Origin of the sequence: Labilibaculum sp. K2S, from assembly GCF_030372765.1 — a bacterium.
Classification (GTDB): Bacteria; Bacteroidota; Bacteroidia; order Bacteroidales; family Marinifilaceae; genus Labilibaculum.
The window spans coordinates 1-57,671 of the sequence record NZ_JAUCMW010000016.1 but is presented as its reverse complement, the minus strand read 5'-3'; the positions used below and the strand labels follow the sequence as shown (position 1 = coordinate 57,671).

The 57,671-nt window shown below is 36.9% G+C and carries 47 protein-coding genes; 26 read left to right on the top strand and 21 right to left on the bottom strand.

Going from position 1 to position 57,671, the window contains the following annotated elements; translation table 11 throughout:
* Positions 1-112 precede the first annotated feature (112 nt).
* From QUH73_RS15865 to QUH73_RS15855, 3 genes are read right to left on the bottom strand one after another with little or no spacing between them, the layout of a single operon-like run.
* Positions 113-667 carry a chalcone isomerase family protein gene (locus QUH73_RS15865; protein ID WP_289531424.1) on the bottom strand — a complete coding sequence of 185 codons (555 nt, stop codon included), beginning with the start codon at positions 665-667 and terminating at the stop codon, positions 113-115.
* A 29-nt stretch (positions 668-696) separates the two neighbouring features.
* Positions 697-990 carry a PQ-loop repeat-containing protein gene (locus QUH73_RS15860; protein WP_289531423.1) on the bottom strand — a complete coding sequence of 98 codons (294 nt, stop codon included), beginning with the start codon at positions 988-990 and terminating at the stop codon, positions 697-699.
* Positions 987-2,231: a mechanosensitive ion channel family protein gene (locus tag QUH73_RS15855; protein ID WP_289531422.1), complete on the bottom strand. Its 1,245-nt coding sequence runs from the start codon at positions 2,229-2,231 to the stop codon at positions 987-989. Before QUH73_RS15855 ends, QUH73_RS15860 begins: the two co-directional genes overlap by 4 nt.
* Before the next feature lie 111 nt (positions 2,232-2,342).
* Here QUH73_RS15855 and QUH73_RS15850 point away from each other — a divergent pair, with 111 nt between their 5' ends.
* Positions 2,343-3,626 carry a M64 family metallopeptidase gene (locus QUH73_RS15850; protein ID WP_289531421.1) on the top strand — a complete coding sequence of 428 codons (1,284 nt, stop codon included), beginning with the start codon at positions 2,343-2,345 and terminating at the stop codon, positions 3,624-3,626.
* A 76-nt stretch (positions 3,627-3,702) separates the two neighbouring features.
* Here the strand turns inward: QUH73_RS15850 and QUH73_RS15845 are convergent, their stop codons facing one another.
* On the bottom strand, positions 3,703-4,038 hold the full coding sequence (locus QUH73_RS15845; protein ID WP_289531420.1) for a DUF6249 domain-containing protein: 336 nt from the start codon (positions 4,036-4,038) through the stop codon (positions 3,703-3,705).
* A 346-nt stretch (positions 4,039-4,384) separates the two neighbouring features.
* Between QUH73_RS15845 and QUH73_RS15840 the strand changes: the two genes are divergently transcribed.
* Both QUH73_RS15840 and QUH73_RS15835 read left to right on the top strand, forming a co-directional pair.
* Entirely contained in the window at positions 4,385-4,960 is a 576-nt protein-coding gene (locus QUH73_RS15840; protein WP_289531419.1) for an RNA polymerase sigma factor, read from the top strand.
* Between the two features lie 30 nt (positions 4,961-4,990).
* Positions 4,991-5,413 carry a hypothetical protein gene (locus QUH73_RS15835; protein ID WP_289531418.1) on the top strand — a complete coding sequence of 141 codons (423 nt, stop codon included), beginning with the start codon at positions 4,991-4,993 and terminating at the stop codon, positions 5,411-5,413.
* Between the two features lie 97 nt (positions 5,414-5,510).
* On the opposite strand, the gene QUH73_RS15830 is transcribed toward QUH73_RS15835, so the two are convergent.
* From QUH73_RS15830 to QUH73_RS15805, 6 genes are all read right to left on the bottom strand, one after another.
* The gene (locus QUH73_RS15830) at positions 5,511-5,885 is read right to left on the bottom strand and encodes a DUF3127 domain-containing protein (RefSeq protein ID WP_289531417.1); all 375 of its coding nucleotides are present in this window, start codon (positions 5,883-5,885) and stop codon (positions 5,511-5,513) included.
* A 20-nt stretch (positions 5,886-5,905) separates the two neighbouring features.
* On the bottom strand, positions 5,906-6,343 hold the full coding sequence (locus tag QUH73_RS15825; protein ID WP_289531416.1) for a peptidylprolyl isomerase: 438 nt from the start codon (positions 6,341-6,343) through the stop codon (positions 5,906-5,908).
* A 346-nt stretch (positions 6,344-6,689) separates the two neighbouring features.
* Complete coding sequence (locus QUH73_RS15820) at positions 6,690-7,391, bottom strand: FKBP-type peptidyl-prolyl cis-trans isomerase (RefSeq protein ID WP_289531415.1); 702 nt, start codon at positions 7,389-7,391, stop codon at positions 6,690-6,692.
* Between the two features lie 31 nt (positions 7,392-7,422).
* Positions 7,423-8,025 (bottom strand): FKBP-type peptidyl-prolyl cis-trans isomerase, encoded by a 603-nt coding sequence (locus QUH73_RS15815; RefSeq protein WP_289531414.1) that lies wholly within the window; start codon positions 8,023-8,025, stop codon positions 7,423-7,425.
* Positions 8,026-8,181: 156 nt separating this feature from the next.
* Positions 8,182-8,877, bottom strand: coding sequence for a tRNA (5-methylaminomethyl-2-thiouridine)(34)-methyltransferase MnmD (gene mnmD, locus QUH73_RS15810; RefSeq protein WP_289531413.1), 696 nt, complete (start codon positions 8,875-8,877; stop codon positions 8,182-8,184).
* The gene (locus tag QUH73_RS15805) at positions 8,852-10,369 is read right to left on the bottom strand and encodes an MATE family efflux transporter (protein ID WP_156195075.1); all 1,518 of its coding nucleotides are present in this window, start codon (positions 10,367-10,369) and stop codon (positions 8,852-8,854) included. Before QUH73_RS15805 ends, mnmD begins: the two co-directional genes overlap by 26 nt.
* A gap of 164 nt (positions 10,370-10,533) precedes the next feature.
* Here QUH73_RS15805 and dinB point away from each other — a divergent pair, with 164 nt between their 5' ends.
* From dinB to QUH73_RS15785, 4 genes are all read left to right on the top strand, one after another.
* Positions 10,534-11,601: a DNA polymerase IV gene (dinB, locus tag QUH73_RS15800; RefSeq protein WP_289531412.1), complete on the top strand. Its 1,068-nt coding sequence runs from the start codon at positions 10,534-10,536 to the stop codon at positions 11,599-11,601.
* A 92-nt stretch (positions 11,602-11,693) separates the two neighbouring features.
* On the top strand, positions 11,694-12,476 hold the full coding sequence (locus tag QUH73_RS15795) for a 5'-nucleotidase C-terminal domain-containing protein (RefSeq protein ID WP_289531411.1): 783 nt from the start codon (positions 11,694-11,696) through the stop codon (positions 12,474-12,476).
* A gap of 10 nt (positions 12,477-12,486) precedes the next feature.
* Positions 12,487-13,398: a bifunctional metallophosphatase/5'-nucleotidase gene (locus tag QUH73_RS15790; protein ID WP_289531410.1), complete on the top strand. Its 912-nt coding sequence runs from the start codon at positions 12,487-12,489 to the stop codon at positions 13,396-13,398.
* A gap of 60 nt (positions 13,399-13,458) precedes the next feature.
* Positions 13,459-14,340, top strand: coding sequence for a cation diffusion facilitator family transporter (locus QUH73_RS15785; protein WP_289531409.1), 882 nt, complete (start codon positions 13,459-13,461; stop codon positions 14,338-14,340).
* A 173-nt stretch (positions 14,341-14,513) separates the two neighbouring features.
* On the opposite strand, the gene QUH73_RS15780 is transcribed toward QUH73_RS15785, so the two are convergent.
* On the bottom strand, positions 14,514-14,867 hold the full coding sequence (locus QUH73_RS15780; RefSeq protein WP_289531408.1) for a helix-turn-helix domain-containing protein: 354 nt from the start codon (positions 14,865-14,867) through the stop codon (positions 14,514-14,516).
* 1,003 nt (positions 14,868-15,870) lie between these two features.
* Between QUH73_RS15780 and QUH73_RS15775 the strand changes: the two genes are divergently transcribed.
* From QUH73_RS15775 to QUH73_RS15760, 4 genes are all read left to right on the top strand, one after another.
* Entirely contained in the window at positions 15,871-16,431 is a 561-nt protein-coding gene (locus QUH73_RS15775) for a hypothetical protein (RefSeq protein WP_289531407.1), read from the top strand.
* Between the two features lie 17 nt (positions 16,432-16,448).
* Positions 16,449-19,550 (top strand): SusC/RagA family TonB-linked outer membrane protein, encoded by a 3,102-nt coding sequence (locus QUH73_RS15770; RefSeq protein ID WP_289531406.1) that lies wholly within the window; start codon positions 16,449-16,451, stop codon positions 19,548-19,550.
* A 33-nt stretch (positions 19,551-19,583) separates the two neighbouring features.
* Entirely contained in the window at positions 19,584-21,068 is a 1,485-nt protein-coding gene (locus QUH73_RS15765; protein WP_289531405.1) for a SusD/RagB family nutrient-binding outer membrane lipoprotein, read from the top strand.
* A 102-nt stretch (positions 21,069-21,170) separates the two neighbouring features.
* On the top strand, positions 21,171-22,145 hold the full coding sequence (locus tag QUH73_RS15760; protein ID WP_289531404.1) for a metallophosphoesterase family protein: 975 nt from the start codon (positions 21,171-21,173) through the stop codon (positions 22,143-22,145).
* A gap of 131 nt (positions 22,146-22,276) precedes the next feature.
* Here the strand turns inward: QUH73_RS15760 and QUH73_RS15755 are convergent, their stop codons facing one another.
* Positions 22,277-23,200, bottom strand: coding sequence for a DMT family transporter (locus QUH73_RS15755; protein ID WP_289531403.1), 924 nt, complete (start codon positions 23,198-23,200; stop codon positions 22,277-22,279).
* Between the two features lie 116 nt (positions 23,201-23,316).
* Positions 23,317-24,036: an XRE family transcriptional regulator gene (locus QUH73_RS15750; RefSeq protein WP_289531402.1), complete on the bottom strand. Its 720-nt coding sequence runs from the start codon at positions 24,034-24,036 to the stop codon at positions 23,317-23,319.
* A 246-nt stretch (positions 24,037-24,282) separates the two neighbouring features.
* On the opposite strand from QUH73_RS15750, the gene QUH73_RS15745 reads away from it, so the two are divergent.
* From QUH73_RS15745 to QUH73_RS15735, 3 genes are all read left to right on the top strand, one after another.
* Entirely contained in the window at positions 24,283-25,674 is a 1,392-nt protein-coding gene (locus QUH73_RS15745; RefSeq protein WP_289531401.1) for an aldehyde dehydrogenase family protein, read from the top strand.
* Between the two features lie 454 nt (positions 25,675-26,128).
* Entirely contained in the window at positions 26,129-26,842 is a 714-nt protein-coding gene (locus tag QUH73_RS15740) for a pirin family protein (protein ID WP_289531400.1), read from the top strand.
* A gap of 193 nt (positions 26,843-27,035) precedes the next feature.
* Positions 27,036-28,055, top strand: a complete 1,020-nt coding sequence (locus QUH73_RS15735) for a LacI family DNA-binding transcriptional regulator (RefSeq protein WP_442913421.1) — start codon at positions 27,036-27,038, stop codon at positions 28,053-28,055.
* Between the two features lie 46 nt (positions 28,056-28,101).
* On the opposite strand, the gene rlmN is transcribed toward QUH73_RS15735, so the two are convergent.
* On the bottom strand, positions 28,102-29,145 hold the full coding sequence (gene rlmN / locus QUH73_RS15730) for a 23S rRNA (adenine(2503)-C(2))-methyltransferase RlmN (protein ID WP_289531399.1): 1,044 nt from the start codon (positions 29,143-29,145) through the stop codon (positions 28,102-28,104).
* A 68-nt stretch (positions 29,146-29,213) separates the two neighbouring features.
* Positions 29,214-29,885, bottom strand: a complete 672-nt coding sequence (locus QUH73_RS15725) for a ferredoxin--NADP reductase (protein ID WP_289531398.1) — start codon at positions 29,883-29,885, stop codon at positions 29,214-29,216.
* Between the two features lie 189 nt (positions 29,886-30,074).
* Here QUH73_RS15725 and QUH73_RS15720 point away from each other — a divergent pair, with 189 nt between their 5' ends.
* Complete coding sequence (locus QUH73_RS15720; RefSeq protein ID WP_289531397.1) at positions 30,075-31,055, top strand: DUF4097 family beta strand repeat-containing protein; 981 nt, start codon at positions 30,075-30,077, stop codon at positions 31,053-31,055.
* 906 nt (positions 31,056-31,961) lie between these two features.
* Here the strand turns inward: QUH73_RS15720 and QUH73_RS15715 are convergent.
* Both QUH73_RS15715 and QUH73_RS15710 read right to left on the bottom strand, forming a co-directional pair.
* Complete coding sequence (locus QUH73_RS15715; protein WP_289531396.1) at positions 31,962-33,506, bottom strand: MFS transporter; 1,545 nt, start codon at positions 33,504-33,506, stop codon at positions 31,962-31,964.
* Positions 33,507-33,654: 148 nt separating this feature from the next.
* Positions 33,655-35,082 carry an MFS transporter gene (locus QUH73_RS15710; protein WP_289531395.1) on the bottom strand — a complete coding sequence of 476 codons (1,428 nt, stop codon included), beginning with the start codon at positions 35,080-35,082 and terminating at the stop codon, positions 33,655-33,657.
* A gap of 175 nt (positions 35,083-35,257) precedes the next feature.
* Between QUH73_RS15710 and QUH73_RS15705 the strand changes: the two genes are divergently transcribed.
* The 3 genes from QUH73_RS15705 (at position 35,258) to QUH73_RS15695 (ending at position 38,092) form a co-directional block, all read left to right on the top strand.
* Positions 35,258-36,676 (top strand): nicotinate phosphoribosyltransferase, encoded by a 1,419-nt coding sequence (locus tag QUH73_RS15705; RefSeq protein WP_289531394.1) that lies wholly within the window; start codon positions 35,258-35,260, stop codon positions 36,674-36,676.
* A 42-nt stretch (positions 36,677-36,718) separates the two neighbouring features.
* Complete coding sequence (locus QUH73_RS15700) at positions 36,719-37,837, top strand: alanine racemase (protein WP_289531393.1); 1,119 nt, start codon at positions 36,719-36,721, stop codon at positions 37,835-37,837.
* Between the two features lie 96 nt (positions 37,838-37,933).
* Positions 37,934-38,092, top strand: coding sequence for a hypothetical protein (locus tag QUH73_RS15695; RefSeq protein ID WP_289531392.1), 159 nt, complete (start codon positions 37,934-37,936; stop codon positions 38,090-38,092).
* A 196-nt stretch (positions 38,093-38,288) separates the two neighbouring features.
* On the opposite strand, the gene QUH73_RS15690 is transcribed toward QUH73_RS15695, so the two are convergent.
* The gene (locus QUH73_RS15690; RefSeq protein WP_289531391.1) at positions 38,289-39,749 is read right to left on the bottom strand and encodes an aminoacyl-histidine dipeptidase; all 1,461 of its coding nucleotides are present in this window, start codon (positions 39,747-39,749) and stop codon (positions 38,289-38,291) included.
* 340 nt (positions 39,750-40,089) lie between these two features.
* Here QUH73_RS15690 and QUH73_RS15685 point away from each other — a divergent pair, with 340 nt between their 5' ends.
* The 8 genes from QUH73_RS15685 (at position 40,090) to QUH73_RS15650 (ending at position 50,764) form a co-directional block, all read left to right on the top strand.
* Complete coding sequence (locus QUH73_RS15685; RefSeq protein ID WP_289531390.1) at positions 40,090-41,310, top strand: ROK family protein; 1,221 nt, start codon at positions 40,090-40,092, stop codon at positions 41,308-41,310.
* Between the two features lie 346 nt (positions 41,311-41,656).
* A complete protein-coding gene (locus QUH73_RS15680) occupies positions 41,657-42,556 on the top strand; it encodes a nucleotidyltransferase family protein (protein WP_289531389.1) in 900 nt (299 codons plus the stop codon).
* Positions 42,557-42,573: 17 nt separating this feature from the next.
* Positions 42,574-43,953, top strand: a complete 1,380-nt coding sequence (glmM, locus tag QUH73_RS15675; RefSeq protein ID WP_289531388.1) for a phosphoglucosamine mutase — start codon at positions 42,574-42,576, stop codon at positions 43,951-43,953.
* Positions 43,954-44,016: 63 nt separating this feature from the next.
* On the top strand, positions 44,017-45,240 hold the full coding sequence (gluP, locus tag QUH73_RS15670) for a glucose/galactose MFS transporter (protein ID WP_289531387.1): 1,224 nt from the start codon (positions 44,017-44,019) through the stop codon (positions 45,238-45,240).
* Between the two features lie 56 nt (positions 45,241-45,296).
* Positions 45,297-46,403, top strand: coding sequence for a phosphotransferase enzyme family protein (locus QUH73_RS15665; protein WP_289531386.1), 1,107 nt, complete (start codon positions 45,297-45,299; stop codon positions 46,401-46,403).
* 134 nt (positions 46,404-46,537) lie between these two features.
* Positions 46,538-48,865, top strand: coding sequence for a glucosamine-6-phosphate isomerase (locus QUH73_RS15660; RefSeq protein ID WP_289531385.1), 2,328 nt, complete (start codon positions 46,538-46,540; stop codon positions 48,863-48,865).
* A 66-nt stretch (positions 48,866-48,931) separates the two neighbouring features.
* Positions 48,932-49,579 carry a carbohydrate-binding family 9-like protein gene (locus tag QUH73_RS15655; RefSeq protein WP_289531384.1) on the top strand — a complete coding sequence of 216 codons (648 nt, stop codon included), beginning with the start codon at positions 48,932-48,934 and terminating at the stop codon, positions 49,577-49,579.
* Positions 49,580-49,810: 231 nt separating this feature from the next.
* A complete protein-coding gene (locus tag QUH73_RS15650; RefSeq protein ID WP_289531383.1) occupies positions 49,811-50,764 on the top strand; it encodes an ROK family protein in 954 nt (317 codons plus the stop codon).
* A 57-nt stretch (positions 50,765-50,821) separates the two neighbouring features.
* Here QUH73_RS15650 and QUH73_RS15645 read toward each other — a convergent pair whose 3' ends face one another.
* The 3 genes from QUH73_RS15645 to QUH73_RS15635 all read right to left on the bottom strand — a co-directional run.
* Positions 50,822-52,168 carry a Gfo/Idh/MocA family protein gene (locus QUH73_RS15645; RefSeq protein ID WP_289531382.1) on the bottom strand — a complete coding sequence of 449 codons (1,347 nt, stop codon included), beginning with the start codon at positions 52,166-52,168 and terminating at the stop codon, positions 50,822-50,824.
* 24 nt (positions 52,169-52,192) lie between these two features.
* On the bottom strand, positions 52,193-53,593 hold the full coding sequence (locus QUH73_RS15640; RefSeq protein ID WP_289531381.1) for an SUMF1/EgtB/PvdO family nonheme iron enzyme: 1,401 nt from the start codon (positions 53,591-53,593) through the stop codon (positions 52,193-52,195).
* Between the two features lie 11 nt (positions 53,594-53,604).
* Positions 53,605-57,671, bottom strand: a 4,067-nt coding sequence (locus QUH73_RS15635) for a hybrid sensor histidine kinase/response regulator transcription factor (protein WP_289531380.1), incomplete at its 5' end; no start/stop codon positions are given.

The following is a 57,671-nucleotide window of genomic DNA, read 5'->3' as shown; positions in this document are numbered from 1 at the left end:
TTGGTGTTTTTTTAATGAATTTTAGGTGCTCAGTTTAAATTTTTGTAAGCATAAAATAGATTGGCAAAACCTAAATAAAACAGTTAGAATATGTGTAATGTAAAGCGCTTGATTAGTTTATCAATTTCTCTTTTAGGTTTTTATCTGCTGGTTTGTTACAAAGCCATATGCCAAATAGGGCTTGTTTGAATGACAATCCGCGAATAGATTGTTTTAATTCGCCATTTTTATAAACTAAAGTTCCGTCAGCAGGCGAGTATATAAATTCAAAAGCGTCTTTTTTCTCAATACCACCCAGAAAAACAGAGATAAAATCATCAATCTCCTGTTTTATATTTTCCATTTCACCATTTGTGGCATTCATAAAGCCAGCTCTGGTAGCTTTTTCCATTTTTTCGGAGGTAATTAATCCGGATATAATTTCTAAGCGGATTCCCATACTCTCATCTGCGGAGATGATTTTTTCAGCGTCATTCATATCCTTTGAAAGATACAGTCCCATTGCGTACATGTCCATCCATAGTTTAACACGGGTTCCTGCACCTTTTAATTGCAGCTGATGCTCCTTAATAATTAATTCGTTTGGTAGTTCAACCCCTCCAACTCTTGTCTGAGAAAAACCGTAAAAGCCTGATAGTAAAAGAAAAAGAGTAAGTGTTTTTTTCATCTTTATGTGATTAGGTTGATGCAATTTTTTTAACTGAAAATCAGTTTCGCGTAACACAGGTAAAAGGTAGCAAATATATTTACTAAATAATTAAGCCACAGGGGGTATTGACGTTTGTTGGATTTTAAATCTCCGTTTACAATATAAATAAAAGTAAAGAACACTCCAAAAGCCCACATGAGTAAAAATGGCCAGTTAAAACTTGCAACATCATGTGTTTTGTAGGTTTGTACTACCTGAGGTATCACTCCAATGCTTAAAATAATATTCCCAAACCAACCTAATGATTCAAAGAAATTCAATTTTAGTAATGCTGTTTTCATTCTCGGTTTGCTAGTTTTTGAAAATCGTCTCCGGTTGGATTCTGAAATACTCTTAAATTAAATTCCGGAACAATTGCTAATATATGATCAAAGATATCAGCTTGAATGGCCTCGTAATTTGCCCATTCCTGATCGTTTGAGAATACATATATTTCTAAGGGCAACCCTTTTTCTGATACTTGTAACTGACGAACAAGAAAGGTCATTTCGTTATGAATCTTTGGGTGTTCCTGAAGATAAGCTTCAACATATTTTCGGAATGTACCAACATTGGTTAATCTTCTTTGATTTACAGGAATTTCGCCTTCTGGATTGTTTGCCCGGATTTCATTCTTTTTTTCAATCAGATAATCCTTTAGTAAATTAATTTTTTCAAATTTTTCGATTTCTTCTTCACTTAAAAAATGAATCGATTTTACATCCAGATTTAGATGGCGTTTTATTCTTCGTCCACCTGATTCTTCCATTCCTTTCCAATTGTTGAACGATTCAGAAACCAAAGTGTAAGTTGGAATTGTACTAATGGTCTTGTCCCAGTTTTGAACTTTAACGGTGTTTAAACTGATATCAATAACAGTTCCGTCGGCTCCTTTTGATGGCATTGAAATCCAATCGCCAATATTTACCATCTTATTTGCTGAAAGCTGAATTGAAGCAACAAAACCAAGAATTGTATCTTTAAAAATTAATAAGATAACGGCAGCAAAAGCTCCCATTCCAGCAAGTATTGTTAATGGGTCTTTATGAATGAATAAAGCCACAATGGAAATAATTCCCATTGCGTAAAAGAAGATTTTCACAATCTGCAGGAAACCTTTAATTGGTCTGGATTTACTAATGGGGAGTGTATTGTAAATATCATTTCCAGCATTCAAAAATGTGTCAATCAGCATGATTGCCAATATCACCATATACACATATGAACTATTTTGGATGAAATTATTTAAGCCTTGATGATCAAGCATTCCTGCGCTAAAATAGATGATTGCTGCGGGAGCAAAATGTGCTATTTTATTGAATACTTTTCGTTCCAAAAGAATATCATCCCAATTTGTTTTTGTTTTTCGAACTAATTTGGTGATGATTGAGATCAAAACTTTTTTTGCAATAACATCGCATATCCAAGCAATGAAAATAACAATAATGATTGCGATGAATGATTGTAGTATGATTGCCCAATATTCGGCTATTCCTTCGTTGATCAACCAATTTTTTAATTGAACGCCCAAGAGTTCTTTCATGAAGTAATAAGTTATTAATTAAAAATCTAAGATATTGATTCCTATCTGGAAAAGAAAAGTGAAATTCATAATAATTTGTAAATTTAAAGTCTAAATACAAAATCTACTAATATGACTAAAAAATCTTTACTTGCATTTGTCCTGATTGCATTTTATTCTGCGTGCTATGGACAAAGTAATTTTGATAAATATTTTGAAAATAAGACTCTGAGGATTGATTATATGATGGGCGGTGATGCCGATTCTCAAACTATCTTTCTAAAAGAATTGAAAGAAGAGCCTCAATGGGGAGGGAGTAAAATCAATTTGATTGATCAGTTTGGGTACGGAACATTCCGTTTTAAACTTTTTGATGTGGAGTCCGGAGAATTAATTTATTCAAAGGGGTTTAACTCTTTGCTTCAGGAATGGCAATCAACAGCCGAAGCAAAAGAATTAAAAAGAGCATTTTATCAGGTAAACGTAATGCCTTATCCTAAAAAAACAGCACGATTTGTATTGGAATCCAGAAACTGGGATGGCAGAATGGAGGAAATATGGGAATATAAGATTGACCCAACTAATTATTTTATTGGTAAAGAAAAGCCCAGGAGTGTTTCATTTACAAAGATTATGGGAGATGGTGATCCTGCGGAAAGTGTTGATATTGCTTTTATAGCAGAAGGGTATACTGCTGATGAAATGGAAAAATTTAGAGCGGATACCAAACGTGTAGCTGGTTATTTGCTTGATGTGCCTCCATTTAACAGGTATTCAGATCGATTTAACATATACGCTTTAGAAGCCGTTTCCGAAGATTCAGGAACTGATATTCCGGGTGAAAATATCTATAAAAACACTGCTGTAAATACTACTTTTTATACGTTCGATGTTGATCGTTACCTAACAACTTTTGATATTAAATCGATACATGATATTTCTGCAAATGTTCCTTACGATCAGATATTTGTGCTGATTAATACCGATAAATACGGTGGAGGTGGATTCTACAACTATTATTCGAGTTGTTCGGCTGATAATGTATTGTCCTACGAGGTGTCGAGTCATGAATTTGGTCATGGGTTTGCCGGTTTGGGAGATGAGTATTATTCATCGGAAGTGGCATACGAAGATTTTTATAATCTGGAAATTGAACCTTGGGAGCCAAATATTACCACTCTTGTTGATTTTGATTGTAAATGGAAAAGTATGTTGGATGATTCGATTCCTATTCCTACGCCAAGAACTCCCGAGTTCGTTGATAGTTTAGGTGTATTTGAAGGCGGTGGTTATATGGCTAAGGGAATTTATTCGCCGATGCAGGATTGCAAAATGAAATCGAATAAAATGAAACATTTCTGCCCGGTGTGTGAGAAAGCTGTAGAACAGGTGATTCTATTTCATATCGGAAAATAATTGCTATTAAGATCTATAATGAGAAAATAAAAAAATGCGTTCCAGTTTGGAACGCATTTTTTGTAGAAGGCTTGGTTTATTTCTCAGCCTCTTGTTTTTTCGCTAATCCGTAGAATACTAATAGTGCAAGTCCACCAAATAAAAAGATCATTGAAAAGTAAGACACTTCTTCATTTAAACCTGTGTAAGCATCTAAAATGTTTCCTATTAGAATTCCAATTGCGAGACCAATTAAAAGAACACCGTATTTTAAACTTTCTAAAGTACTGCACTTTTTGTCTCCAACTAAAAGGCTCATATCCATACCTTTTTCAATTAACGCCTTTCTTTCTTTGTGACGATGAACTAAAAATATGATCAAAGGAATGATTCCGAATGATGAAATGATTGCTACTACTCCTGTTATATCCATGATTTAAGTTTTAAGATTAAACTGTTATTATTTTATTGATTGTGAACGAAAACCAAAGCTTGATTTTTGCATTCAACTTTATGACGCCACCTCTTTCAAACAGGTTACAAATATTTTAAGATTTTTTTAACGCTCACAATTATTTCAATAAAAATCATTGTCTTAACTTGCTATTAATGAATTGAAAAAAAAAGATTGAAATTATGGAATAAGCTGTAACCGATTTTAGATTTTCTGCGTCTAAGTTGTAGATGATTCAATTAAAAGGGAAAAAGAAGTGAATCAACGCAACAATGTCTTTTTAGTTGATGACTTTGTTTTTCTAAATTGAAAGCACAATTTGTATATGAAGTTTCAAAAGGATAGTTATTATATAGCCAGGATTAAAGATGGAGATCCCGGGGCATATGCTTTTCTTGTAGATAAATACAAGAGGATGACATTTAATGTAGCCTTACAATTAATGGGAAATCGTGAAGATGCCGAAGAAATTGCTCAAGATGCATTTTTGAAAGCATATCAGGCCTTGGATAGCTATAAGGGAGATGCAAAATTTTCAACCTGGATATATCGAATCATTTACAATACAGCAATATCGCGTTTAAGAAAGAAAAAATTGGATGTAAGTTCTATTGATGATGATTTTACAAGTTCGGTAAATGTAAAATCCACCCAATCAGCCTTGCAGGAAGTAAGAAACGTAGAAAGGAAAAAATACCTTTCCGAAGCATTAAACAGGTTACCTGCTGATGAAAGGTGTCTGATTACTCTGTTTTACCTGGAAGAAAATTCGGTAGATGAGGTTTGCTCTATTACTGGTTTAAGCGCTTCCAATGTTAAGGTGAAATTGCATCGTGCAAGAAAAAAGCTTTATACTCAGTTGGAGTTGGCTTTGCATGGTGAATTAAAAACGATATTATAGGTATTCGAAAGAATATAAAATTAGACTACGATGAGCAAAAAAGAAGATATCTATAAAGATGATTTTATCAAAGAACTGATGAAGAATGTTGAGTTGGAGGAGACTTCAGATCAATTTACGAATAAGGTTATGGATAGGGTAATGCAGGATTGGCTTGCAAAACCAATTGAAATGAAGAAGCCGATTTCGAGGAATCAATGGATTTGGATAAGCGGACTTATTTTATTTGTTGTACTTATTCTTTTGGGGACTGATGTGAGAACTTTAATTAGTTCTGCTGAGAATCCATTTTTACATCAGCTTGATGCTGTATTATTACAACCAATTAATCAGGTTTTAACGAAAGTATTTGATAGTTTAATAAAACTTCCGGTAATGGTTTACATTGTTGCTGTTTCTTTTGGAGGATTAATGGTTTTCGATAGAATTGTTAATAAATTATTGCATCATTAATATGAGAGCAAACACAGTCGGTATTGACCGACACTTCAGTAATATTTGATTTTTTTAATTGAAAAAACCGCACTGAAAAGTGCGGTTTTTGTATTTTTTAAAAAGGAAGATCATCTTCTTCTGGTGCAGGAGGAACATCCTCTGCTCTAAATTCAGGCATTTCAGGAACAGGAGAACCACCAGCTTGTACTTTTTCAATTCTCCAAGCTTCAAGATTCGAAAAGTAGTTTACTTTTCCATCTTTTTCCCACTTACGACCACGAACATTAAAAGAAACTTTAATTTCTTCGTACAAAGAAATTGTTTCCAATAAATCGCAACGATCCTGTGTTAGTTGAAATTTAATAAAATCATTCCATTCAGAATTTCTTTCATTTTCAACTTCAATAACAAATTCTCTTTTTTTGAAACGATCGCTGATTGATTGAGTTTCCTCTTTCACGATCATTTTACCATTAATTTCAAAATTCATAATGTTCTGTATATTTTGTATTATTCTTTTACGATAACAATTTTATCAATACTATCACCTGCACGAATTGCATCAATAACTTCTAATCCCTCAACCACTTTGCCGAAACAAGTATGCTGGCGATCTAAATGGGAAGTATTTTCGCGGCCGTGGCAAATGAAAAATTGCGATCCACCAGTATTTCTTCCGGCATGAGCCATCGATAAAACACCTCTGTCGTGATATTGATTTTCGCCATTCAATTCACAATTGATTGAGTAACCAGGCCCGCCGGCACCTGTGCCATCGGGACAACCACCTTGAATCACAAAATTTGGAATAACCCGGTGAAAAGTCAGGCCATCGTAAAATCCAGATTCTGATAGGTTAACAAAATTTTCAACAGTTTTTGGAGCATCATTCTCAAAGAATTCCACTTTCATAACTCCTTTTTCGGTATGAATCTCTGCGTGTGTCATTTTTATTTGTTTTAAATTATTTCAATTTTAGTATCAAAAGGAAAATTCTGACTCATTAATTCTCTTACTCGAGAACATTGAGAAGTAATTGTTTCCATTTGTAAAAGTCTTATTTTTATAAAATAGAAGGATGATTTTTGTTAAGACACTCGTTGTGAGTGTAGTTAGATGTAATTAATCCATTCTTCTAAAAACAAGATTTTAAATTTACAACAATGCAGTTGCAGTTGCAAAAGAATGCAAATCTAAAAAAAGATTCTTTGTCAAAAAAGAAAAAATAACCCCTTCTGGAAAACTCCAAAAGGGGTAATTGTTTTTAATAAGTTGTACTAATTAATATGATTAATTAGTTCTTTTTTTCGTCTTTTATAATATCCAACAATTCAACTTCGAAAATTAAAGTTTCGTTTGCTTTGATATCAGCTCCCATTGCACGTGGACCGTATGCAAGGTTCGAAGGAATAAATAATTCCCATTTAGAACCCACAGGCATTAACTGTAAAGCTTCAGTCCATCCTTTAATTACACGGTTAGCAGCAAATGTAGCTGGTTCGTTTCTTTTATAAGAAGAGTCAAATTCTTTACCGTCAATAGTTGTTCCTTTGTAGTGAACTGAAACTTTATCAGTAGCGAGAGGTTTAGCACCATCTCCTTCGTTGATAATACGGTATTGCAGACCACTTTCAGTAACAACGACACCTTCTTTTGATTTGTTTTCCTCTAAGAATTTTTGACCTTTAACTAAGTTTTCAGCACCAATTTTTTCCTGAAGACCTTTGATGTAATTGTTGATAACAGCATTTCCTTTTTGAGGATCAATTACCAATGAATCTTTGTCAAGAGAAGCGTACAATGCAGCTAAAAGAACTTCTTCGTTCAAATTAGTAAGTCCGTTACGCTCAAGGTTAGTACCAAAACTAGCACCTAAACTATAACTAACAGAGTCAAGTTCGTTGTTTAGAGCAACACTTTTATTTCTTTTTTGATTACAAGAAGCCAATGTAATTAGTCCAAGACCCAGTGCAATAGATAATACTTTTAGTTTCATTTTTTTTGGATTGTTATGGTTATTAATATAATTATACGATTTCAAGTAATTCAACTTCGAAAATTAAAGTTGTGTGTGGGCCAATAAGGTTTCCTGCACCCTGTGCACCATAAGCTAAGTCCGAAGGAACATATAGTTTCCATTTCGAACCTAAAGGCATTAGTTGAAGAGCTTCAACCCAACCTCTAATAACTCCATTTACCGGAAATACAGCAGGTTCACCTCTCTTAACAGAACTATCGAAAACTGTTCCGTCAATTAAAGTTCCATGGTAGTGACATTTAACACTATCAGTTCCTTTTGGTGTGTCTCCATTTCCTTCTGTGATGATTTCGTATTGCAGTCCGCTTTCAAGACTTACAACACCTTCTTTTTTAGAGTTCTCTTCTAAAAATTTTGTTCCTGCTTCAACTGCTTTTCCAGCTTGTTCTTCTTGCAGTTTTCCAAAAAACTCCTGAAGAATACCATTGGCCTCTTCCGGAGATAGTTCCGGCATTTTTCCATTAAAAGCAGCATTCAAAGCTTCCATAAATGGATCAACACTAATTGTTTTAACTCCTGAAGTTATTAAATTGCTTGCGATGCTTAATCCAAGGCAATAGCTTACCTTATCTTGTTCTTCTGTGTACTTCATTCGGGTATTGTATATTTAATTATAATAATTCAATTTTATTTATGATCAGCAAGATCATAAGAATCGTCTAAGGTAAAACTTTTCTCTCAGAATATCGAAAATCAACTTGTAATTAACCTTTTTTTGCATTTAACGTCCTTCAAAAAAAAAAGATCTTCATTCAATTGTCTGTTTTGTATTGATGCATGTTTTCCGTGCCCGTAACATCTGTCTTTTCCCGGGTGGGCCAGGCAGACGTTTTACCTCAAATCCTGCACCTCTAAGAGCTTGTTTTATGATTCCTTTTGTAGAGTAGGTTGTTAAAACGGCATCTTCTTTTAGGTGATTGTTCAGCTTTTCAAAAATATCCTGAGTCCATAAATCGGGCTGAATATCAGGTGCAAATGCATCAAAATAAATAAGGTCATAAATGGCAGGAAAAATAAATTTCCTGAGATCGCCCTGCAGTTTATTTAGGGTGAATGTTTTCGTGATTTCAACGTCTTGATTCCACGCTGCCTGATGCAATTTGAAAAAAAGATCTTTGTCGGAACCTTCTATTTGATCGGTGTAATTCAAGTTTTGAATGTGTTCTTCTTTTACCGGATACAATTCTATTGAATGATAAATAACGGTTCTGTTTTGTTTTTCAGCTTCAATGAGGGTGAGGAAGCAGTTTAGTCCTGTTCCAAAACCAATTTCTAAAATGTGAATTGGATCTTGCTTACAAAAATTGAATCCTGCATTTAAATACACATGCATCGCTTCCTGAATGGCACCATGAGTAGAATGGTAATGCTCATTTAATTCAGGAACAAAGAGGGTATGAGAACCATCTTCAGTTATTTTAAGCTCTCTTTTTAAATTCTTCATTCTTTATTGGATTATTGATTGTAGAGGATTGGCGTAATCTGTTTGGGATTATTCTAATCCATAAACGTTTTAAAGGAATTGGAGACAAGTTTTCGGGATGTCTGTTCAGCAAGAATAGGAACCACAAAAATAAAATACTTCCTTTCAATATGCTGCTAATGGTTAATCCCCACCAAACACCTGTTGCCGAAACTGCTTCAGAAGATATCCAGTTCTGAAATTCAGGTAAGTAATCAACTAAAGTGTAGCTCAATAAATAGGCAAAAGGAATTCGCATCAAGTTTCCAATAATTCCAACTATTGCAGGAGGAACTGCCCGTCCAATTCCGTTAAAGGCTCCTGTTGCTGTAATTTCAACACACATAAATACTTGTGAAATACCAAGAATAAATAGGTAAACCATGCCCATTTTCACCACATTATTCTCACTGTTGTTAATAAACAATCCGAAAATATGATCGCCTGCAAAAAGGAAGAGCAAGGTACTAATGAATCCTATAAAACCTGCGATGCCTAAGGTAATGAAGAAACCTTTTTGAATTCGTCTCCATTTATTTGCTCCATAATTCTGGCCTGTGAATGTGCCCAATGCAGTAGAGAAGCCCGAGGCGGTCATCCACGAAAGGGCTTCTATTTGTGATCCAATGGATTGAACTGAAAAAGGAATGGGATTTCCGTGAGAAATATTGTTAATCACCCTTGCTAAAATCATCGCGATAAAGGCAAACCAAGCTGATTGGAGGGCAACAGGACCTCCAATCTTTAGGATTGGGAGAAAGAATTCTTTTTGAATTTTCCCTAAATAGTTTTTGATTTGTAAAGGATTCTGCTTGATATACAGGTAGTAAATAAATAGTAGAAATACACTTACCTGAGAAATTACAGTAGCGATTCCTGCTCCTTCTGCACCCATACCTGGAATACTTCCCCAACCAAAAATAAGAATTGGATCCAGTATCATATTTATAATCAATCCGGTGGCATTGATCCAAAATGAGGTTTTTGTATTGCCAACTCCGTTATAAATTCCAGCCATGGTGATGTTGGAATAGGTAAATGGCATTCCAACGGCAATTATCCGAAGGTATTTTAAGGCCGTTCCGTTTACAAATTCACTTTTAATATTAAAAAGGTCTACAATTGGGTCAGCAAATATCCATACGCTTAAGGCAAATGCAATGGAGATAATAAAAGATAAACTGAACGCGTTTTTTGCAAATGATTGAGCCCGTTCAATATTTTTACTTCCAATTGCTTGTGAAATTCCTACTTCAGCACCAATTTTGGTTATAAAGAGGAGCGATGAACCAAACCAAACCAGATAAAGTGCCATTCCAACAGCACTTACTGTTTCGCTTCCAACTTGTCCCAACCACGCCATATCCGTCATATTGTATGCCATTTGCACAAATGAGGTGGCAATTATTGGAATAGCCAGTTTTATAATTTGAGGAAAAATTTTTCCTCTGGTAAGATCTTTAATTTGGTTCACTTTACTTATTTTGGTTCTTACGAGAACAGGTTTGGTTGTATTTATTCCCTATTTTCGCAATGTGTTGAATAAGGAATAGGAATTTTTCGCTTTTTTAAGGCGTGTAAAATTACAAAAATTGAAGTGATAATTTTTTAAATTGTTTCTGGATATTTGAATGGAAAATGGGAGAGGAAAATCGCAAAATAATTCACGTTGATATGGATGCTTTTTTTGCTTCGGTAGAGCAGAAAGATAATCCCGAGCTTCGAAACAAACCAATTGCGGTTGGGGGATCCGGAGAAAGAGGAGTTGTTGCTGCAGCAAGTTACGAAGCGAGAAAATTTGGTGTGCGTTCTGCAATGCCTTCTTCTATTGCGAAAAGGAGATGCCCTAATTTAATTTTTGTGAAGGGAAGGCATGACCGATACAAAGAAATTTCGAAGCAAATCATGAGTGTTTTTTATGAATTTACCGATTTGGTAGAGCCTCTTTCCATTGACGAAGCTTTTTTAGATGTTACCCATAATAAGAAAAATTTGCCTTCTGCGAGTTTGATTGCCAAAGAGATTAAAGAAAGGATTAAGGAGGTGACTGGTTTAACGGCTTCGGCAGGAATATCAGTAAATAAGTTTTTGGCTAAAATTGCTTCTGATTATCAAAAACCTGATGGTTTATTTGTTATTCCTCCCAAAGATGTTGAGCAGTTTATTGAGCAGTTATCAATTGATAAATTTTTTGGAGTTGGAAAGGTTACGGCAGATAAAATGCATCAGTTGGGAATATTCAGGGGGAAAGATTTGAAGGAGAGAAGTCTTGCTGAATTGACCCGTGTGTTTGGGAAAGCCGGAGTTTACTACTTTCAAATAGCACAAGGGATTGATAACCGTCCGGTGAATCCCAACCGGGTTCGTAAATCGGTAAGTACTGAGCATACATTTTATACGGATTTATCGAATAAAGATTTGATCAGAAAAGACATGATTGCAACTGCAGAAGATCTGCTGCGACGATTAAAGAAGAGTGGTTTTAGAGGAAGGACTTTAAGTTTAAAAGTGAAATACAGCAACTTTGAACAGGTAACAAGAAGTAAAACCATTCTGCAGGAATTGAATCGGGTGGATCAAATTCTTAATCTGGCAAACGAATTGTTAAACCAAATTGAATTGAAGGAAAGCATTCGGTTGCTGGGTTTAACTGTTTCCAATCAAATCAATTTTTCTGAACCTCAGCAATTAACCTTAGATTTTTGAATAATTCAGATTTCTATAATATAGAAATCAAGGTATTTTTATAGTTTTACATTCGCTTAAAAAATGGCAAGGGTGTATTTTATTGAACGCATATGAAATTACAACTATTTAAATCATTGAGAATATTGCTCTTACTGCTGGCTGTTGCAGCCTGTTCGGTGACTAATAAAATCAATAGACCGGCTAATCAATCTAATTACAGGATTGATTCAGTTATGGATTCTGATTCGCAAAAGGATACTGCTTTTGTGCATGTTATCGAAAGCTATAAATCTCAGCTCGACGGGGAAATGAATGCGATTATTTCTGTTTCTGATGAAGAAATGATTGTCGGCAAGCCGGAGAGTAAATTGTCTGATTATATTGCTGATGCAATGCTTGCTATTGGGAAAGAATTTTGTGTGGAAAATCAATTATCTCACTCTGTTGATTTGGCAATAATGAATCAAGGGGGAATTCGCACAGGCATGCCAAAAGGCGAAATAACAACGGGTAGAATGTTTGAAATGCTGCCTTTTAAAAATAAATTGGTGATTGTTGGAATGAAAGGGTACGATTTAATGAAACTCTTGCATCAGGTTGCCGGGTTTAATGGTGAAGGTATTAGCGGTGTGAAAATGGGAATTAAGGATAAGCAAGCGGTTGATGTTCTTGTTAATGGAACGTCAGTTGATTTGGGAAAAACATATCACATTATATCAATAGATTATTTGGTGAATGGTGGTGGCGGTTTGTCTGCTTTTGAAAGTAGGGAAACGTTCAGACATTTGCATAAAAAATTACGATCCGAAATGATCAAATACATTAGTCGTGATTACAAAAACGGGAAACATATTTCGGCAGAATTAGACGGGAGGATTTACCATGTGGAATAGACGGGATTTTTTGAAAAATATCGGTGTAGCGGGTTTGTTTTTAGGAACAGGTATTCTTCCAAAAAGTGCTTCAGCGGCTAAAAAAGAATTGCGGAAAATTACGGTGCTTCATACCAACGATTTGCACAGCCGTATTGAACCCTTTCCAAAGGGAGATCCTGAATTTGGTGGTTTGGGAGGTTTTGCAAGAATTCATGCCTTGGTTCAAAAAATCAGAAAAGAAGAAGAATTGGTTTTGTTGCTGGATGCAGGAGATGTGTTTCAAGGCACACCTTATTTTAATTTCTTTAAGGGGGAAGCTGAATTTAAATTAATGTCGAAAATGGGTTATGATGCCGGAACTATTGGGAACCATGAGTTTGATAATGGCATTGAAGGACTTGCAAGTCAGTTGAAATATCTTAATTTCCCATTGCTAAATGCGAACTATGAATTTTCTGAAACTGAATTGGATGGTAAAATCCCAGCTTATAAAATATTTGATAAAGGAGATTTGAGGATTGGTGTTTTTGGGCTGGGTGTTAATTTAGACGGTTTTGTGGAGCCCAAAAACAGAGGTTCTATTTCCTACGCCGATCCTGTTGATGTTACCGAGAAAATGGTTCGTATTTTAAAGGATGAAAATGCATGTGATTTGGTTATCTGTCTTTCACATTTGGGATTAAGGAATGATTTAGGTTTTGATTGTGATGTTAATTTAGCCAAAAAAACCAGAGGTGTTGATTTAATCGTAGGAGGACATACACATACCTTATTGGAAACTCCGGAACGGATTCTGAATTTGGAGGGTGAAGAGGTTCTTGTCAATCAAGTTGGATGGGCAGGAATTGCAGTGGGAAGAATTGATTTTTACATCGATAAGAAAAATAAAACGAAGTTGGCTTCTTCAAAACTACTCTCGGTTGATGAAAAATTAGTTTAATATGATACAATAATAGCATTGACTCATAGTTTATATGTCGCAATTAAAGATTATTACAAATTGAAAAATTCCAAGTTTAAATTAGATAAATCGAATTGGGCCTCAGTAGAAGGCTGGCTTTCTATAATAGGGAATATATTGCTTTTCGGGTTAAAATACTGGGCTGGTTTGGCTACAGGTTCCATAGCTATTATTGCTGATGCCTGGCATACTCTGTCCGATAGTTTAAGTTCTGTAATTGTGATTGTTGGCGCTAAGATATCAAAGAAACCTGCCGATGAGGATCATCCCTTTGGTCACGGGCGAGCTGATTTAATTAGTGCTTTTATTATTGGAATACTGCTGTTATTAGTTGCCTTTGATTTTATCATTGAATCCTATAATACGTTGCAAAGCCGGGAGTCATCACAATTTGGGAGCATTGCTATTGTAGTTATGATAGTGTCAATTGCAGCAAAGGAATTGTTGGCTCAATTTGCTTATTACGGAGCAAAAAAAACCAATTCAAAAGTGTTAAAAGCTGATGCCTGGCATCACCGCAGCGATGCAATATCTTCTTTGGTTATTTTGGTTGGGATATTCTTGGGTCCTTATTTTTGGTGGGTCGATGGAGCTTTGGGAATGATAGTTGCTATACTAATTGGACATGCAGCTTATGAAATTATCAGCGATTCTATTCATTCCTTATTGGGAGAGAGTCCTTCCGATACAATCATTCAGGAATTAAAAATGACCATTGAAGAAGTTAGTCCGGGTAATTTGGAACCTCACCATTTTCACCTCCATGTTTATGGGGATCATACAGAATTAACCTTTCATATTTTGCTTCCGCAAGATATGGCTATAAAAACGGCTCACGATATTGCAACAGTACTGGAAGAAGCCATTCTCGAAAAATATGGTTACGTATCAACAATTCACATTGAACCGCATACAGACTAATTGAATCGGGGTATTTGTGTCATGCCATTTTGAATAATGAGTGAGCCATGGCGGGCGAAAAAAAGCAGTCTAATGCCGATATCTAATTTGTCAGCTGTAAGAAGTGAAGCGCAAAATGGCTCCTGCAAATTAAAAACCGATATTACGCCCCGAAAGGAGCGTTTAAACAACAATTACCTGCCCCTCAGGCCAATCACTTCCTTTAGTAAATCACGTTCTTTTTTTAAATCTTCAATCTCCTTTTTCAAGTTTTCAATTTCAGCGTCGCGCAATGTAATGCCCGAATCAACGGGGTTTTCGATTCCAATTTCGTTGGCTAAATAGCGGAATACATTAAAATCGATAGCCTCGCAAATAGTCCATAAGCGTCGAATTTGCATGCCTGGATTTTTGAGCATAAAGAGCACCGACGAGTGATGCATTTGCAACAGGCGGGCCAACTCTGTATTGCTAATGTATTTCTCTTTCATTCGATTAACGATTATATCGTTAAGGTTCACGGGCATTTCATATTTCTTTTTAGTCATCTTGTTTTATGCTGTTTTTGGTGGCAATACCAAGGGGTATTGATGCAGTTAGATTTACAAAAGAAGAAAGTTACAATAAGAAATACAGAATGTCAATCTATTAATGGAATTAAACTGTATATTTTGTTGGTATTTACTACTAATTACGGAGTAAAAATTTGATTGTAAATTATTATCCTCTTACATATTTTTGAAAATTAAATGTTCTAATAGTTATTTTCGGTATTTCAGGTGTTAATTTATTTATAGCAGTAGCTCTTTAAGTAAATACCAGTGGTAAAATCAGAAAATCGGATTGTAAATTAAGTATGTATCTGGCTAAATACTATATGTATCGTTAGAAAATTAGTATGTATAATGAGTAAATAATAATGTACGAAAAGAAATACAGGATTACACGAGGTTAAATCATAAATACAAGAGAGAAACTATGCATTAGGTTAGTTTAGCTCTAATCTGGGTTCTTATTTCTGATTATTAATTGGCAGATTGCTTTAACTCAGAGCTTTTTTTATTTTTCCTCGATAAGAAAACTGCTGCAATTGCACCACCAGTTGCAAACACAGCTCTATGCTTTGCATGCTGTCTGTTTTATTCATTTGAGAGCGAGTTGATCTCCACCAGCAAATAACTGAATGTTTTCCGTCGAAATACATTGCTTGCTTTCTTGTCATTATTTCAATAAGATTTCAATAAAATTTAATTTCATTTTAAATTAACCTTTACTTGTTCTTCATACCCATGGTTTTCATCGGAAAACCATGATGTATTACTTCCTTCTGAAAATAATTGTAGAAGTTAATGTTTTGATTGTAAGATGCTTGTGCCCTACGTCTCCTGGTGGTTTCATGCGGAATAGACTTTTCACTTCCCTTCTGTTTTTCATATAGATACATTTCAATATTTAAAATAAAGTTTACTCTAAACTTATCATTAGGTGATATGTGTTCGTGTACTTTGAGTCAGATAAAAAGCTTGAATATTCACAAATACATATGACGATATGGAAATTAGAACCACCTTAATTTTAGCCTTAGTGTTAGTTGTGTCAGGATTACGTGCACAAGAAGTTGCCAGTTTAAATTCTGATGATGGAACGGTATGGCCGGCATCAAATAAACACGGGAATGATTTTTCAGAAACAACCCCCGACGAACGATTTACTTTTACTTATTACAGTCCTGATGAGGAGAAACTTTCCTTGCCGGTAAGGGCGTCTGTGGAGAGTACATGGGGAACAGAAATTGCTCAGTATTATGCACTGTTCGAGAGTGTTTATATGTATGAGGAACAGCCGGTAGCTGGAGATCCTAATGTGGTTTTGAGGATAAGAAAACCCCGAATTTATAAAAGTATAAAGGGAATTGAAAATTACCTGAGAAAAGAATTAAAAAAGGAGACTTGCTCTATGTCGGGTGCAAGTCAGCAAATAAAGCAGATACTAAAAATTGGAATTGCTGCTATAAGTGAAGATAGTGAATGGCTTGAAAAACAACTAAAGGAAAAGAAAAGCAAAAAAGAAGAGATTGCTCTTTATAATAAAATTGTATTAATCAATATCTAATTTGACATTTAATCGAAATGAAAAAAATTACTTTACTACTTCTGATTTTTACGAATGTACTGATCGTAAATGCTCAGATAAAATTGTCGGGTCGGGTTAACGATCAGCAGGGAAATTCTCTGCCAGGAGTTAATGTTGTGCTGAAAGGGACAGTAAAGGGAACGGTTACTTCTCTTGATGGTGAATACAGCATCGAAGCAAAATCGGATGATGTTCTGGTATTTTCGTTTATGGGATTTGCTTCGAAAGAAGAGCCTGTTAACGGACGTACGCTGATTAATGTAGTGCTTGGCGAAGATGTGCAGCAATTGAATGAGGTTGTAGCTACAGCAATAGGTATTAAACAGCAAAAGAAAAAAATCGGATATGCTACAGAAAAAATTGTTGATGACGTAATTGTTCAGGCGAAAAGTTTGAATTTAGGAGGTGCTTTAACCGGGCAGGTTGCAGGATTAACGGTAACCAATCCAACAGGTGTTTTTCAATCTCCTGATTTTCAGCTTCGGGGTAAAAAACCTCTGATTGTATTGGATGGAATTCCGGTTGAGACCGATTTTTTTGATATCCCCACTGAAAATATTGAAAGTATAAATGTATTGAAAGGAACTTCGGCTTCTGCTCTTTATGGGAGTAGAGGTAAGAATGGAGCTATTTTGTTGACTTCAAAAAAGGGGACATCAAAAGAATTGCAAGCAACAGTTTCAACAACTTTGATGGTGTCAGCCGGATATGCTGCTTTTCCTGATCCGCAGCATGAGTACGGCAGTGGCTCTAACGGACAATATGAATTTTGGGATGGAGCTGATGGTGGTATCTCTGATGGAGATATGACCTGGGGACCTAAATTTGAATCGGGAAAAATGATTGCTCAATGGAACAGTCCGATACGCGATAAAGTTACCGGAGAAACAATTGAATGGTATGGCGGGGTTAAAAACACCAAATACGATGATCGGTCACGTTATGAGAGAGTACCAACTCCATGGATTCAGCATAACAATTTAAAGAACTTTTTGAGTACCGGAATTATTTCGAATACCGATATGTCGATCAGTATGAAAACAGACCGCGGGCAATTTATGATGACCGGTAAGTATGCTTATCAGAAAGGTCAGGTTCCCAGTTCCCGTGTTAACAGCGGTGGTTTAAATTTTAATGGAAGTTATAAATTGACAGAAGATCTTACACTGGAAGGTGGTTTGTCTTATTCTAAGGTATATTCTCCAAATTATCCACGATACGGATACGGACCTAAAAATCACATGTACACAGTTTTAGTCTGGATGAGTGACGATGTGGATGGAGAGGCTTTAAAAAACCATTTTTGGATACCGGGACAAGAAGGATATCAGCAGGCAAATTACAATTATGCGTGGTACAATAATCCATATTTTGCTTCCAGCGAATTAAAGCAGGCTCACGATAGAAATGTGATAGCGAGTCAGGTGAAACTGCGTTGGGATATTCTTCCAAATCTTTCAATACAAGGGCGGGGCGCTGTTCGAATTAAGGATTTGTTTGAGAACATGCAAAGTCCTAAATCGTATATGAATTACGGCGATTCCCGTGAGGGTGATTACAAGACCTGGAATAGCGAGCAGACTAATTTCGATACCGATGTATTGCTTACTTATACCGCCAATATCTCCGATGATCTTAACTTAACAGTGAATGGAGGAGCTTCTTATTTTTACAGAAAATATCAGCAGGAATATGCGGCTACGGATGGATTAATTGTACCGGGAATTTACAATATGGGGAATTCTCAGGGACCTGTAACGGCTACAAATAATTTAGAAGAAAAAGCGACATCGAGTGTATATGCCACTGCAACTTTGGATCTTTTTAAATCGTGGTTTTTAACATTAACAGGTCGTAACGACAAGTCGTCTACCATGCCTACTCAAAACAACTCTTATTTTTATCCATCAGTTGCTTTGAGTACTATGGTTTCCGATTATATTTCAATGCCAAAACAGGTAGATTATCTTAAAGTATATGGTTCATGGGCACAGGTATCCAGTGATTTGGATCCTTATCAGATAGAGTCAACCTATTCCAATAACGGGACGTTTGGGACGAATCCTAAAATTAGCTATCCGGCAGGAATTGTGAATTCCAATATTAAACCGGAGAAATCGACCTCAACAGAGTTTGGTTTGTCAACTTCATTTTTCAAAAATCGTTTGGGACTTGAAGGAACTTATTATAAAGTTGTTGATGAAAATCAGATTATAAAACTTCCTTTATCCAAGGCTTCCGGATTTTCCAGTCGTTATGTAAATGGCAATGAGTATGAGACTAAAGGTTTGGAGCTTGCGCTTTCTGCTAAATTAATTAACAAGGCTTTTAAATGGAATGTAAGAACCAATTGGAGCTTTAATAAAAAAACACTTACAAAAATTTACGGAGGAGAAGAGAAATTTAACAATCTGCGTGTTGGTGACAGAGCCGATGATATGTGGGGAACGCAATGGCAAAAAACCGATGACGGGCGATTGATTATTGATCCCAACACCGGATTGACTATAAAAGACAGTGAAAAAGGATATTTGGGGCATACAGATCCTAATGCCCGTTTCGGATTTCAGAATACATTTAACTACAAAAAATTTACTCTTAATGTCGATTTTGATGGAGTAATTGGTGGTGTAATGGCATCCAAAACCATTCAGAAATTATGGTGGGGAGGACGTCATCCTGAATCTACAACAGGCAGAGATGCTGAGTATGCAGCCGGGAAAGCCGTGTATGTTCCTAAAGGTGTTAACGTTCTTGCTAATGGAGATATCGTAGAAAACACAACTGCTGTCAGCTGGCAAACCTGGTGCCAAAACTATCCATACCGTGCAAATGTAACTGAGGATGAAAACAAGAAATTTGCCAATGTTTTTGATCGTTCCTATGTGAAACTTCGTAAGGTTGCTCTTACTTATAATTTTGATAATAACAATAAGGTGAGGCTGTTGAATGGGGCTACTATTACTTTGTTTGCAAACAATGTGGCAATCCTTAAAAATATTCCGCTTGTCGATCCTGATTTCACAACTGGGAACGACGACGATTTACAGGATCCATCAGCACGTTACATTGGTGTAACAACAAAATTCACTTTTTAATAAACATCCAAAGTGTCCAAAAAGATAATAAAAATGAAAATGATTGTTAGAATATGTACTTGTATATTATTAGCTGCAGCAGCTATTTCATGTACTGATTTTGAGGAGCTTAATAAGGATCCGAATAAACCAACCGAAACTTCACCTCAGCTTTTGCTAACTACTGCATGTTGGGATGTATTTAGCGAATTTGATAATTATCAATACGAATCGCGAATGCTTGTAGCTACTGATGGAGAAAGCTCTGAACAGTTTTACAACTGGACAAGAGGGGACTTTAACTCTTATGATAATTTAAGGAACATACAGAAACTGGAAGAAGAATCTGTACGTGTAAACTCGGATGCTTATTTGGCATTTGCAAAATTTTTTAAGGCATGGTATTTCTATAATTTAACCATTAAGTATGGAGATATCCCTTTTTCTGAGTCTTTGCAAGGGGAGACCAACGAAATATATACCGCAAAATACGATACACAGGAGGATGTTTTTGTTGGAATTTTAAATCTATTGAAAGAAGCTGATACTTTGTTGGAAGGAAATAGTGAGATTATTACCGGAGATATTTTGAATGATGGTTCGTTGCCAAAATGGCAAAAATTAGTAAATGCCTTTCGCTTAAAAGTTTTGATGACCTTATCTCACAAACCGACTATTGGAGGAAAAACTGTTGCATCACGTTTTGCAGACATTTATACTGGTAAAGCTATAATGAATGATATAAGTGAAAGTACACGGATAAATTTTTTAGATCAATCGGGAAGCAGATACCTGAATTTTAATTCAAGTAGTTTTGGATCTGGATTGTATATGGATTCAACCTTTGTTCAAAAATTAATTGACCGGGAAGATCCCCGTTTGTTTGTGTATTGCACTCAAACACCAAATGCTCTTAAAGCAGGTAAAGCTGTTACTGATTTTACATCCTACGAAGGAGGAAATCCAACAGTACAATATAGTCTTGTAAACGCAAAAGCAGTGGCAGGAAATATCTCCAAACCTAATTCACGTTATTACGACGATCCGGTATGCGAATCAATGATGTTATTAGGATATCCTGAACAACAGTTTATTATTGCTGAAGCAATTTTGAGAGGTTGGATTAGCGGAGATGCTGTGGCAGAATACAACAAAGGAATTAAAGCATCTTTTTCATTTTTTGCGGGTCAGGCATCAACAAAAAGCTATAGTTCGTATTTAAGTTCCGAAGTATGTGATCAATATCTGTTGAATTCTTTAGTTGATTTGGATCAGGCTCCATCGGTAGATATGAAGATATCGTATGTTATCACACAAAAGTATCTTCAGACTTATTTTCAGGCTGGTAAAACTCCGTTTTTTGAGCAACGCCGAACAGGTTATCCAAATTTTGAAACAGCTCCGGGGGTAACAATACCTAACCGTTGGATGTATCCTCAAACAGAGTATGATTACAACAAAACAAATGTAACTGAAGCGGTAACCCGCCAGTTTGCTGGCAAGGACGATATCCGCGAAATTCCCTGGTATTTGAAATAAGGCAATTAAGTTATTTTGTAAGTAATTTATTTTCCTCACCTCTTGTTTGCAGGGATAAGGGGTGGGGAATTACTTTTATTAAGTTTAAATATATAGTAAGTAATGAAAAAAATAAGCATATTATTGTTCAGTTTTTTGATCACACAGATGTCTTTCTCTCAATCTGTTGAGTTTAAGTTTAACAGGAATGGGGAATTTAAAATATTACAACTTACCGACACACATGTTGTGGCTGGTAAAAATAACCAGCAGCATGTTATGGATTTGCTCGCGACTTTGGTTCAGGAAGAAAATCCGGATTTAGTCGTGTTTACCGGCGATGTAGTAACAAATAGTGACAATCCTAAACCTTGTTATGAAATATTCGGGGAATTCTTTAAAAGGCACAAGCTACATTGGGCTGTAACGCTTGGAAATCATGATTCTGAGAATAAAATGCCTAGAAATAATGTTGCATCTATTTTGGATGGTCTTGATTTTTGCATTAACCAATCCACAGATAATTTAAAGGGTACAAATTTTTTGTGCGAAGTAAAAAGCAATACCAACTCTGATAGTAAGGCGATACTTTATTTTTTAGATTCACAGGATTACAGTACTATAAAACCAAGAGTAGATGGGTATGGTTGGTTTTCAACCGAGCAGGTGGTTTGGTACAAAGAGCAAAGTCAGAAGTTTATTGATGAAAATAAGGATACGATTCCTGCCTTAGCATTCTTTCATATACCCTTGCCGGAGTATACTGATGCCTGGTGTAATGGTAAAGCATTTGGAACAAGAAAAGAGGTAGAGTGCTGCTCGAAAATTAATAGTGGAATGTTTGGTGCAATGGTAGAGCAAGGCGATGTTATGGGAACTTTTGTTGGGCACGATCACGTGAACGATTATGTCGCGTCATATTATAATATGGCTCTTGCATATGGCCGGGCTTCAGGTGCGGGAAATTCCTATGGTGACTTAAAGCAGGGGGGCCGGGTTATTGTATTGAAAGAAGGTAAACGAACATTTGATACATGGATTCGTGAAAAAGATGGAGAAATAAAGCAGGTTTGTAATTTTCCTGATTCATTCCAATAATATCCTGTTAAAATCTATATCGGGCTTTCAGGGATTTGGGGTAGTTCAAATACTAAACGCGATAAGACATGATTGAATACATCGTTTTTAGCAATTGGTATTTTGTTGAAAACGATGTATTTGCTTATCTGTTAAATTTTGTTTTTCCTTGAGAAAAGAACTGCTGTAATTGCGCCGCCAATCACTAATACAGCACCAAGCATTGAGTAAATACTTAAACTGTCTGTTTTTATCCATTGTACATTCATAGAGGACAAAACAGCCATGCTAAGCAGTGTGATAATTGGGTTTACGGTTACAATTATACTTACTTTATAGGCTTCGGTATATTTAAATGCCAATGCCAGACAACCATAGGCCACAAGAGTATTCATGCCCAGAAAAATCACGATCATCCAAGAGGAAAAATCAAGATTCGAGAATGCTGTAAAATTAACAAAAGGAGCGTAGAGAATAGCCGGTATTCCGTAAAGCACCATATTTAACAGTTGCGCCGGGTGTTTTTGTACGAGCTTTTTTTGCAAAGAAGCATACAAAACCCACATTACCGCTCCTAATTCAATCCAGAAAAATCCGGTGTTGAATGCTTCGGTATCTTGTATAAAGGCTTGCAGCTGATTTCTGTAAAAGAGAAATAAACCCAATCCTGCAATTCCAAATCCAAGCAATTGTTTGCTGTTTACTTTCTCTTTAAAAAAGAAAATACCAACCAAGGCCAATAAAATAGGACCGGTTTGCATTGTAATTTGTGCGTTACTCGGACTGGTGTAATTAATTCCCTGCATAAATCCCATGTAATTTACGCCTAAAGCAAGTGCGGCAATTACCAGGAAAAGCGGTGGCCGTTTAATAATTTTCAGTTGCTTTTTATCCGTTAGTAAAAAGTAGAGAAACAGAATAGAAAAGGCAAAAGTAAAACGAAACCATACTATGGAAATCGGATCCAAATCTTTCAGGCTGACTTTTAAGAAAATTGGGAGGAAACCCCATAAAAGTGCAGTGATCATGGCGTACAAAATACCTTTATAATTGATTGAAATCTCCTTTAGACTCATTGTTCTTGTTGAATTAAACTAATTTATTTAGAATGATTTTACGGAGCTAAAAGTAGAAAAAAAATGGATGAAGCAATTCGTTATCAGGAATTATATCTGATGATTATTGTTTTGTCTTACTTGTTATTCGTTTCTGGCGCAGTTGGCAAATTAAAACTCACAAATCCTAAAGATTTCCATACCTCCAATACTTGATTTAGACTTACTTCAAAAGATAAATATTCCGGGTTGTCAGAATTAAGCAGGAATTGATTGTTTTGAAAATCTTTTTTCACTCTTTTATATACTATTCCATCGTCGGTAGTCAATACAATGCAGCTGCTGTTGTCTTTTATCAGTTCCCAATCCTGAACGTATTCACAAATTATGTATGCACCCGAAGGAATTGGCAGCATGCTGTTTCCTTCAATCTGAAAAGCACGATAGGTTTTATTTTCCGATAGCTCGGCAAATGGCATTCTGAAATTGGGCAATTCGCTGATAAATTCAGCATCGGAATATCCGTTAAGGTAACCTGCCGCCGCTTTTACAGGAACCAAACTGATCATTTCTTCATTTTGTGCATCTACTAAAATGGGCAAAACTCTTAGTTTGTTTCCTTTGGTATCCTGCGTTTTCTCCTGATCCAATTTGCTGATATCCCCATTCACCAATTCGTCTAAATTACGTTTGAAGAATTTTGAGTATTTCATCAATGTGGTAATTTTGGGGATGCTTCGTTTTTTCTCATACGCACTGATTGATGAGGCTCCAATACCAATTCGGTTCGATAATCTGCCTTGAGACAATCTTTTGCGTAAGCGTAAATGTTTAAGATTTTTATTTAAGTTTTCCATGATGAGGCTTTGTTCCGGTGAAAATTTTCGAGTTGCAAATGTACATGTTTGTTGTCTTCTTTTTAAGTATCGGTAAAAACAATTTAAAAGCTTTTCCGTCTGTTTTAATTAGTCCTTAATTAGTTGATTGGATATTAGGAAATTGTATTGTGCTCATTTCGTTATCGAGAAAAACATAAGGTTTTGAATGAGGAACTTTATGTGAAAATCTGTACTTTGTAGAATCAAAATAAATAAGCTGATACAATGAACACTATAAAAGTAAATTCCCCGTTCGACGGCCGTTTAATTCAGGAAATTCCTTTGCTCGATGAGCATCAGGTGGAAGAAAAACTGGCCAAAGCCCATGCCTTGTTTCAGGACCGGTCCCGCTGGCTGAAACCCTACGAGCGCATTGCCATACTCGAAAAAACAAAAGCCATTATGCAGTCGCGGGTCGAAGAACTGACCAAAATTGCTGCTTCCGAAGGCGGAAAACCCTATCAGGACAGTAAGGTGGAAGTGCTTCGTGCAATTAACGGCGTGCAGTTGGCCATCGAGCACATCGGTCAGTTAAAAGGAGAGCAGATTCCCATGGGAACCACAGCCGCTTCCGTAAACCGATGGGCATTTACCCTGCGCGAGCCAATTGGCGTGGTTCTCAGCATAAGCGCTTTTAATCATCCGCTAAATCTGGCGGTGCATCAAATAATTCCGGCCTTTGCCGTTGGCACACCTGTTATCATCAAGCCGGCAACATCAACGCCGCTGTCGGCAATCGAGTTGATAAAAATTATGAAAGAAGCCGGATTGCCCGAAGATTGGGCTGAGGTGGTTGTTTGCAATCGCCAAAATGCTGAAAATATGCTGAAAGATTCACGGATCAACTACCTTTCATTTATCGGTTCGGCCGAGGTGGGATGGAGTATGCGGTCCAAGCTGTCGCCGGGCACCCGATGTGCACTGGAGCATGGCGGTTCGGCACCCGTAATTGTTGAGGCCGATGCCGATCTGTCGCAAACCGTGCCTGCACTGGCGAAAGGGGGATTCTATCATGCCGGTCAGGTCTGTGTATCCGTTCAGCGGGTATACGTTCACGAAAATATCATCGAAGAATTTACCGCTCAACTGGTCGAAAAAGCCAATGCTTTGCTTGTTGGAGATCCTATGGATCCGAAAACGGAAGTTGGCCCGCTGATTCAGACTTACGAGGTCGATCGAGTAGAGCAATGGGTAAACGAAGCGGTTGCCCAAGGCGCGAAAATAATGTGCGGGGGCAAACGGATTTCCAATACCTGTTATCAGCCAACGGTTCTGCTGAATCCTGATTCCGAATCGAAAGTCTCACAGCACGAGGTGTTTGGTCCGGTGGTTTGTGTCTATGCTTATTCCCAGTTGCAGGAGGCCATTAATCGCGCAAATTCACTGCCTTTGGCCTTTCAGTCAGCCATCTTCACCTCTAATTTAGATGTGGCTATGGATGCTGTGAATCAATTGAATGCATCGGCCGTAATGGTCAACGATCATACCGCTTTCAGGGTCGATTGGATGCCTTTTGGCGGGCGCGATGCTTCCGGAATTGGCATGGGGGGAATTCCGTATTCCATGCACGAAATGACCCGTGAAAAACTCATGGTGATTAAATCGAAAGTATTGTAACAAAAGTCAGGGCGGAATTCATTTTCCGCCTTTTTTAGGTTTTGGGCGTGCCCCTTTGGGTCAGGCTTTCCGTTACTACTCCTCGCTCATTCTTCGCTGTGGGGTGAACACTCCAATCCTTCACGCAGGCCGATATTAGCTTTGGTTCAATAAACTCGTAAATTACAGAGAGTTCGATATAAATTCGTTGTTTTATAACAGATTAGTGGGTTTTATGTATAAGCCATTGACACGTATGCCTTAATTTTTGAATATTTTTGGAGGAAAAGGCTTTAAGCTAATGGCTAACAGCTTGTTCGAGCAATAGCAAATACCTCAAATTACCCGAGTATTGGTTTGTGTTGCCTTTTACCGAACTAAAGTTAAATAGTACAAACCAAACGCAGTTCTGTCCATTTACCAACAAGCACCTCTGTATTAACTTTGTAGTAAAGATTTATAACAGGAGGTAAATATGGATAAGGTATTTCACGAAGCAGGAACAAGAGGAAGTAGTCAATTGGATTGGTTGGATAGCAAGCACAGTTTTAGTTTTGCTGATTACTACTGTCCGGAGCGAATCCATTTTGGAGCGTTAAGAGTGCTTAATGATGATGTTATTAAAGCAGGAATGGGTTTTGGAACTCACTCGCATCAAAATATGGAAATCATTTCAATTCCATTAAAAGGGGCATTGAAGCATAAAGATAGTGAAGGACATTCTGAATTAATTAATGTGAATGATGTTCAGGTAATGACTGCAGGACGAGGAATAATGCATTCTGAATACAATGCTTCAGAAACGGAAGATGCACATTTTCTTCAGGTTTGGATCATTCCTGAAAAAGAAGGACTGGAGCCTGGTTACGATCAACGATCATTTCCGGATGTAAATGAGAATGGTGAATTACAACTGCTTGTTGCTCCAAAATCATCACAACATAATGCTTTAAAAATTAATCAGAATGCATATGTGTTCCGGGCAAAAATAACTAGTGGAAATACACTCGAATATACAATAATCGGTAACGCAAACGGAGTTTATGTTTTTGTTCTTAACGGAGAGCTGACAGTTGATGGAGAAATTCTTCGGCCACGGGATGGCATAGGTGTGAATGGCTTTAATTCATTGGAGATTATGGGTATTGTTAATTCAGAATTTTTGATTTTTGAAGTGCCAATGCATTAATTAAATGTTAAGAATGGCTTAAGCTGGCCCGTGATGTTGAAAATGGGTGTAATCCACCACTAAAAAGTAGATTTCACAGGATGGAAGCTGTCTAAATTATATTATCTTTGTTTCTTGTCGGGAAAAGTGATATAAATCAGTATTTTTATTACAATTTCAGATAATCGAATGTAAGATTCAAAAAATTATTACTATGGCAAACAGACCTGTAACCATTAAAGACATAGCTGAAAAACTAAGTATTTCAGTTTCTACTGTCTCACGTGCTCTTAAAAACAATCCCGAAATTAGCTTAACAACCAGAGAAGCAGTTCAGAAATTGGCAAAGGAATTGAAGTACCAGCCAAATCCATTGGCCGTTGCTTTAAAAACACAAAAGTCGAATACAATTGGTGTTGTTGTTCCGCAAATTGTTAGTTCTTTTTATGCTACTGTTGTAAAAGGAATTGAGCAGATTGCTGATGAGCACAACTATCAGGTGTTTGTTAGTTCTTCAAATGAAAGAATTGAAAAGGAAGAGAAAAATGTAAATGGGTTTCTGAACATGAGAATGGATGGAATTATACTATCACTTACTCGTGCAACAACTACTTACGATCATATTCATAAAATACAGGATATGGGAGTGCCAATGGTTCTTTTCGATAGAACATCTAAGGAATTAGAGGTTTCCAAAGTTGTGGCTGATGATGCTGCCGCTGCTCATACGGCAGTAACTCACTTGATTAATGGTGGTGCCAAAAGAGTTGCGTTCATGACCGGACCTGAGTTTATGCTATTCGGAACAAACAGACTAAGAGGCTATAAAAAAGCCCTGGAAGACAAAAATATCCCTCTTGATGAAACATTAATTTCCCGATGTGATTTTACTGTGGAAGATGCGAAAAGCCTGGCATTGGATTTATTGGCAAGAGTCAATCGTCCGGATGCTATTTTTGCCATTAATGATGATATGGCGATTGGAGCAATTGCAGCAGCAAAAGAGTTAGGCCTTAAAATTCCTGAAGATCTTGCTGTAGTAGGATTCTCAAATAGTCGTAGATCCCGTTATATGGAACCTTCAGTTTCTACAATGGATCAAAATCCAAAAGAGGTTGGTCGGGAAGCGGCAAGATTACTGTTCGAACAAATGGAAAAAACTCCTGATGCCAAAGCGATAAAAGAGGTTGTTGTTCATGCCGATTTGATTGTTAGAACATCAAGTGACAGATAAAAATATAGATAAAAAAAATCCTGCTTAATTTAAGCAGGATTTTTTTTTAGAAATCTTCTTCTTGTCTTTTTACCAGTTCTTTTGTAGAAAGCAAACCGCAGGCCGCAAAAATATCAAGCCCTCTCGATCTTCTGATCGTTGTGGTAATTCCTTTTTTCGTTAGTTGCTCTTTAAAATCTTCCATCGTTGCCTCATCAGATCCGTCAAGTGGAGTATCTGGAATTGGGTGAAAACGAATCAAATTAATTCTGCATTTAATCCCATCCAAAATTCTGCAAAGCTCTTTTACATGACGGGGCGTATCGTTAATTCCTTTAAACATGATGTATTCGAAAGAAATTCTGCGCTGAAGACCAAAATCAAAATCACGAATTATTTTCAATACATCTTTTATTGGATATACATTTTGAACTGGCATCAATCTTTTTCTTTCATCTTCGAAAGGAGTATGCAGACTAACAGCCAAATGACATTCGCTATGGTTAAGAAATTCAATCATCCCTGGAATTATCCCAATTGTAGACACGGTGATCCTTCTTGGGCTCATAGCCATTCCATAATCCGAGGTTAGAATCTCCAGAGATTTCATGAGTTCAGGAACATTATCCAAAGGTTCTCCCATTCCCATGTAAACAATATTGCTTAAATTTTCTCTTTCAGGCAAACTCCTTATTTGATTGATAATTTCGCCACTTGATAATTGTCCCTGAAAACCTTGTTTACCGGTCATGCAAAACAAACAACCCATTTTACAGCCAACCTGAGAAGAAACACAAAGTGTATTTCGTTTCTGATCCGGTATGTAAGCGGTTTCTATAAATTTGTGAGCATGAGCAGTTGGGTAAAGGTATTTTCTTGTTCCATCAACCGAAACCTGTACTTTGGTTGATGCAGTAATACCAAGATCGTAATTCTCCAGTAAAGCAGTTCTTGCCTTCAACGAAAGGTTAGACATTTCTTCAATACTGGTAATGTCTTTTTTGTACAACCAGTCGGCAATTTGCTTAGCTGTAAATTTGGGAAGCTTTAATTCAGTAACAATTTGAATCAGTTCTTCAAGTGTTTTTCCTAAAAGGGTATCTTTGGCCATTATTCTATTTTATAATTACACAAAAGCAGCGATTTTTATCGAGTCTGCTTTCATGTAAATTAATTGCATTAAAAGTAAATTTCAGCTACAATTCTTTCGTATTCAACTCCACGTTTAATCAAAAGGTCACGAACTTCAACTACCATTTCAGGACTGCCACATAAAAAGAAGCGGCAATTTTCCGGTAGTTCCTTTACATCCTGCAAATATCGTGTTAATCTTCCATGATACAAACCCTCAGCTTTATCTTGTGAGCAGCAACGAATGTAATTATCTTTTAAAACAGGAATAAATTCTTTTTCAAAATAGAAAGAATGATTATATCTTCCTCCATGAATAAGGGTTTTGTTCTTGAGCAAACCTGAGCGAAACATGGCGGCATAAGGTGCAATCCCTGTTCCCGATGCAATCCACCACGCCGGCGATTCATCATCAATAAAATCTCCGTCAGGATTTGTCACATAAAGTTCTGATCCAGGTTTAATTTCACTAAGTCTGGGGGTTAACCAGCCATCATCCTTCAAATTGTATAACACCTGAACTTCAGCGTCGTTTTCACCACTGGCTATGGTGTACAATCGTGGTGTTACGCTTAAATCTGTGGTTAATCCAATGTACTGTCCGGCAGTAAAACTCTTTACTTTTTTATATTTTAAAACAAACACTCCGGGAGCGATTGCTTTATTCTCAATTACTATGGTGGTTGAAAGTTTGTTTTTTTGTTCTGTTGTTGATTCCATATATTATTTGATTTTAATGGCGCAAAGATAATAAATTATTTATAAAGATTCTAAATTGTAATCAAATCAAATTTCTTTCCTTTTTGTAACTTTTATCGCAGGTTGAGCGTCTCATAATACATGAGGAATGGATTGAGAATCTGTTCTTGATTATTAATTTACCAATTCAATTTTTAAAACCCGTATAAAATGAAAACTCAAAATTTAATTAAAAGAAATTTTTTACTTCTGGTCTTGTTTCTATTTTCTCTTAATTCCTTCTCTCAAACGGTCTTTGCCGACGAAAAGGCAAATTATGATGGAGTGAAAAAAATAGTTGTAGAAGGAAGATTTTGTGATGTTACCCTGTTGGGTGAAAATCGTGAGGATGTGAAATTTGAGGGGATTATTAAAGGTATATCCAGAAATGGGAGTTCTTATAAAATCAATCACAGGTTGGAAGGGAGCACTTTGAGAGTATGGGTAGAATCACCAAGAACATCTTGGGGGAATATTGATGCATCATTAAAATTTTTAGTCCCAACACAAATGGAGATTGACGTGAAAAATTCTTCGGGAGATGTTTATTGTGAGAATATTTCTTCGGATTACACCAAAATACACGCTTCTTCGGGCGATGTGAATATGAAAAATATAATCTCTGATCTTGAGGTGATAACAAGTTCAGGAGAGATTAGTTTGTACGAAATCAAAGGGGATCTAAACTCACAATCAAGTTCGGGGAATCATGAATATAATAAAGTGGCCGGAAACGTAAAATGTAATGCAACCTCAGGCGATATAGAAATGGTAAATGTGATTGGAGATATTTCTTCCCGAACTTCGTCCGGAAATCAGGAGTTTGATAAAGTGGAAGGGCAAATTAAAAGTATTTCTTCTTCGGGAAATGTCGGGATTCTTAATTCAAAAACAATTTTAAATTTAACCAGTAGTTCTGGTAATTTGAGAGGACAAGGCTTGGTTTTGTTAGGAGAGTCTTATTTTAAAGCCACCTCGGGAGATGTTAGTATGACCTTGTTAAATGATTTTGAGCAATTGAGTTTTGATCTTTCAGCATCCTCAGGATCGCTTAGGGCGGGTAACCGTAAAGGAGATGATAACCTGTATCTCAAAAGTGGCGAAATATGGGTTCATGGAAAAACCAGCTCTGGAAATCAAACTTTTAAATAGGTAGTTGTTGGGTCTGTTCGAAAACGTACAACGTGTGTGATGTATACGTACACTTTTGAAAATGTAAACATTTTGTTGGCGAGTGTAATTGTATGAAAAAGAGTATTTTATGTGTTTTGGCCTGTGGATTGTAATTGTATGTTCGAAATCATTTGTTAAATGATTTCCCAAATATTGGGAGTGGTGTCCCGGGATTTTGGTTTTAATAGCATAATTAATTGGTTTTCTTTAATATGCCGTAACATTCAATTAGTTACGGCATATTATTTACTCTTAAGACTTCAATTAGGTTGCAAAACCATTATGTTGCGTATTTGTTGTTTCGTAACATTTTAGAAAATGGGAAAAAATTAAATTTAACTTTTGATTAAATATAGCTTTTCCAGATAATAAACAGTTGGCGTGCTTGTAATCGGTTCAAGATTTTATTGTTAGGCAATGATACCAATAATTGTCTAACAGAAGTTCGGGAATATCTATAGGGGAAACTCCCGGACATTTTTAGTTGGTAATTGTTGGATGCAATGTGGTAATTCTAGACAACAATTCTAAAGGCTCCAAAATATAAGGGGTAACAGAGGATGTTCAAATTTGGGCATCCTTTCTTTACTTGGAAAAGTTGCGTACTCATTATAAATCACAAAATGGTAAAGGTGTATGTGACCTCAATAAAAACCAACGAGGGGTTAGAGTGTTGTACCAGCAGAACCCTGTTTTAAGTTTTCAAACCGCTAATACCCTTATTTGTCACTCGTGTAAACCATACGAAAATCACATTACAAAAAAGTCGTTATCATGATTATTGGATTAGCCTACCCCGATTAAATAGATGATCGCCTAAGAGGATACTAAAAAAGCCGTCAAAGGACGGCTTTTAATATATAAGTGGTTTATAAAATCACCAGTTTAGCTGGGTAATTCCAAACCATAGTTTTGTTTTCTGTCAGCCTTTTTCAGTAAGAATGATAAGAAAATGGAAATTACACCACAGCCTACCAATACCAAAATCGGGATTGTATAATCTTTAGGTTGTCCTTCAGGTATGCCTTGATTCACAAAATCAAGTAAGGCTCCAATTCCCCAGAAGAATAAGAATAATCCCCAGTTTTGCAGCGTAAACATGGTCGCATATGCGGTACCTAATCTGTTTTCAGCAACAATTTTAGCAACCGAAGGCCACATGGCAGCAGGTACTAAAGAGAATGCAACTCCCAGACTTAATAATCCAAAATAAGCTATGTATACATTATCTAATATGGATAAAGAGATATGAGCAAAAATCAGAAGTAATGATCCAAGAATCATTAAGGATGCTGCTTTTCCCTTTTTATCAACATAATTACCAAAAATAGGTGTAAATATAATTGTTCCAAGAGGGATTAAACTCGCTGTTTTAGCACCATTTCCTAACCAAATTGCTAAAATATCTTTCATCACAAACAGATAGAGACAGAAAGCAATCAACGCTCCGGTTTTAAACAAGAATCTGGTTTGTTTGTTTTCAAAGTTATTAGGTACAACAGCAAAAAGAATTGCAAACAAAAAGAAAACAAGATAAATACTTGAGGCCCCAATTGCTTTGCTTCCCCATAAAATAACTTCTCCTGCCTGAGGAAGGGACTGAGTGAATCCAAATTTATTAATCAACAAATCGGGAGCATATTGCATGAATGGAAAAATGGCAGCATAAAAAGTTACACAAAGAAGAGCAATGTATAAAAATGATTTGTTCTTGATTAGTGCAATTAAATCAGAGAATTTAAAGTCTTCTTCAGGATCACAAACTTCACCGCTTTTATCACTTATCGCTTTTTCTTGTTTATCCAACTTGATATCAAATACGGTATAAATCAGGAACATGATAAGAGCTAAGCCAATAAGTGAGGCCGCAAAAGTAACAGCAGGAGAAACATGTCCACCTCCAATATCCAACGAAAGTGCAGTACCCATTGCACTACCCAATCGGCCAAATCCCATATTGATTGCCATGGCAAGCGCAAGATCGTATCCTTTAAACCATTTTACTATGGTTCTTGTGGCTACAACACATACAACTTCAAGTCCAGAACCAAATAGAACCCGACCTGCGATAATCATGTTTAGCATGGTGCCATGTTCATTTCCAAAAAAACCGGAAGCAGCTAAAGCTGAGATTGCTCCTCCAAGAACAGCAAGACCTCCAAATACAATACCTGCAACTCGAATTCCCCATTTGTCGAGCATGATACCTCCAATGATAATCATACCAAACATATTGGCAATGGTGGTTAGAGCAAGAATCCGACCAAATTCTTCACTGGAAAATCCCATTTCCGATTCCATCAGCCCTTTTAAGCCGGAAAAGAAATCCTGAAACCAGTAGGTACTAAAAGTAAGTCCCGAAAGGAGGATTAACATTGCCCAACGCATTGCAGACGAGTCGCGCAACGTCCTTTTTAATGTTTCTGTCATTTTCGTTGTATTTTTAAATTAAACTCAGGTTTAAGAGGTTACTAAATTAAGATAAATGAATAAAAAAACAAATCAGAAACTATATTGGGACTTATATGAAAAAAGCCGTCCCGAAGGACAGCTTTTTATATGATATTTACTATTTAGGCTATTTTTGAATATTCGGTAATTCTAAGCCATAACCTTTTTTCTTATCTTCCATTTTTAATAACAGACCAACTATGATGGCCAGAAAACCTAATCCTGCAAAAATAAGCATTGGGTTTGTATAATCATACAATGGGACTGTTGTGCCGTTAGCTTTTGCTAATGCAACTTCGGGATTGGATTGATCCAATACATATCCAATTAACAATGGAATTCCCATTAATCCCCAGTTTTGAATCCAGAAGATCAATGAAAAAGCAGTTCCCAATTGATTTTCAGGAATTATTTTTGGAACTGAAGGCCACATCGCAGAAGGAACTAAAGACAATGCAATTCCTAAAATAATTACCAAAACAACTGCTACAAACCAGTAATTTAATATTGGTAAGGAGAATACAGAATGTACTAATAATATTAAGACGGCTCCAATGATCATCATGGTAGCTCCTTTGCCTTTTTTATCGTAAACACCACCAAATAGAGGTGTTAGGAATAGTGTTCCCAATGGTAGTAAACTTGGTATAATACCTGCAAGATTTTGGTCTAAACCATACTTGTTCACCATTAAATCGGATGCATATTTAATGAATGGAAAAACGGAAGAGTAGAACAATACACACAATACAGCAATTAACCAAAAGCCTTTGTTGGTTACAATACGTCCTATATCACTAAATTTAAATGGCTCTTCGTTATCAGTTCCGTTCGATTCAGCAAGTGACGCATCCAGTTTTTTATCCATCGACACATAAATAAAGAAAGTGATGAATCCAATAACCAGCAATACAAATGCAAAAGCAATAGGTGCGGAAACGCTTGGTCCCATTTTCTCAACTAGTTCACCGTTTACAACTTGGGTGTGTACACTTGAAAAATACGTAGCCAATGGAACTGGAGCTGCAATTGCCAGCATGGTTCCCAATCGGGCAACAGCCATTTGCATCCCCATAGCAAGCGCCATTTCTTTACCTTTAAACCATTTGACGATAATTTTAGAGACTGTGATTCCAGCAATTTCTACTCCAACACCGAAAATGGCAAATCCTACAGCAGCCATAAACACATGAGTATGGATACCAAAAGTAGTGTCAGTAACCAGTGTTGGGTTCGTGATAGCCCAATATTTAATCCCGGCTCCTAAAACCATAATTCCAGATGACATAATTCCGGTAAATCGAACGCCCATTTTATCAAGGATAATCCCCCCGAAAATAAGCATTCCTAAAAATACATTTAACCAACCATATGCACTGGTGAATATTCCATAGTTCGTACTCGACCATGCAAACTCAGATTCTAGCATTGGTTTTAAAGGAGACATTACATCGGTTAAAAAATAACCTGCAAACATCGTGATAGAAATTATCCCCAATGCTCCCCATCGTGCTGCTTTCGAATCTCGAAGAGTCAGTCTTAGTGCTTCAGTCATATCTTTTATTTTTCTGTTAACGTTGAGTAATTGTTTAAGGCTGGCTAAAGTAAGATTAATCCAGATAGAAACAAAAAGCATAAATCATGTTTTATCTAAACATATCGATTCCACATTTCTGGGCATAATAGCAGATAATCCCTATCTTTAACAAGATTTTATTTAATTCAATCGAATGAACACATTAACAGAAAACTCCGGGTTATATACCGATTATTATGAGCTAAGCATGGCTCAGGGATATTTTTTAAGTGGTAAAAAAGAGGAACAAACCGTCTTTGATTACTATTACAGAACTAATCCTTACGAAGGTGGTTACCTTGTTTTTGCAGGATTACAAGACCTGCTCAAAATATTAAAAACCTTTAGTTACAGTAAAGAAAATATTGAATTTCTGAAGAAAACAGGATTGAAAGATGAGTTTTTGGAGTATTTAAGGGATTTTAAATTTACGGCTACTGTTTATAGTATGAAAGAGGGCGAAATTGTATTTCCAAACGAACCATTGGTAAGGGTTGAAGGAAATATAATAGAAGCTCAATTAATTGAAACATTACTTCTGAATTATTTGAATTTTCAGTCGCTGATTGCCACAAAGGCTTGCCGGATAAGAAATGTAATAGGTAATAATGATTTTGCTGATTTTGGATTACGCAGGGCGCAAGGCTTGGGCGGAATACATGCCAGCCGTGCAGCTGTAATAGGTGGAGCAAATACGACATCGAACGTTTACAGTGCATTTAATTACGACATTCCGGTTACAGGAACTCTGGCTCATTCATGGATTCAGAGTTTTGATTATGAGCTGGAAGCATTTCGTCGTTACGCGGCTATTAATCCCGATTCAACAGTATTGTTGGTTGACACCTACAACACACTTAAATCGGGTATTCCTAATGCAATAATTGTAGCAAAGGAATTGGAAGCCAAAGGACATAGAATGATTGGTATTCGTCTGGATAGCGGCGATTTAGCCTATTTAAGTAGAAAGGCAAGAAAGATGCTTGATGACGCAGGTTTGGATTATGTGAAAATTATAGCATCAAATCAGTTGAATGAGTACGTAATTAAAAGTTTGAACGATCAGGGAGCACAGATTGATGGTTATGGAATTGGTACGGAATTAGTAACGGGAAAAGATGCCGGCGCTTTAGATGGTGTTTATAAATTAGTTCAGATTAATGGGATTCCAAAATTAAAAATATCGGAGAACATTGAAAAAATAACTATGCCGGGAAAGAAAAAGGTAATGCGTTATTTCGACGAGGACGGAATGTTTTTTAGGGATGGTATTCTTTTAGAGAATGAAGAATCGACCAATCGTTTGTTTCATCCTTTTCATAGTCATAAACACACTTATGTAACCGATTATAAGTGTGAAGAATTGATGAGTAAGGTGATGGAAAATGGAGAGATATTAATTGAAAACCAATCTCCTGTTGAAATAAATGCCTATGTAAGGAAACGCTTTGCACAGTTACCGGATGGACACAAACGATTTATTAGCCCACACATTTACAAGGTTGGATTCTCTGAAAATATTTTGAGTGTGAGAGATCATATTTTAATGGATATTCGATCAAAAATAGGATAAAATACAGATTATGGATTGATTGAATATTTCAAATTAATTTCGATGCAAAATTTAGATTCTAAAATAATTCGTCCTACTCTTTTGCTTGACAAAGCAAAATGCATTGCCAATATTGAAACGATGCTGGCTAAGGCAAAGTGTTCCAATACGCGTTTGCGTCCTCATTTTAAAACACATCAATCGGCTGAGATTGGTGAGTGGTTCAAAGAAAGAGGAGTGGAGGCCATTGCTGTTTCATCCATGGAAATGGCGGAATATTTTGCCAATAACGGATGGAAAGACATTACAGTTGCTATTCCAATAAATGTGCGCGAAATTGATTTGATTAATGAGTTGGCATCAAAAATTCAACTGAATTTAGTTGTTGAGTCGCAGGAAACAATTGCGTTTTTACAATCAGAATTAAAACATACTGTTGGTGTATTTATTAAAGTTGATACAGGTTATCGGCGTTCTGGTATGCCTGCTGAAGCAACAGGCTCTATTCGTTTGTTAGTGAATTTGATGAATGAATATGACAAGTTAAATTGCAGGGGTTTTTTGGCTCATACAGGACAAAATTATCAAGCTAAAAACCAAGAGGAGATACATAAGAATCATAGCAGAACACTACTGGCTTTAAATGAATTAAAGGATGTTTTTCGCAAAGATATTCATGGAATTGAAGTGTCATTAGGTGATACTCCGGCTTGTAGTATTAGCGATGAATTTTATGGGATTGATGAAATTCGTCCGGGGAACTTTGTTTTTTATGACATTATGCAATACGTATTGGGTTCGTGCGATGAGGATCAAATTGCTGTGGCGATGGCCTGTCCGGTAATTGCCAGAAATATTGATCGTAATGAATTGGTAATTCATGGTGGCGGAGTGCATTTTTCTAAAGAATATTTGGAAGCAGACACAGAAGGAACAAAACTATTCGGAAGTATTGTTCGCATTACCGAAAATGGTTGGAGTGGTATTATAGGTGGAGGGTATTTAGCAAGCCTGTCTCAGGAACATGGAATTATCCGTTGCAGCGATGAGTTATTCGATGAATTCGTAATTGGAGATTTAATCGGAGTTTTGCCGGTTCATTCGTGTATGACTGCTAATTTAATGAGACACTTCATGACTACCGATGGAGAATTGATTGAAACTATGAACAGTGTGCAGTAATCAGAGAATAGTTATCGGGGAGCAGAAAATTGTGAAAAATTATCTGTGTGATTTGTTTGCTGATGAAAGATAAAGATGCTGAATTATTAGACGGTTATGAAAGGATTTCAAATTGGCAAAATTAAAAGAGCAATTGTTGCTGAAATTACTTGTGTCGATAATTCAAACTTTGTTATTGTGATGTCTCTTGCATTGGGTGTATTTCTTGCATTTATTTCTTGCTGTTTCTTTGGCCTTGTTCCTGAAACTAAATAAAGTTCTGTCTTTGATAACCGTGAATATCAGTAGTATACCTCTATTGATTCCTTTAATTAATTGGGTTAGGGATTGGAGTGGAAACCCCGCAGTGAGGTACGAATGAGGAGTTGAAGCAAAAGCCCGGCCTGTAAGGAACCCCATAAAAAAAGGAACGCACAACCGTACGTTCCTTACAAATCAGTATTTGATTGTATTATTTAACTGGAATATTTTTCAAAGTTTCAACTAAGAAATCCCAGAATTTAACAACGGTATCAGTTTTTACTTTCTCATCCGGAGAGTGAGGGAAACGGATAGTTGGTCCGAAAGAAATCATATCCCAATGTGGGTAAACAGCTCCTAATAATCCGCACTCTAGGCCTGCATGAATTGCTTTGATTTCAGGAATTTTTCCATATTTGTTGTTGTACACTTCCTGCATGGTTTTCAAGATAGGAGAGTCCATATTTGGTTTCCATCCTGGATATTCACCTTCTAATTTTACTTTGCCACCAGCTAAAACAAAAGTTGAAACAAACATTTGTCCCAAATCATCTTTTGCCGAGTTTACTGATGAACGCAATAAAGCTTGAATGGTAACAACACCATCTTCACTTACCACACGTGCAAGGTTGGTTGATGTTTCAACCAGTCCCGGCATAGCATCGCTCATTCGGATTATACCGTTTGGACAAGCGTAAATAGCGTTGATTAAGTTTTTCTGGCTCTTGTTTTTGAATACGTGCTTTGGAGCATCAGTTGGTTCAGCAAAAAATGCTAAAACTGGTTCTACAGCTGATAATTCCGATTTGTAAATAGCTTCGTATTCTGCAACTCCGGCAAGGAATTTCTCAGTATATCTTTCCGGAACAGCAACAATTGCAAATGATTCACGGGGAATAGCATTCCGCAATGAGCCTCCGTCGACAGAAGACATTCTTAATTTGTATTTTTTAGTTGCCAATTTTAAGAAGCGGAACAATAATTTGTTTGAGTTTCCACGGCCTAAAATGATCTCCATTCCTGAATGACCGCCTTTTAAGCCTTTCATGTATAGCTTGTAGCCAACATATCCTTTTTCAAGTTTGTCTTCTTTGTATTTGAAAGTAATATTGGCATCCATTCCACCAGCACATCCAACATACAATTCGCCTTCATCTTCCGAATCCATGTTTAGAAGGATATCACCATCTAAAACATCATTTTTAAGACCGAAAGCACCAGTCATACCGGTTTCTTCGTCAGCAGTAAATAAAGCCTCTATAGGACCATGTTCAATATCTGAAGCCTGAAGAACAGCCATTGCTGCAGCAACTCCCATTCCATTGTCAGCCCCAAGTGTGGTTCCTTTTGCAGTTACCCAATCGCCATCAATAAATGTTTCGATAGGATCTTTTGTGAAATCGTGAACGGTGTCAGCATTTTTCTGAGGCACCATATCCAGGTGTCCTTGCAATACAACTCCTTTACGATTTTCGAAACCCGGGGTTGCCGGTTTTTTAATGATGATGTTTCCAACAGCATCTTTAATGGTTTCCAGTCCCAAATCCTGTCCGAATTTCATCATGAAATCCTGAATTGCATCTTCGTGCTTCGATGGGCGTGGTATTTGTGTTAATGAATAAAAGTTTTCCCAAATAGCCTTAGGTTCGAGGCTTAAAATTTCTTTGCTCATTAGTATATTCCTCCGTTAAATTTTAGTGTAATATTATTCAAGAGCACTAAAGGTAGTATTTTTTAATAAAGCCGAAAAGAGAATTGGGAAAAGTGATTGTGAATTAAGGATTTTTAAGAATACAGTAAAATTAATGCCGGGATATAATGGTTCTTTATAAGGAGATAATTTTTTTTTTGTCCGCTTGGGAGTTAATAGGCCTTAGTAATTACGGGAGTTTTATTGAAATTTATATTTTAAACCATCATCATCTTTTAAAAAATATTTTAAAAGATGATGGTTCTTTGTAAAAACTATATATATTTATCCTTTGAAAAAAATGATTTAAAGCGAGATTAAATTGGAATTAGAATTTCTATACGAAAAGACACTTGAAGGTACTGTTAATGCTAAAAAGAGGAAGCAGAACCAGTATCGTAAAATAATATCCCATTTGTATTACAATGGAGTCGCTTCTATTGCAGAGATCGTGAAAACGGCAAAAATGAGTCAGCCTCTGGTTGCTTCCCTTGTTGAAGATCTTTTGGGGTTTGGAGTAATTCTTGAAAATGGAATTGGAGAATCAATTGGAGGAAGACGTCCAAATTTGTATTGTGTGAATCCTGAATATCAATATGTAGTAGGTGTTGATATTAATCTGCATACACTCAATTTAGCTGTTTTCGACTTGAATAATCAGTTGGTATACCGCGAAGAGTTTAAAGAATTTGAGTTGGAAAATAGCAGTGAGTATTGTTATGCATTGGTTGAAAAAGTCAATATAGCACTTGATACTATAAATATTGGGAGGGAAAAGGTGTTGGCTGTAGGAATTTCAATTCCTGGTTTGGTTGATGCTGAAAATGGATTGACCCATACGCATTTGTCGTTTGCAGAAGATGGTTTAAGGGCTTACCTGAACCGGAAACTGGGATTTCCAATTTTGCTCGACAATGATGCCCGTACCATGGCATTAGGAGAGAAGGCTTTTGGAAAAGCCAGAGATAAAAAGAATGTGTTGTGCTTGAATTTAAGTAATGGTATTGGTTTAGGAATGATCTTAAATGGTGAATTGCATAGTGGTAAAAATGGATTTGCCGGTGAGTTTGGCCACATCTTGATTGATCCGGAGGGGACACTTTGTAATTGCGGGAAAATTGGTTGTCTGGAAACGCTGACATCAGGGAAGATTTTGGTGCGGCAGATAAAAGAAGGAATTGAGAAAGGCCAGGAAAGTTTTTTAGCCAAATATAAGGATGAGGGGAAAAAGATTGATTTGAGAGCTGTTGTGGATGCAATTTTAGCTGGTGATCAGTTTGCTATTGACCAATTGAACAAGATGTGTGAATATCTGGGGAAAGGTTTGGTGACTTTGATTCATTTACTGAATCCTGAAATGATAATTATTGGTGGAAGATTGGCTCAGGCAGGAAAGTATATAATCAGTCCGGTAAGTATGTGGATGAATAAATATGCTATGGATAAAATTAGTTCGGAAACTGAGCTGGTAAATTCTGATTTGCTGGATGATGCTGCTCTTATGGGAACCATGGCAAACGTTATGAAGAAAATATTTAAGTAATAGTTAGTGATTAGTTAAGAAAAAAATTGTCTCCCTGTTGTTTTCAACTTACGTTGAAGATTTGTGTAGAAGTAGTGTTCTTACAGGGAGCAATTTTTATGAAGTATTGCAGCCATCTGCCTTTTCTAAAAAACCATTGGAACATTGTAGTAGTAGTGATGCACGGCAGGTGGTTGCTTTTTTTTAAGAAAATCTTTACTGGGATGTATTGGTAAAGAGGAAATTGCAGAGTTAAAATTGATTTAGAATTAAATAAGATATGAAACGACTATGTGAAAATCCTTGCACACAGAGGATGAGTGTAATTTGGGAGTTCCATATGGCAAAAGCTTAAAAGTATAAACATATGCAACCTACGTTATTGGTATTAGCCGCAGGGATGGGAAGTCGGTATGGGGGATTAAAGCAGATCGATCCGATTGGGCCAACGAATGAAACTATTATTGATTATTCGATACATGATGCAATTGAGGCCGGTTTTGGTAAGATTGTTTTTGTGATTAGAGAGAGTTTTGAGGAAGAGTTTAAAAAACTTTTTAATGCAAAACTAGCAGGGAAGATTGAAGTTGATTACGTAAATCAGGAAATAGGAAAGGTTCCTGAGGGATCAGTATATAATTTGGAGCGTGAAAAACCTTGGGGAACAGGTCATGCAATTTTAATGGCTAAAAACTGTATTAATGAACCTTTTGCAGTAATTAATGCAGACGATTACTATGGTGTTGAGGCTTTTGCAACTATTGCAGAGTATTTAAGCAACTCTATTACTGATGAAGAAAACTGCATGGTTGGCTACCAGTTAGGCAATACCATTTCAGAAAACGGTTCGGTATCAAGAGGCGTTTGCGGAACAAATGAGAATGATCATCTGACTACTGTTGTGGAGCGGACTCATATTGAGAAGTTGGAAAATGGAATTGCATACAAGGAGAATGAAGAGTGGGTTCAGCTAGTTCCGCAAACGACTGTGTCGATGAATTTTTGGGGTTTTACTCCTAAACTATTCGATTATTTGGAAACTCAGTTTACCTTTTTTCTGAAAGAAGAAGGGGATCAGTTGAAATCTGAATTTTTTATTCCTTCTGTAGTTGCCAATATCATTAAAGATGGAAAAACACGGGTTAAAGTATTGAAGTCGGATGCTCAGTGGTTTGGAGTTACTTATCGGGAAGATAAAGAAAAAGCGGTTAAAGCGATTGGTAAATTGATAGAGAAGGGAACATATCCTTCAAAGTTGTGGGCATAATTTTATAGGAGAGTAAAATGACTTTAATAAAATCAATATCAGGTATTAGAGGTACTATTGGAGGAAGACCAGGGCAATGCTTAACACCAATGGATATTGTCAGCATATCAGGAGCTTTTGGCATGTGGCTCCGAAACAGCGGTGCCGGTAAAAAAGTAATTGTTGGTCGTGACGCCAGAATCAGTGGAGAGATGGTAAACCAACTGGTGGTTGGGGCATTGCTTTCAGTTGGTATCGAAGTGGTTGACCTTGGATTGGCAACGACTCCATCAGTGGAAATGGCTGTTACCGATTTAAAAGCCGGTGGAGGTATCATTATTACAGCAAGTCACAATCCTAAAAATTGGAATGCGCTAAAACTATTGAATGCAAAAGGCGAATTTATTTCTGATCAGGATGGAAAGAGTTTACTGCATCTTGTTGAGAAACAGGATTTTAATTACAATGATGTTGATGATTTAGGAAAGTACTCTAAGAAAGATGATTACTTAGAAACTCATATTCAGCATATTCTTGATTTGCCTTTGGTGGATAAAAAACTGATTGAAGAAGCTGATTTTTCGATTGCTGTTGATGCGGTGAATTCGGTGGGAGGAGTTGCGATTCCTCAATTACTGAAAGCTTTAGGTGTGAAAAAGGTGACGGAAATCAATTGCAGTCCTGATGGTAATTTTGCCCATAATCCGGAACCTCTCCCTGAAAATATTGTGGAGATATCGGAATGTGTTAAGAATGAAAAGTTAGACCTTGGTATTGTTGTAGATCCGGATGTTGATCGTTTGGCTTTGGTTTGTGAAAACGGGCAGGCATTTGGGGAAGAATACACTTTGGTGTCGGTGGCTGATTATGTACTTCAAAATACAAAAGGCAGTTTAGTTGCCAATTTATCATCAACCATGGCACTTCGCGAAATTGCCAAAAAGCATGGCGTTGAGTTTTATGAATCAGCAGTAGGCGAGGTGAATGTGGTGCGGGAAATGAAGAATCATTCGGCAGTAATAGGAGGTGAGGGCAACGGAGGTGTGATTTATCCTGAATTGCACAATGGAAGAGATGCGCTTGTTGGAGTGGCATTGTTTCTTACCTATTTGGCGAAATCAAAATTAACTTGTTCAGAACTACGGGCAGGTTATCCTGATTATAAAATTGTAAAACAAAAAATTGAACTGGAGGGTGTTTCCAATTTGGATGCCATAATGGATCAGGTTCGCAGAAAATTTATTGATTATCCCTGCAATACGATTGACGGATTGAAGATTAGTTTTCCGGAGGGATGGGTACACCTCAGAAAATCAAATACGGAGCTCATTATTCGAATTTACTCCGAAGCAACTACAGAAGAGTATGCCTGTAATTTAATGGATTGTGTAAAGCAGTTGGTGAAAAACGCAATTTGAGGGAGTGATTATTTTAGACTTTAGAATATAATATAGAAATAGTAATCTTATAAATTTTAAATTATGGTAAGCGCAAAAGTAGTGGATACTAAAGTAAATAGGTACGTAGTTCCTCTTATTATAGTTGGAGTAATGTTTTTTGCAATCGGATTTGCACTGGGGATAAACAGTTATATTATTCCGCTTTTAAATAAAGCTTTGGATATTTCTTCTGCCGAATCATACTTAGTGATTGCAGCTACTTTCTCAGCCTTTCTGATTTTTGGATATCCAGCATCATTGGTAATTGGTAAAATTGGCTATAAAAAAACAATGGCATTGTCTTTTATCATGTTTGCAGTTGGTTTTTATTTATTTATTCCTTCTGCAAGAATGGAAAGTCTGCCTCTGTTTTTGCTGGCTTCCTTCATTAGTGGTATGGGAAATACTTTTCTTCAGGCCTCTGTGAATCCGTATATTACCATATTAGGACCTATTGAAAGCGCCGCAAAGCGGATGAGTTATATGGGAATAGCCAATAAATTGGCCTGGCCGATTGCGCCGTTATTTTTGGCTTTGATTATTGGAAAAGAAGTGGACAGTGTATCACTAACCGATATAAACATCCCTTTTTACATTATTATTGGTGTTTTTGTTCTTCTGGGAGTATTGGCACTATTGGCTAAACTGCCTGAAGTAAAAGCAGTAGGAGAAGATGAAGATTCAGCACACGATTGTCCTTATGCAGCAAATAAAACATCCATTTGGCAGTTTCCACACCTTTTGTTAGGCGTGCTTGCCCTTTTCCTATATGTTGGAGTTGAAACCGTTTCGTTAGGAACCTTGGTTGATTATGCAACTGCTCTGGGCTTAGCTAATGCGGAATATTATGCATGGATTGCGCCGATAGGTATGGTTATTGGATACATCTGTGGTGCCGCTTTAATTCCTAAATATCTTAATCAGGCTACAGCCCTTCGAATTTGCGCGGTAACAGCCTTGTTTGGATCATTAATGGTTGTGTTTTCACCTGAAGATTTATCGATTTACTTTATCTCATTTATGGCCTTGGGATGTTCCTTAATGTGGCCTGCTTTGTGGCCGCTTGCAATGACTGATTTGGGAAAATTCACTAAAGCAGGCTCATCCTTAATGGTTATCGCTATTGTTGGCGGTGCTTTAATTCCAACAATCTACGGTTTTATGAAGGATTTTGCCGGAGCACAAAATGCCTACTGGGTTTGTGTTCCTTGTTTTCTTTATATTCTTTATTACGGTTTAAAAGGACATAAAATAAGAACAAAATAATGAATCCAATTTGGGCATGAGTAATCATTTCCTGTGCCCTCATTCAAAGATGAAATATGACAAATAATTTAAAAGAAATAGCTTCAAAATTCTCTGTTGAAGGGGAAATAGCGGAAATTAAACCTCTTGGAGAAGGGTTTATTAACGATACATTTATTGTAACAACCCTTGCTGAAGAAGACCCAAGCTATTTATTTCAACGCAAGAATAAGAACATTTTTAAGGATGTGCCCGGAATGATGGGGAATATCTTAAAAGTGACAACTCACCTTAAGCAGAAAATAGCTGCTGCAGGTGGTGATATCATGCGCGAAGCAATGACAATTACACCCGCAAAGAATGGTGATTTGTTTTACAAAGATGAAGTGGGCGACTTTTGGGCAATGTGTCTTTTTATTAAAGACAACTTGACCTATGAAGCTGCGGACAGTCCGGAATTGGCTTATGCAGGAGGAAAGGGGATCGGGAAGTTTCAATCGATGTTATCGGATATGAAAGAGCCATTGGTAGATATTCTTCCAGGCTTTCATAACATCAGATTCCGTTTTAAGCAATGGGATGAAGTATTGAGCAAAGATCCTGCAGGCCGTAAGGCTGGATTGACTGAAGAGATTGCCTGGGTTGAGGATCGCCGTGAGGAAATGCTTGAATTCTGGATTTTGGTTGAGAACGGAACCATTCCCACACGGGTAACTCATAACGACACTAAAATTAACAACATTCTTTTTGATAAAGAGGGAAATGATTTGTGTGTGATCGATTTGGATACCGTATTGAACAGCACGGTGCTGAATGATTATGGTGATGCTATGAGATCATACACCAATACCGGCTTAGAGGATGATGAGAATTTGGATCATGTGAGCATGGATATGGATATATTCGAAGCATATACCAGAGGATACCTGGAAGAAACAGTTTCGTTTTTAACAGCTCCGGAACTGGAATATCTTGCTTTTTCGGCCAGATATATCACTTTCGAACAAGTTCTTCGGTTTTTAATGGACTACATCGACGGAGATCAGTATTATAAAATTAAATCACCGCAGCACAATTTGATCAGAACTCATGCTCAATACAAATTATTAACAAGCATGGAAGAGCAATATGAGCAAATGAAGCAAGTGGTGTCAAAATACAGCAAAGAATTATCAGTGCAATAAAAGGAGTTTTATTTCTGATACCAAACCCGGTATTTAATCGTGTGGTAGCGTAATTTAAAGCAAACAGTCATTTTCTCACGAAAGTGAAATGTTTTAAACGAGTAAGGTTAAGAGATTATAGAAATAAAAAGAAAATGAAAACATTATTTACATCAAAAGTAGAGCAGGCATTCCATGAATTATCAGGAGTGCAGGAAATTACAGCCAAAATACCTTATGTAACGGTTGATAATTTTCCAAAATTAGGTTTGATGACTTCACTTCGTTTTTTGGAGTGGGCAGAACAAAATCCTCAGGGAGTAATTAGTTTGCCAACAGGTAAAACTCCGGAGTATTTTATCAAGTATACTCAGTTTCTTCTTGAGAATTGGAACAAGGCGAAAGGAATGGAAATCCGAAGTCAATATGGACTTGGAGACATGACTAAACCAGATTTGAGTGGTTTGCAGTTTGTTCAGATTGATGAGTTTTATCCAATTGATCCGCGCCAGCACAATAGTTTTTACAACTATGTGATGAAATACTATATTGATGGTTTTGGACTGGAGAAATCCAATTCATTACTAATTAATTCAGAGGAAATTCCATTGGTAGATAATAAACATTTTCTGGAAGTTTTTCCTGATTACAATATTGATTTGTCGCTTCGTTACCGTGAGGCAACAAGTGTTGTGGAAGAGATGCAGCAGAAATCAATTTTCATGATTGATAACTGGTGTACTTCTTATGAGCAAAAAATCCGCGATAAAGGCGGCATCGGGTTTTTCCTGGGCGGAATTGGTCCTGATGGTCATATTGCCTTTAACACCCGTGGATCGGATCATTTTTCGACTACGCGATTAACAAAAACAAATTTCGAGACACAAGCAGTTGCAGCAGGCGATTTGGGCGGTATTGAAGTATCCAGAAACCGTTTGGTTATCACAATTGGTTTGGATACAATTACCCATAATCGAGATGCAGTTTCAATTATTTTTGCTGCAGGTGAAGCTAAAGCTGATATTGTAAAAGGATCACTGGAAAGCGAGCCTGATGCTATTTATCCAGCCTCAGTGCTTCAGCGTCAGAAAAACAGTCGTTTTTATTTAACAACAGGAGCGGCCTGTAAACTGACGGATAGTGTGAACCAATTTTACAAAACAGGAGATTGGACAAATGCGAAAAGTGAAAGAGCTGTTATCGATCTGTGTCAGAAAATCAATAAGTATGGTCATCATTTGACTTTGGAAGATTTAAAGGCCGATCCTTATACCAGTCAAATTCCTGATTTGAATACAGGAACAGTTCAGACTGTTATTGATTCCATCAAAAAGAAGTTGGAAAAAGGGATGAAGCCTGATACCAGCGAGGTAATTTATCATACCGGTCCTCATCATGATGATATCATGCTGGGAATTATGCCATACACCAACCGTCAGATGCGTTCTGCAAGCAATGAAGTTCATTTTTCTGTTCTTACATCTGGTTTTACAGCAGTAACGAATGGTTTTGTGATTGGTGTATTAAAGGAGTGTCAGGAATTTATCGCCAAAGGTGAGATCCAAATGCTGGAATATCCTGATTTCTTCGAGGTAGGATTTAGTAAGAAATGGGATAAAGATGTTTATCATTTCCTGAATTCGGTTGCCGCCCGAAATCAAAACGGAAAGCGAAGAGGTTTGTGTCATCGTGTAATCCGTGCCATTGTTGAAACCTGGAAAGTAAACAGCAAGGAACATCTGAATGAGACAATTGCTTTTATTATTTCAGATTTGGAAAGCAGTTACGATGGAGGTAAAAATTCTCCTGAAGTTCAGAAAATGAAAGGGATGATTCGTGAGTTTGAAGAGGAGTTGGTTTGGGCTCATTTTGGAACTCCTGTAAAAAATGTTCACCACCTGCGTTTGGGTTTCTATAAGGGTGATGTGTTCACCGAAACACCTGAAAAAAACAGGGACATGCTTCCGGTTTTGGAGGAATTCAGAAAATACAAACCAACAATTATTAGTTTGGCTATGGATCCGGAAGGTAGTGGACCGGATACACATTATAAAGTATTGCAAGCCATTGCAGGAGCAGTTAAGGAGTGGAAAGAGGAAGAGGATTTATCGAAACTTCGAATTGTTGGTTACCGAAATGTTTGGTTTAAATACCATCCTTCCGAAGCCGATTCGATTGTTCCGGTTTCTCTGAATGCTCTTGATGTTATGGAAAACTCATTTACCGAAAGTTATTTAAGTCAGGTGAATGCATCTTTTCCAAGCTACGAGTACGATGGCAAATTCAACGAGTTGACACAAAAGGTTTGGGTGCAGCAGTTGAAACAAATTCAGTTGCTTTTGGGCAAGAACTTCTTTTACGAAAATAATCATCCGTTGGTAAGAGCTACTCATGGTCTGGTTTATATAAAGGAGATGAATGCTGAAGAGTTTGTTGCCATGGCACAAGATCTTGAAAAAGCAGTTGAAGAAAATCCGTTTTAAGTACCACACATAAATACCCCGGATCGGGAGACAATTGTCTCTCGGTCCACTTTTTTTTTAAGGAATATGACCGAATATATCGTAAAACGAATAAAACAGGGCCTTTTAACAATTACCGGACAAGAAATGCATCCCGTATGGGAAATGGCTGATGTGAACTCTGATTTTACTTTCCCATGGGAAAATGAAAAAGCGCCCAAAACCAATTTCAGAGCTTTGCACGATGAGCAGTACTTTTATTTCCGTTTCGACGTAGAAGATGATAATGTATTGACTTACGTTGATGAAGATCACAAAATGGAAGTGGTGCATAGTGATCGGGTTGAAATCTTTTTCAGACAAGACGAAAAATTAAATCCGTATTACTGTTTGGAAATGGATGCTCGAGGACGTGTATTGGATTACATGACGCACTACTATCGTGATTTTGATTATGAATGGTCGTGGCCCGAATCTCAAGATCTGGAGGTAAAAGCTTCGACAAATACCAAAGGTTATGTAGTGGAAGGAGCTATAAAACTATCTTCATTAGAAGGATTGGGATTATTAAAAAATCGCACATTAGAAGCTGGTTTGTATCGTGGATACTGTATGAAATTACCTGAAGAAGGGCTGGACGCAGATTTAAGATGGATTTCCTGGGTGAAACCGGATTCTAAAGACCCTGATTTTCATATTCCATCATCATTTGGAAAGTTGAAACTAGAGGTTTAAAAAAAAGAAAGAACTAGCTTTGCTAAGTAGTTTGTGTGTAAGTCTTACTTTTCACAACCAAAACAGGAGCAGTACTAGTCCAACAATCGGAGTAGTACTAGTCCGACAACCGGAGTAGTACTAGTCTGACAACCGGAGTAGTACTAGTCTGACAACTGGAGTAGTACTAGTCCGACAACCGGAGTAGTATCAGGACTATTTTTATTGGAAAGAAAATTAGAATAAATTGGAATGACAGATATAGCAATAGGTATAGACATAGGAGGAACCAATACGGTTTTTTCATGCATTGATGCAAACGGAAAATCATGGGGAAATGGAACCATTCCAACTCAGGAGCAGGAACGGTTTGAGGATTTTTTGAATGACTTATGTAATTTAATTGATAAGACGATTGAAGATTCAAGCGAAGATCTTAAATTAATTGGCATAGGTATTGGAGCCCCCAATGGAAATTATCATACCGGTACAATCGAAAATGCTGCCAATTTACGGTGGAAAGGATTGTTGGAAATTTCCCGTTTGGTGAAGGAACGCATGAATGTACCTGTAAAACTGACCAATGATGCCAATGCTGCTGCTTTGGGCGAACGTATATTTGGAGGTGCCAAAAATATGGATGATTTCATGGTGATTACTCTGGGTACCGGTTTGGGAAGCGGCATTGTTGTAAACGGCGATTTGCTTTACGGACATGATGGATTTGCCGGAGAAGTCGGACACATTATTATGCGCCCGGAAGGACGGGAATGCGGTTGCGGACGAAGAGGTTGCCTGGAGACTTATGTATCGGCTACGGGAGTAAAACGAACTGCGTATAAGATGTTGGCAAAACATTTGGGGGAAAGTTCTTTGCGGGCGATTTCGTTTAATGAATTGGATGCAAAGATGGTTGCAGATGCGGCCAATGACGGAGATCTGCTGGCGATGGAAGTGTTTGCCTATACCGGAAAAATGTTAGGGGAAGCTTTGGCAAATGTTGCTTCGGTAACCAGTCCTAAAGCTATTTTCTTTTTTGGAGGACTGGCAAAAGCAGGCGAGCTTCTTTTTGAACCTGTTCGTGAGGCAATGGAAAAGAATTTACTGTTCCTGTATAAAAATAAAATTAGCCTGTTGCCTTCGGAATTAGGTGATGATGCGGCAGTTTTAGGTGCAGCCGCTTTAATATGGAACGATCAGGCTTAATGATTCCAATAAAATACTGATTGATAAGGCCGTTTCACAATGTGGTGAAATGGCTTTTTACTTCGGACTACTTCCTGGTTTGGGTATTTCTTTTGAAACAGCAACAGGCCCAATCACATAAATTTTTGGTCCCAAATACAAATCAGAATTCATTATTTCTTCCCAACTTACTTCTTTTCCGGTATAAGCTGATATTCTTCCTATGATACCTGTGAGCGTTGATTCTGCAATTTGGAAAGCCTCATTTATTGGTTTTCCGGTTCGAATGGCTGTAAGCAAATCGATATGTTCCTGGTCGTAAGGGTTTGTTGTAAGTCGACTTAGGTTGGAACCATCTCCTTTTCGGGGATAATCAAAAGTCCATTTTACAGAGCCATCTGGATTGTAAATCGTGTTTTCACAATTTGTACTTCCTTTACTTCCTTGAATACGATCAGAAATTGAATTACTGCAATCATTAATTTGACGGCACATGCTGTGATAATGAACATCTTTATCGTACACAAAATCGACACTAAATTGGTCGTATTGATCGCCGGTAATTCTCTGATGCCGGGCACCAAACCCAAGAGCTTTTTCGGGATGTTTGCCTACAAACCAATTCACGGTATCTAAATTGTGGACATTTTGTTCTACAATATGATCGCCCGAAAGCCAGCACCAGTTGACCCAGTTTCGAATCATGTTTTCCAGTTCAGACCAATCTGCACGTGGGTTTCTGTGCCAAAGCTTTCCAACGTTGTAATAGCTGTTGGCTGATACAATTTCTCCAATTTCTCCCTTGGTTACCTGTTTAAACGTTTCAATGTAATCCTGCTGATGACGTTTTATGGTTCCGGTTACCACCGATAAACCAAGCATTTTCGCCTTTTCGGCAGATACCATTACCGAACGAACACCAACCGGATCGACAGCCACAGGTTTTTCCATAAAGACATGCTTTTTGGCTTTTACGCAAGCTTCGAAATGTTGTGGTCTGAAGTGCGGCGGAGTTGCAAGAATCACAATGTCTATGTCGCAGTTCATCAGTTTTTCGAAGGAATTGATGCCTGAGAAGCACTTGTCGGGAGAAATTTCAAGTCCCTTTTGTTCTTTTATTTTCAAACGACAAGCATCAATACGGTCTTGAAAAATATCCGCCAAGGCCACAATTTCAACATTTGATCCGGCGTTTAAAAAGTTTAATGCCGCACCCGTTCCCCGATAACCGCAACCAACAATACCAGCTTTTAACAGCGAACCATCCGGCGCTCTGTTCAACATGGGAGGAAAAGTATATTCTCTCTTTTTGCCCGATTGACAAGAGGTTAGAAAGGGATTAATTCCAATGGCACCTATGATTCCTGCAGTGGCAGCATTGCGCAGAAAATTTCTTCGGCTGTTGTTGTAATCATTGCTATTCATATTGTCGGAGAGTAAAAATGAAGATTATTTGATTCTGTTGTTCTGATTTTCCTGAGGCCATTCGCAAACTACACGGAAACCAACATCATTGCAATCGGAATACCACCAGATGCTTTTTGGAATCTGAGGATCGGTCATCATCCATTTGTCATGTTGGGTATGATCTTTGAAATTTAAAAGCAGTTCGTGCACAGAGCTTTTAAATGATCCTCCTTTGATTAGATATTCGGTTTTCTGATCTGCTTTTATCGTATCAAGGCAAAATTCACGAACATTGCCCAGCAGGTTTAAAATTCCATATCTGTTTGGCAAAACCTCTTCCGGCAAACCCGTTTTACCGGTGCTGTTTTCTTTCCAAATCACGTAATTATTGATTTTACCGCTCGGTTTTTGAAATAGATTCAGAACAATGTTTTTTGCTGTGTAGTCTGACGTTTTACCACCAAAAAAGAATTCTTCATTTTTATTTGTTCCGGTAGCGTATTCCCACTCTGCTGCGGTTGGCAAACGGTAAGTTTTCCCTGTTTTTTGAGAAAGCCATTTGCAATAAGTATCTGCAGCATGCCAGGTCATAGTAATTGCGGGTCGGTTTCCCATTCCCCATCCTTGCGAAGGATCTCCAAAGGGTGGGGTTGCTCCTGAAATTGCATCAACATCAGTATTGGTTTCGGTACGACCTTCTGATTCTGTTTCACTAAGAAAGCTTTGGTATTCGTTCCACGAGACTTCTGTTTTAGCCATGAAAAAAGACTTTTCCATTTCGACTGTGGCTGGTACTGCTATCATTTCAAAAGCAATTGATGTTCCCGGTATTTTTTCTGTGAAATTGATAAAATGCTTCACCTCTGCAGCTTGGTGGTATTTTATTTCAGTTTGTGAGGATTTTAAAAAGTTGGAATTTTCATGGAGTGATTCCTTTTCACCATGTCCAACACCTAAATGACAATTGATGCAATCTAAATTAACTGAATTGTTTTTATAGTAAAAGTGTGCTTCATCTCCTTTCTTTGATAAGTGCAAGGGAAATAAATTTTGGTGACAGCTGATGCAGGACCCTGTGAATGTATGATGCTTTGCTTTTTCCAGAGTGGATTTTTCGTCCCAATTAATTTTATCCATATCCTTACACCAATAGGAGTAAAGGTCTCTTGAGCCTGCTTTTATTTTTTCAGGCCAATAAGCCATATGTTCTTTGGGTGGTAAATGGCAATCAACACAGTGAACGATAACACCACTTTTATTGTTGTGATGAGATGATATTCTCCATTCATTATCAGCATGAGAATGCACATGACAAGACATGCAGTATTCGTCAGAGGAACTCAAATGATCAATTTTCTTCACGCTTGTAATAAATACAAGGGCAAAAAGGAAAGACGAAAGTATGAACAGAAGAAATTTGTATTTATGGAGGGATTTATTCATCAGAAAATTAATTAATCTATATCCGGGCTTAAATTATCTGAAGAACTCACCGATTCATATTCCAGTTTGTATTGTTTAGGTGTTTTTTTATATTCTTTTTTAAAGCATTTGGAAAAATATTTAGGATCATTAAAACCTACTTTAAAAGCAATTTCCGAGATGGTTAAATTGTGATTAATGAGTATAGGAACGGCTTTTCGCAATCTGAATGTGCGGACAAAATCGACTAGTGTTTTACCTGTTAAAGACAGAAATCTTCGGTAAATGTTGGAATAGCTCATGTTTAAACTCACGGCTAGTTCTTCCAATCTAAATTCCGGATCTTCAAAATTATTCTCTATTTCCAGAAGAACCGATTCTATGAACTTTTCATCCGGAGATTCTATTTCAAGTTCTTTGCAATTTGTAAGAATCTCAGCACGATATTGTTCGATTACTCTTCTTTGAGCATCTAAAATGTTGTTTACTTTTAATAGGAGCTCTTTTACATTAAATGGTTTGTTAATGTATTCAATCGCACCAAATTTCAGCCCTTCCAGTTTCGAACTTGTTGTATTTTTTGTTGTCAGTAATATAATTGGAATGTGACGGGTGCATTTTTTCTCTTTTAAATTTTTGCAGAGTGTAATTCCGTCCATAATTGGCATCATTACATCACTTAAAATAATATCAGCCTTGTAATCAGACAGACAGGTAAGAGCCTCCTGTCCATTTTGAGTAACTTTTACATTGTAGAAAATTTTAAAGCTATCTTCCAAAAACAGCAGCATTTCATAATTGTCTTCAACAATCAAGATGTTTTTTTTGTTTTCATCATGAATTAATTCTCTTAATTCATGAGTGATATTTGAAGGTAGAATCGGAGTTTCATTTATTTCTTCCCTGCTGGATTCATGATAAGCAAATTCGTCCTGTCTGAAATGCTGATTACCAGTTGGTATTGAAATGGTAAATATTGTTCCTTTATGGAGTTCAGATTCAACAGAGATTTCCCCTTTGTGCAGGAGAATCAATTCTTTACTTAAGGCCAGTCCTATTCCTGTTCCTCCAATTGCTTTTCCATCTTTCGATTGATAAAACAGATTAAAGATATTTGTGAGTTCATTGCCTGGAATACCAATGCCGGTATCGGTTATTTTAATCTCTACTTTTCTTTCTTCAATATTCTCAGTAACGGCTATTATTATTTTTCCTTCCTTGGGAGTGAATTTGAAGGCATTGGCCAAAAGATTGTAAATTACATGCTCCAGTTTTTGCTGATCGTACCAAAGCATAATTTCTTCTTCTTCAACTCCTTCCACGCTAAAATCAATTTGTTTGAATCTGGCTTGCTCCATAAAAGAAAGAGCTGTTTTATTAATATCTTTAATAATGTTATTTTCGCTGACGCTGATTTTTAATTTTCCCAATTCTTTATTTCGTATTGTCATTAATTCCATCGCTATCCGCGATAACCGATTCGCATTGTTCTTAATAACCTGTAGGCGTTGTCTAAGCAATAAATTCCCCTCTGCGCGTTCAATCATGTTTTCGATGGGCGATAAAATTAAGGTTAGCGGCGTTTGAATTTCATGCGACATTTTTGCGAAGAAATTCATCTTTAATTCATATAATTCTTTGTCCTTTTCATTTTGAAGTTCTTTTAAATACAGTTTTTTCTTTAATCGTGCCCACATAATGGAATAACGAATAATAAAAAAACTGATGATTAAAATTAGGAATGTATAAATCAAATAAGCCCACCATCTTAGCCAAAATGGAGGAAGAATTTTAACCTCGATTGTTTGAGTCTGAATATCCCAAACGTTTCTTTTGGTTCCTGCCTTTACTTCAAACGTATAATTGCCATAAGGGATATTGGTATAGGTGGCCACCCGAATGTTTTCGGTTGTGATCCAATCATTATCAAATTCTTTTAGCCGGTAGGCATAAAAATAGTTTGGATCCAGATGATCGTTTATTACTGAGAATTGAAAAGAAAAAGAGGTTTGCTCATGATTGAGCTTTAAAGTTTTGATTTGCTCGATACCTGCTTTCAGTTGTTCCGGAATTAATTCTTCTGCATCCCGGTTCACAATTTTAAGCTGATTAACTCGAAGGCGTAACTCTTTCTTTGTTTTTTTTATTCGGGAGGGATCAAAATGATTTAATCCGCCCACACCTCCAAAATAGAGAATACCATCTTTATCTTTGGCAGCACTTCCCGAAAGAAAACGATCTTTTAAAGTGCCGTTTTTCCACGAATAAAAATAACTGCGGCCTGCAGCAAGATCCAGATGAGAAATACCGTTTATCCGTGAAACCCATAAATTTGAGCTGTCTGCAGCAATTACAGCCATAACTCCGTGAATTTCTTCATTATTAAATCCGGTAATAGGTACTGTCTTTTTCTCTTTAGTACTGAATTTAAGTAGTTTGGAATAAGAATTTACAAAATAGAGGTTTCCGTGATCATCTGAAGTACCGTGACTGATACTATTCTCAACCTTATTTTTAGTATTTACTAATTGAAACGGGATGAAAAAGGAATCTTCCAATGTTTTTTCCTCTTGAAATAAGAACAATCCACCGTCAATCATTCCTATCCAAATCTGATTGTTTTTATCTTTTAAAAAGACCTCTGCGATACTTCCTTTAAGGCCATTTTTATTGTGCGGATAAAAGGCGGTTTGTTTGCCGGATAGTGAGTAGACTGATATCCCCACGTTACTGCCAACCCAAATTCTATTTTTATTGTCGATGAATAAAGACCTGATATCTGTAGCCATCTGTCCGACCTTATTTACTGCTTTTATCGATGAGAATTTATTTGTCTTTGTATTGTAATGGAGTAATCCGTTAAGGTAAGTTCCAATCCATTTGTTTTGGTTTTCATCCTCAACCATGGCTTGAATGTAATTTCCTGTCAGTCCATTGGCTGTGTTGGTTTTTGCAACAAATTGTTGAATCGCCTTTCCTGTTTTATCAATTATGGTGATTCCTTCCCCATCGGTACCAATCCATAGATTTCCATTCTCACATTTTAAAATGGATAGAACTCTTGCTGGAGAACCCGAAAGACTGCCGCTATAATATCCAAAAGTTGATGACTCACTGGGTAATATATTGATATTGCCATAATTTGTGAAGATCCAGATATCGTTGTTGTTTGTTTCTCCCAGTCCAATAATTGTATTGCTCTGTAATGAAAATTTATTGGTTTTCGAATGAGTGTATCTTCTCACTTCTTTCGTTTCCGGATTCACTTGATACAGTCCGCCTCCGTCAGTGCCCGCCCAAATGATTCCTTTGCTGTCGCGGAAAATGCGGATGATCATATTGGTTGGAACAAAATGTGAAGTTTTGGCTTTGTTGTGAAATTGATCGTAGGTTTCTGTTTCCGGATTGTAAGAAAATAATCCGTAAAGTTCTGTTCCAATCCAAAGATTTCCATTTTTATCAGTTGTTAAGATAGTGGTATTGAATGGATTATTGAAAGGTCCTTTTAGCTCGGTAAGTTCCCGGGTCGATGTATTTGCTTTAAAGATTCGGCCTTTGTTGGTGCTGAACCATACGATATCGTTTTTTCCTTCTGTAATGGATGTAATGGTTTCATTGGATGAGTAAATGTCAAATCTAATAATTGTTGAATCTGCAAGAGATTGACCGATTACAGTTCCAAAATTACTGCCTAACCAAATTCTCGACGAACCAATGTTAACAGATTCCAGTGTTTGATGTTCCGCTAACATGGTGATGTTGGAATATTGCGGCGAAAATTTTTCTGATGGCATCAGTTTGGAAATCGAGCCTTTTTTAGATACGCACCATATGTTTCCCTGAGAATCTTTTAATAAGCTAAGAATTGAGGCAGTAGATGCTTCCTTCCCAAATATTTCGCTGTTTGAATATTGGCGGTAATCATATCCGTCAAAGCGCAGAATACCTGTGTGTGAATTAAGCCACAGATAACCAAGTGAATCTTCTACTACACTTGTGGCAATGGTTTGCTGTCTTCCTACTTCTGCTCTTACATGAATGAAATTTGTTGATTCATCTGCGTATGAAAAGAGATAAGTAGTACAAGCCAATAATAGTA

Excerpts from the sequence above, each read along its gene's own strand:
- QUH73_RS15680 (WP_289531389.1), top strand. The coding sequence starts at position 41,657 with ATGCAACCTACGTTATTGGTATTAGCCGCAGGGATGGGAAGTCGGTAT.
- QUH73_RS15735 (WP_442913421.1), top strand. The coding sequence starts at position 27,036 with ATGGCAAACAGACCTGTAACCATTAAAGACATAGCTGAAAAACTAAGT.
- QUH73_RS15690 (WP_289531391.1), bottom strand. The coding sequence starts at position 39,749 with ATGAGCAAAGAAATTTTAAGCCTCGAACCTAAGGCTATTTGGGAAAAC.
- QUH73_RS15660 (WP_289531385.1), top strand. The coding sequence starts at position 46,538 with ATGAAAACATTATTTACATCAAAAGTAGAGCAGGCATTCCATGAATTA.
- QUH73_RS15760 (WP_289531404.1), top strand. The coding sequence starts at position 21,171 with ATGAAAAAAATAAGCATATTATTGTTCAGTTTTTTGATCACACAGATG.
- mnmD (WP_289531413.1), bottom strand. The coding sequence starts at position 8,877 with ATGAAGAATTTAAAAAGAGAGCTTAAAATAACTGAAGATGGTTCTCAT.
- QUH73_RS15860 (WP_289531423.1), bottom strand. The coding sequence starts at position 990 with ATGAAAACAGCATTACTAAAATTGAATTTCTTTGAATCATTAGGTTGG.
- QUH73_RS15750 (WP_289531402.1), bottom strand. The coding sequence starts at position 24,036 with ATGGAAAACTTAAATAAAAATCTTAAACATTTACGCTTACGCAAAAGA.
- QUH73_RS15840 (WP_289531419.1), top strand. The coding sequence starts at position 4,385 with ATGAAGTTTCAAAAGGATAGTTATTATATAGCCAGGATTAAAGATGGA.
- QUH73_RS15855 (WP_289531422.1), bottom strand. The coding sequence starts at position 2,231 with ATGAAAGAACTCTTGGGCGTTCAATTAAAAAATTGGTTGATCAACGAA.
- QUH73_RS15650 (WP_289531383.1), top strand. The coding sequence starts at position 49,811 with ATGACAGATATAGCAATAGGTATAGACATAGGAGGAACCAATACGGTT.
- QUH73_RS15695 (WP_289531392.1), top strand. The coding sequence starts at position 37,934 with ATGAAAGGATTTCAAATTGGCAAAATTAAAAGAGCAATTGTTGCTGAA.
- QUH73_RS15850 (WP_289531421.1), top strand. The coding sequence starts at position 2,343 with ATGACTAAAAAATCTTTACTTGCATTTGTCCTGATTGCATTTTATTCT.
- glmM (WP_289531388.1), top strand. The coding sequence starts at position 42,574 with ATGACTTTAATAAAATCAATATCAGGTATTAGAGGTACTATTGGAGGA.
- QUH73_RS15780 (WP_289531408.1), bottom strand. The coding sequence starts at position 14,867 with ATGACTAAAAAGAAATATGAAATGCCCGTGAACCTTAACGATATAATC.
- QUH73_RS15640 (WP_289531381.1), bottom strand. The coding sequence starts at position 53,593 with ATGAATAAATCCCTCCATAAATACAAATTTCTTCTGTTCATACTTTCG.
- QUH73_RS15770 (WP_289531406.1), top strand. The coding sequence starts at position 16,449 with ATGAAAAAAATTACTTTACTACTTCTGATTTTTACGAATGTACTGATC.
- QUH73_RS15725 (WP_289531398.1), bottom strand. The coding sequence starts at position 29,885 with ATGGAATCAACAACAGAACAAAAAAACAAACTTTCAACCACCATAGTA.
- QUH73_RS15845 (WP_289531420.1), bottom strand. The coding sequence starts at position 4,038 with ATGGATATAACAGGAGTAGTAGCAATCATTTCATCATTCGGAATCATT.
- dinB (WP_289531412.1), top strand. The coding sequence starts at position 10,534 with ATGGGAGAGGAAAATCGCAAAATAATTCACGTTGATATGGATGCTTTT.
- QUH73_RS15825 (WP_289531416.1), bottom strand. The coding sequence starts at position 6,343 with ATGACACACGCAGAGATTCATACCGAAAAAGGAGTTATGAAAGTGGAA.
- QUH73_RS15715 (WP_289531396.1), bottom strand. The coding sequence starts at position 33,506 with ATGACAGAAACATTAAAAAGGACGTTGCGCGACTCGTCTGCAATGCGT.
- QUH73_RS15645 (WP_289531382.1), bottom strand. The coding sequence starts at position 52,168 with ATGAATAGCAATGATTACAACAACAGCCGAAGAAATTTTCTGCGCAAT.
- QUH73_RS15795 (WP_289531411.1), top strand. The coding sequence starts at position 11,694 with ATGAAATTACAACTATTTAAATCATTGAGAATATTGCTCTTACTGCTG.
- QUH73_RS15705 (WP_289531394.1), top strand. The coding sequence starts at position 35,258 with ATGAACACATTAACAGAAAACTCCGGGTTATATACCGATTATTATGAG.
- QUH73_RS15740 (WP_289531400.1), top strand. The coding sequence starts at position 26,129 with ATGGATAAGGTATTTCACGAAGCAGGAACAAGAGGAAGTAGTCAATTG.
- QUH73_RS15765 (WP_289531405.1), top strand. The coding sequence starts at position 19,584 with ATGAAAATGATTGTTAGAATATGTACTTGTATATTATTAGCTGCAGCA.
- QUH73_RS15755 (WP_289531403.1), bottom strand. The coding sequence starts at position 23,200 with ATGAGTCTAAAGGAGATTTCAATCAATTATAAAGGTATTTTGTACGCC.
- QUH73_RS15775 (WP_289531407.1), top strand. The coding sequence starts at position 15,871 with ATGGAAATTAGAACCACCTTAATTTTAGCCTTAGTGTTAGTTGTGTCA.
- QUH73_RS15830 (WP_289531417.1), bottom strand. The coding sequence starts at position 5,885 with ATGAATTTTGAAATTAATGGTAAAATGATCGTGAAAGAGGAAACTCAA.
- QUH73_RS15720 (WP_289531397.1), top strand. The coding sequence starts at position 30,075 with ATGAAAACTCAAAATTTAATTAAAAGAAATTTTTTACTTCTGGTCTTG.
- QUH73_RS15815 (WP_289531414.1), bottom strand. The coding sequence starts at position 8,025 with ATGAAGTACACAGAAGAACAAGATAAGGTAAGCTATTGCCTTGGATTA.
- QUH73_RS15835 (WP_289531418.1), top strand. The coding sequence starts at position 4,991 with ATGAGCAAAAAAGAAGATATCTATAAAGATGATTTTATCAAAGAACTG.
- rlmN (WP_289531399.1), bottom strand. The coding sequence starts at position 29,145 with ATGGCCAAAGATACCCTTTTAGGAAAAACACTTGAAGAACTGATTCAA.
- QUH73_RS15655 (WP_289531384.1), top strand. The coding sequence starts at position 48,932 with ATGACCGAATATATCGTAAAACGAATAAAACAGGGCCTTTTAACAATT.
- gluP (WP_289531387.1), top strand. The coding sequence starts at position 44,017 with ATGGTAAGCGCAAAAGTAGTGGATACTAAAGTAAATAGGTACGTAGTT.
- QUH73_RS15710 (WP_289531395.1), bottom strand. The coding sequence starts at position 35,082 with ATGACTGAAGCACTAAGACTGACTCTTCGAGATTCGAAAGCAGCACGA.
- QUH73_RS15820 (WP_289531415.1), bottom strand. The coding sequence starts at position 7,391 with ATGAAACTAAAAGTATTATCTATTGCACTGGGTCTTGGACTAATTACA.
- QUH73_RS15865 (WP_289531424.1), bottom strand. The coding sequence starts at position 667 with ATGAAAAAAACACTTACTCTTTTTCTTTTACTATCAGGCTTTTACGGT.
- QUH73_RS15700 (WP_289531393.1), top strand. The coding sequence starts at position 36,719 with ATGCAAAATTTAGATTCTAAAATAATTCGTCCTACTCTTTTGCTTGAC.
- QUH73_RS15665 (WP_289531386.1), top strand. The coding sequence starts at position 45,297 with ATGACAAATAATTTAAAAGAAATAGCTTCAAAATTCTCTGTTGAAGGG.
- QUH73_RS15745 (WP_289531401.1), top strand. The coding sequence starts at position 24,283 with ATGAACACTATAAAAGTAAATTCCCCGTTCGACGGCCGTTTAATTCAG.